The following is a 57,134-nucleotide window of genomic DNA, read 5'->3' on the forward strand; positions in this document are numbered from 1 at the left end:
CCCGAGATGCGGGTAGGGGCCGAAGGACGCCTCGAAGACGTTCATCATCTGCGGCAGGTCGGCGAAGTCGGCGTGCACCCGGCCCGCGAGCGGGCGCGGGTAGAACAGGGTCCCGGTGGCGTCGCCCACGTCGACGGTCTCGCGGAAGTACCTGCCGATCTGGAGTGTGACGAGGTAGGTCGGAGTGGGTTCGTCGAGCCGGAACTCCCACACCGCCTTGCCCTTGCGGGTGCTCTTTGTCGCGGGGACGCCGGTCACCACCGTGTAGCCCGGGTCGGTGGCGATCTCGATGCGGTAGGTCGCCTTGTCGACGGGCACGTCGTTGCAGGGGAACCAGGTCGCCGCTCCCGTGGGCTGGGATGCCACGATGATGCCGTCCTCGAGCTCCTCCCAGCCGATCAGTCCCCAGCGGGTGCGGCGCGGCCGCGGCGCGCCGGCGTAGGTCACCGTGACGGTGAGCTCGGTGCCGGCCTCGACGGCGGCGCCGAGTGCGATGCGGACCTTCCGATCGGTCTGGCGGAAGCCGGCGCGGCTGTCCTGGGCCACGCGCACCCGGCTGACCTTGAGCCCGACGAGGTCGAGCAGCACGGTCTGCGTCGGGGCGAGGGTCCGGATGCGCAGCACGGCGGTGGCGGCGAGCCGGTTGGTCGACATCTTGTAGTCGAGCGTGAGGTCGTAGTGCTCCACCTGGATCGCGGCGTCGCCGCTCTGCGGTGTGTACGGATCGACGGTCATCACTCGGTCGCCTGATAGGCCCTGACCTTCACCGCCCGCCACGGACCGATCGGGTTGCCGCTCCAGCGGCTGCCGACGGGAACGACCTCACCCCGCATGACGAGGGATGCCGGGCCGACGGTCGCGTTCGCACCCAGCGCCGCCGCGGGGAGGATCACGCTGTGCGGGCCCAGGGTGGCACCGGCCTCCAGGGTGACGGTGTCGATGCTCATCACTCGATCATGGAACAGATGCGTCTGAACCACACATCCTCGGTTGACGGTCGCGCCGTCGCCGAGCGTGACGAGGTCGGGCTCGGGCAGCCAGTAGCTGTCGGTCCACACCCCGCGGCCCACCTTGGCGCCCAGTGAGCGCAGCCAGACGGCGAGGGCCGGCGTGCCGGCGGCGGCGCCGGCGAACCACGGCGCGGCGACCATCTCGGTGAAGGTGTCGGACACTTCGGTGCGCCACACGAAGCTCGACCAGAGCGGGTGCTCGCCCGGCCGGATGGGGCCGACGATCACCCACTTCGCCACGGTGGTGATGCCGGCGGCCACCGCGCCGGCGGCGAGCATGACACCGCCCGACAGCGCCCCGGCGACGGCGAGACCCCACGTGTCGAGCAGCCACGCGAGCGTTCCCAGGACGGCGAGGCCCAGTGCGCAGGTGACCACGACGGGGACGAACCGGCACAGCTCCCACAGTGCGCGGGCCACGCGCAGGCCGGTGCGGGGCCGGTAGGTGCGCTCGAGGTCCGAGTCGTTGACGACGCGGCGCAGACGCACGGCCGGCGATCCCAGCCACGACGAACCGGGCTTCGACTTCTCGGGGGCCACCGACAGCACCGCGACCAGGCCGTCCTTCGGGACGCGGTGCCCGGCCGACGCCGTGCCGGAGTTGCCCAGGAACGCGCGCTTGCCGATGCGGGCGGGCCCGACCCGCATCCAGCCGCCGCTGAGCTCATACGTGCCCACCATCGTGTCGTCGGCGAGGAATGCGCCGTCGTCGATCGTCGTCATCGAGGGGATGAGCAGCACGGTGGACGCCTCGACCTCACGCCCGACCCGGGCGCCGAGCATCCGCAGCCAGATGGGCGTGAACAGGCTCGAGTAGAGGGGGAACAGGATCGTCCGGGAGGAGTCGAGCAGACGCTCGGTCGTCCACGCCTGCCAGCCCACGCGGCTGCGCACCGGGTGCACGCCCGCCACGAGCCCGAGCGCCAGTAGGCGCACGAGCACCAGCACCGCACCGGCGAACACCACGCCCGTCACCAGCGTCGCCGGAACGAGCCAGATCAGCAGGCCCGGGATCGTGGCTGCCAGGCTGGCCGAACCGCGCACCCCCGCGGCCAGGACGAGCGCGCCGACGGCCATGGCCACGAAGGGGAGCAGCCCCAGGACCGCTGAGGAGAGCGCGTAGGCCCACAGCCACCGCCGGCCGGCCGGGGGACGATCGGACGCCATCGGCGTCGACGTCCCGCCGACGCGGGCGGCGGGGGACCCGGCCCAGCGCTGACCTGCGCGCACGCGGCCGAACACGGCCGAGCCCGGGGCGATCTCGGCACCCCGGCCGATCCGGGTGCCGGGAGCGAGTGTGCTGCGGGAGCCGATCGTCGCCCCCGCGCCGATACGGATGGCGCCGATGCGGACAGTGTCGCCGTCGATCCAGTAGCCGGTGAGATCCACCTCGGGTTCGATCGCCGCGCCCGCGCCGATCTCGAGCATGCCGGTCACCGGCGGCAGCGTGTGCAAGTCGACGTCCGCGCCGATGCGCGCACCGAGGGCGCGCGCGTAGTACGCGACCCACGGTGCACCGGCGAGGCCCACCGGGTCGACCTGCTGCGCGACCTGCTCGGCAAGCCACAGTCTCAGGTGCACTCCGCCGCCCCGCGGGTAGTCGCCGGGCTTGACCCCGGACAGCAGGATGCGCGCGGCAAGGGTCGACACCGCCATCCGGCCGAACGGCGTCACGAACACCACGAGACCCGCCAGCACCGCCCACGGCGGCGGGTCCGGCAGGAACTCGAAGCCCGGCACCAGCCGCAGCAGCCAGCTCGCGGTGAGCAGCCAGGTGATCCAGCGGGCACCGCTGAGGATGAACAGGGGGATGCCGGCGAGCGTCTGCACCCACTGCATGCGCCTCGGGGTGGGGTGCGCGGTGGAGAAGGATGCCGGTGTGTCGTCGCCGGAGGCTTCGTCCTCGACGGCATCGGCCATCTGACGCAGGCGCGGGAGGTCATAGACGTCGGCCATGGTGAACTCGGGAGCCCGGGTCCGGATCCGTGACACCAGCTGGGCAGCGGCGAGCGACCCGCCGCCGAACTGGAAGAAGTCCTCGTCCTCGTCGGCGGGGCGCGCGCCCAGCACGGCGACCCACTGCTCGGCCAGCCACGCCGCCGTACCCGACAGGCCGGAGTCCCCGGCATCCGTGTCCACCAGAGGCCACGGGAGCGCGGCCCGGTCGACCTTTCCGGAGGTGCGCACCGGGAGGTCTTCGATGACGGCGAGCAGCGGGATCAGGGGAGCCGGCAGCATCTCCGTCAGCTGCGCGCGAGCCTGTTGCCGGTCGAAGCCGTCATCGGGCACCACATAGCCGACCAGGAGTGACACGCCGGCCTCGGTCTTCTGCACGGCGACCGTCGCGCCCGACACCGCCGTGAGCGATTGCAGGGCTGCTTCGACCTCGCCGAGTTCGATGCGACGTCCGCCGATCTTGACCTGATCGTCGGCGCGACCCTGGAACAGCAGACCCTCCGGATCCGCGCGCACCAGGTCGCCGGAGCGGTACGCGCGGTCCCAGCCGAGGGTCGGCATGGGCGCGTACTTCTCGGCATCCTTCGCCGGATCGAGGTAGCGGGCCAGCCCGACACCGCCGATGATCAGTTCGCCGACCCCGCCCTCGGCGACGGGCAGGCCCTCGCCGTCGACGACGGCCAGCGCCCAGCCGTCGAGGGGCAGTCCGATCCGCACCGGCCCGTCGCCGGTCATGAGGGCGGCGCAGGCGACGACCGTCGCCTCGGTCGGTCCGTAGGTGTTCCACAGCTCGCGGCCGTCGCCGACGAGCCGGGCGACCAGCTCGGGCGGGCAGGCCTCGCCGCCGAAGATCAGCAGCCGGACGTTCTCGATCGCGTCGGCCGGCCACAGCGCCGCCAGGGTCGGCACGGTCGAGACGACGGTGATGGAGTGGCCGACCAGCCAGGGCCCGAGGTCTTCGCCCGACCGGACCAGAGCGCGGGGCGCGGGCACGAGGCACGCGCCGTGCCGCCACGCCAGCCACATCTCTTCGCACGACGCGTCGAAGGCGACGGACAGGCCCGCCAGCACGCGGTCGCCCGGGCGGAGCGGGTCGTCGGGCAGGAACATCCGGGCCTCGGCGTCGACGAACGCCGCCGCCGACCGGTGCGACACCGCGACGCCCTTCGGCACGCCGGTCGACCCCGAGGTGAAGATGATCCAGGCGTCGTCGTCGATGGTCGGCGGTGGCACGATCGGGGTCGCGCTCGAACTGGGATGCGGATCGTCGCCGTCGAACAGGCCAGCCGGCCTGGCTGCGGTGAGCGGAGCGGTCGGGCGGTAGACGCCGTGCGCTGTCACCACGCCGCGCACCCCGGCCTCGGTGAAGACCAGGTCGGCGCGCTCCTGCGGGTCGTCGGCGTCGACGGGTACGTAGGCGGCGCCGGCCGCCATGATCCCGAGGATCGCCACGTACAGCTCGCGATCGCCGGACGGCATGCGCACGCCGACCCGGTCGCCGCGTGCGACGCCGTGCTCGTGCAGCCGCGCCGCCATCTGCCACACCCGGGCGAGCAGCTCGGCATAGCTCAGCGCCCCGTCGGCGTCTTCGAGCGCGGACGCTTCGGGGTACCGCTTCGCGGCGGCGTGCAGGATGTCGATGAGGGTGCGCGGCGCCGGTGCCTCGCCGCGGCGGTCGAAGATCTGCTGCACGGCCGCGTCGATCACGCAGACAGCAGCTCGACCAGCGCGGCCTTGCTGAGCCGGGAGTAGCCGGTGCGGCCCGCGGCGCGGGCGCGGGCGCGGAGCTCGGCGACGGTGAGGGACGCGAGCTCGCCTGTGCCGGTGCCTGCATGTGCTGCGGCCGGTGCTGCGGGCTTCGCGGCGCCGGTTGCGGGTGCCGTGGCGGTGGCAGCGCGCCGGGTCACGGGTGCCTGCGCGGTGGTCGGCTTCACGACGGTCGCCGGCGGGGCAGCAACCTTGGCCGCAGACTTCGTCGACGCGGCCTTCTTGTCCGCCTTCGGCTTGTCCGCCTTCGGCTTGTCGGCCTTCGGCTTGTCCGCCTTCGGCTTGTCGGCCTTCGGCTTGTCGGCCTTCGGCTTGTCGGCCTTCGGCTTGTCGGCCTTCGGCTTGAGTGTGGCGACGGCCTTGGTGACGCGCTGGGCGGCGGCCGTGGCCCTCTTCTCGACCTTGGCGGGCTTGCGCGCGAGCTTCTTCTTCGAAACCTTCGCCGCGTCCTTGGCATCGCCGGCGAGTTCGCGCAGCTTCGTGGCATCCTTCTTCGGCAACGACCTGCTCAGCTTCTTGGCATCCTTCGCGGCAGCGGCCGCAGCCTCGATCGCCGACTCCGCGCGCAGTTCGGCCTTCGTCTTCTTCGCCATCGTGGACCCTTCCGTCATCCGCATCCATGAACAGGGACGCGGTCAGGGCAGAAAGCGTACAGGGCGAAGAAGAACGGAAGGCGGGGCCATGACGAACGATCTCGGGCCATGGGGAGCGTGTCGCCGGCGTGCGTCGGTCCGTCGCCGTTCGTTAGGGTATGCACGTGTCCCTCGATCGCCCACAGCCGCGCATGATCGACGTCGCGCGCCGCGCTGAACGCGTCTACGACAAGCTCACGGCGGGGTGCAGGTCGTACGCGGCATGACGAGCCCCGAGATCCACTTCGTCGCCGCGCTGGAGCAGTTCGAGCCGGCGGAGGCGGTTCGGCTGGCGGCGCTCGCCGACCGGGCCGGGTTCGCGGGGATGGTGGTGGCCGACAGGTTTCAGCCGTGGTTGCCCAGTCAAGGGAACGCGCCGTTCGTGTGGACGGTGCTCGGGGCCATCGGGCAGCAGACTGCCGGGCTGCTGACGGCCTCGGCGGTGGCGGGGTTCCGGATGCACCCCGCGGCGGTGGCGCAGGCCAGCGCGACGGTCGCCGCGCTGTATCCCGGCCGGCATCGGCTCGTGCTGTCGGCCGGCGACGCGATCGACGAGCATGTCGTGGGCGGCTACTGGCCCGAGGCCCCGGAGCGGGCGGCGCGGCTGTTCGAGGCGACCGATGTGATCCGCAAACTGTTCGCGGGCTCGGTCAAGGGCAACGACGTCCGGCACGCGGGGGAGCATTTCCGGCTGGAGACCGCGCGGATCTGGACGATGCCCGATGCTGCTCCACCGCTTCAGGTGTGGGCGGGTGGGCCGGTGACGGCCCGTCGCGCCGGGCGCGGCGGCGATGGGATCGTGGTGCAGGCCGGCCCCGCCACGCGGATGGCCGCACTGCTGGCCGCGTTCCGCGACGGCTCCCGGGACACCGGCCGCACGCAGGCGACGGCGACGGTGCACGCGCAGGTGTCGTGGGCGCCCACAGACGCGGCCGCCGAGCAGCAGGCGCTGCGGGAGTGGCCGATGGCGGGGCTGCGTTTCCCGCGCGGCGACATCCGGTCGCCGTTCGACGTCGACCAGCTCGCCCGGTCGGTCACCATCGACGACATCCGTGCCCGCATCCCGGTGTCGGCCGACCTCGACGTGCACCGCGCGCACCTGCAGGCCCTGCTCGATCTCGGGTTCGACACGGTGCACGTGCACAACGTCGGACGCAATCAAGACGCATGGATCGACGTCTTCACCCGCGACGTCCTCCCGCACCTGACGAAATGAGCACATGGAGAAGCTGAGCGTGTGGGCCCTGCCCGGGATGCCGGAGGTGCGCGCCGGCGCCGACCTCGCCGTGCTGATCCTCGACGCCGTCGAGCGCACCGCTGAACCGCTCGTGGACGGCGACATCCTCGTGGTGACCTCGAAGATCGTCTCGAAGGCCGAGGGTCGCACGGTGCAGGCAGACGACCGCGAGGCTGCGATCAGTGCGGAGACGGTCCGGGTGGTCGCGACCCGTCCGCGCGGCGACGGCGGGGTGACCCGGATCGTGCAGAACCGGCTCGGCATCGTGGGCGCCGCGGCGGGGGTCGACGCATCCAACGCCGAGCCCGGGACGATCCTGCTGCTGCCGCTCGACCCCGACGCGTCAGCTCGGGCGCTCGCAGGCGAACTGCGCCGCCGGTCCGGTGCCGACATCGGCGTCATCGTGAGTGACACGCTCGGCCGGCCGTGGCGGGACGGACAGACCGACGTGGCGATCGGCGCCGCGGGCGTCGAGGTGTTCGATCGGATGCAGGGCCGCGTCGACAGCGCCGGCAAACCTCTGGTCGTGACGCTCCCGTGCGTGGCCGACGAACTGGCCGCCGCGGGCGATCTGGTCAAGGGCAAGCTGAGCGGGTGCCCGGTCGCCATCGTGCGCGGCATGGGGCGGCTCGTGGGACCGCTGACGCTCCCGGGGGCGGCGAGCATCGTGCGACCGGCAGAGAAGGACATGTTCCACCTGGGCGCCGACGAGGCGCACCGGGAGGGTTTCGACGAGGGATACGCGGCGGGACTCGCCGCGTCGAGGTGACGTGCGCGGCGGTCGCGCCGCCTCGATGTGAGGGAGATGATCATGGCATTGACGTTGGGTTACAAGGCTTCGGCGGAGCAGTTCGGGCCGCGGGAGCTGGTCGAGATCGCGGTGGCCGCGGAGGGGCACGGGTTCGAGTCGGTGGCGGTGAGCGACCACTTCCAGCCGTGGCGGTACACCGGCGGGCATGCGCCGTTCTCGCTGGCGTGGGCGGCGGCGGTGGGGGAGCGGACGAGCCGGATCCGGATCGGGACGAGTGTGATGACCCCCACGTTCCGGTACAACCCGGCGGTGATCGCGCAGGCGTTCGCGACCCTCGGGATGCTGAACCCCGACCGCGTGTTCCTGGGGGTGGGCACCGGTGAGGCGCTCAACGAGATCGCGACCGGGTTCCAGGGTGCGGGCGAGCAGGAGTGGCCGGAGTTCAAGGACCGGTTCGCGCGGCTGCGGGAAGCGGTGCGGCTGATGCGGGCGCTGTGGACCGGGGACCGCGTCTCGTTCGAGGGGGACTACTACTCCACGCACGAGGCATCCATCTACGACGTCCCCGAAGGCGGCATCCCGGTCTACATCGCCGCAGGCGGCCCGCTGGTGGCGAAGTACGCCGGCCGGGCCGGTGACGGGTTCATCTGCACGTCGGGCAAGGGCCGGGAGCTGTATGTCGACAAGCTGGTCCCCGCGGTCAAGGAGGGCGCCGCGGCAGCCGGCCGCGACTTCGCGCAGATCGACCGGATGATCGAGATCAAGCTGTCGTATGAGGAGACCACCGAGGCGGCGCTGGAGAACACCAGGTTCTGGGCGCCGCTGTCGCTGTCGAAGGAGCAGAAGCACGACATCACCGACCCGATCCAGATGGAGCAGGCCGCCGACGCGCTGCCCATCGAGCAGGTGGCGAAGCGGTGGATCATCGGGACGGATCCGGATGCCGTGGTCGCGCAGATCAAGGATTATGTGGACTGGGGCTTCACCCACCTCGTCTTCCACGCCCCCGGCCACGACCAGGAGCGCTTCATGACCCTCTTCGCACGCGACCTGGCCCCGCGGCTGCGCGCGCTGTAGGCGCACCGCTCGCGCCGACCGCGCCGACCGCGCCGTGGACGACTGCCGGCATCCGTCCCGTGTGCGGCAGTCGTCAGCGCCGGTCGGCGTCGAGACCCAGTGCGAGCCGACCGGCGTGCATGAGGGTCTCCTCGGGCGTCAGCGGATGGAATGCCGCGGCGCGCACATCGCGGTAGGCCCGCTCGATGATCGACCCTTTGAAGTAGGCGCGGCCCCCGGCCAGCGCCATCGCGGCATCCGTCACCGCCACCCCCGTGCGGGCGATCTCTGCTTTCGCCGCCATCACGGCCGCGAACGTCTCGATCGACGGCTGCGGGTCGTCTCCCACGAGCCGCAGCGCGCCGTCGAGAGCCCAGGATGCGACGCGCAGCCGCTGGCTCATCTCGCCGACCTGTCGCTGGACGAGGGGATCATCAGCCGTGCCGGCGACCCCCGCGACCGCCGCAGCGTACGCCGACTCGGCGACGCCGAGGTAGACGGCGGCGATGACCGAGAAGCCGATGCTCGCGATCACCTGCAGCGGCGCATCGATGACGCCCCAGGGCCGATCGGCGAGCACCGCCTGCGCCGGGACGAACACGTCGGTCAGATCGATGTTGTTGCTCGCGGTGCCGCGCATGCCCAGCGTGTTCCAGTTGTCGGCCACGTGAACGCCCGGAGCCGCGAACGGCACGGCGACATTGATCACCCGTCGGCCGCGCTCGAGGTCGTCGACCGTGAACATCGTCGACATCACGGTGCCGGCCGGGGAGAGGCTCGCAAATCGCTTCGTGCCCGAGACGCGATAGCCGCCCTCGACCGGCACCGCGGTGCCGTTGGGCCGGGTGAAGTCGTCACCTCCGGTGGACACGAGCAGAACACCGTCGTCTGCGACGCGGCGCAGCGTGGCCTCGGCGCCGGGCAGGCCGCGCCGGTAGCGCCACGTGGTGAAGCGCACGACGTGCTGGTGCATCGCGGTCGCCAGCGCCGTCGAGCCGCAGTGGTGGGCGAGCTCCCGCTGCAGCGCGGCGAGTTCGGCCACGGTGGCGCCGTCGCCGCCGAGCTCGACCGGAACGGCCGCTTTCAGCAGTCCCGCGTCGCGCATCGCGGCGAGGCCCTCTTCGACGAAGGTGCCGTCGGCGTCGTGGCGTGCGGCGTGCTCGGCGAGCACCGGCCCGATCAGCGAGGCGCGTTCTTGCAGGGTCAGGGTTTCTTCGAGTGTGTCCATGGAGTTCACGATCCCGGCATCCGCCCACCGCCCCCAGTGCACGGATCGGACTCGGCTGGTACAGATTCGTGACTACCCAGGCGGCGATCGCGGTGGGACCATGGGGCATGGCCGACTACGGCAGTTACTGTCCGATCGCGCTGGGCAGCGAGATCGTCGCAGATCGATGGACGCCCCTGATCCTGCGCGAGATGATCATCGGCAACACCCGCTTCAACGACATCGCCCGCGGGCTTCCCGGCATCTCGCGGTCGCTGCTCGTGCAGCGGCTGCGGCACCTGGAGAGCCGCGGCGTGGTCGAGACGTGGCCGTCGCCGACGGGCAAGGGCCATGAGTATCACCTCACGCCCGCGGGACAGGACCTCCAGGGGGTCATCCTGGGCCTGGGTCGCTGGGCGATCGAGTGGCTCTTCGAAGAGCTGCGGCCGCACGACGTCGACTCGCTCACCCTCACCTGGTGGATGCATCGGCGGGTCAACCCCGAGCGGTTCCCGCCCCACCGCGTGGTCGTCGAGTTCCGGCACACCGCGCCGCAGCGCGACACCTACTGGCTCGTGCTCGACCACGGCGAGGCCTCGGTCTGCCTGCAGCACCCCGGATTCGATGTGGACGTGATCGTCACCTCGACCACCGGGAGTCTCGCGGACGTGTTCCAGGGCTACCGCCGCTGGCCCGAGGCGGTCGCCGACGGCCGCATCGAGATCGACGGGTCGCCGCGCCTGGTGCACGCGCTGCCCTCGTGGTTCTCGTGGAGCCCGTTCGTGGACGTCACCTACGAACGGGCCGAGCGGGCAGCGCGCGCGGCGCTGGCCGGGTGAACGACCCGCGCCGGATCGGGGAGTGGCTGGGTGCGCGACGGCGGCGCTCGGATAGGGGTCGCTTGTGGGCGCGTCCGCGTGCGTGATGCGGCAACACGTGACCCCGATTCGGGGGAGTGCCTGGGTGCGCGACGGCGGCGCTCGGATAGTGGTCGCTCGTGGTCGTGTCCGCGCGCGCGATGCGGCAACACGTGACCCCGATTCGGGGGAGTGGCCTGGCCGGGAGTGCCCGGCACCGAAGGCCTCGAGCGGCGGGTGGTGTCAGGGCCCGGTCGTCACGACCTGAGGCCCCGCGGAGTCAGCCCGCGCACTGCCCTCGAGCGGCGAGAACGCGATGAGCGGTGTGCCGTCGACGGGGTGGGTGACGACGTCGGCGCGGACGCCGTAGACGAGTTCGATGAGCTCCGCGGTGAGTGTCTCCGAGGGGGCTCCGGATGCCACGACGCGACCCTCGGCGACCACGATGACCTGATCGGCGTAGCGCGCTGCGAGGGTCAGGTCGTGCAGGGCCGCGAGCACCGCGATGCCGCTGTCGGCCAGCGCGCGCAGCAGCGACAGCGTGTGCAGCTGAGCGCGGATGTCGAGGTGGTTGGTCGGCTCGTCGGCGAGCAGCAGCGTGGGTTCTTGCGCGAGGGCGCGCGCCAGCAGCACGCGCTGGCGCTCACCTCCCGAGAGCTCGTGGAACCGGCGATCGGCGAAGGCACCGGCATCCACCCTCTCGAGAGCGGCACGCGCGATCTCGGTGTCGTGCGCGCCGGGACTGCCCAGAAGGGGGATGTGCGGGGTGCGCCCGAGGAGGACGACATCGGCGGCGACCAGATCGAGGTCGGTCTCGGCCTGCTGCTCGACCAGTGCGCTGTAGCGGGCGCGGTCGCGGCGCCGCAGCGCGCGGGTGTCGGTTCCTCCGAACGCGATGGCACCGGACTGGGGCACCTCGACGGCGGCGATGAGGTGCAGCAGGGTCGACTTGCCGGCGCCGTTGGGGCCGACCAGGGCGGTGAGCGATCCCGCCTCGACGCTGCAGTCTATGCCGTCGATGATCATCCGCCCGTTGTGCGCGAACGAGACGGCGCTGGCGCGCAGCACGGTCATGAGATTCTCCGGGAGCGCAGCAGCAGGACGGCGAACAGCGGTGCGCCGATGAGGGCGGTGACGACGCCGACGGGCAGTTCGCGCGGGTCGAACAGCGTGCGGGCGAGGGTGTCGGCCCACACCAGGAAGATCGCCCCGGTGAGCAGCGACAGCGGCAGCAGGGCGCGGTGGCGCGCGCCGACGAGCAGCCGGACGGCGTGGGGCACGACGAGCCCGATGAATCCGATCGAGCCGCTCACCGCCACCAGGCATCCGGTGAGCAGCGCGGTGGCGCCCAGCAGCACCCAGCGGGTGCGTCCGACCGCGATCCCCAGCGAAGCGGCGGCGCGATCTCCGAACGCGAACGCGTCGAGCGCGCCCGCACTGGCCAGCAGCGGCAGGCCGATGACGGCGATCGCGACCAGCGCGATGACCGCGGTCGGCCACGTGACGCCGGCGAGCGAGCCGAGCAGCCAGCTGAGGATCTCGCGGTAGCTGTCGCCGGTCGCGCTCCAGAAGATGACGAGACTCGTCAGCGCCCCGAGCACGGCCGACACGGCGATGCCGGCCAGGATCGTGCGCGACGAGGTGATGCGCCCGACGGCGCCGGCGAGGGCAAGGGTGGCGACGAGGGCGGCGAGCGCCCCCGCGAACGCGGCGATCGGCAGGGCCACGGTGAAGCCCAGCACGATGACCGTGACGGCCCCGAACGAGGCGCCCGAGGACAGGCCGAGCAGATAGGGGTCGGCGAGCGGGTTGCGGAGCACCGCCTGCATGATCGCGCCGCACAGCGCCAGCCCGGCTCCGACCGCCGCCGCGGCGAGGACCCGCGGCATCCGCAGTTCCCAGACGATTCCATCGCGCAGGGGCGACAGCGCCGATTCACCCAGGCCCAGGTGCGCGAGGATCGTGCCCCACACATCATCGGCCGACAGCTCGGCGGGGCCCAGCGTCACGCTCACCACGATCGACACCGCGAGAGCGACGACGAGGACGACCGCCCATGCGCCGGTGCGCACACCGCGCCACCGCGGCGACGAGGCCGGGGCTGCAGGCGGTGCGGGGGCGAGGACGGTCACGGCAGATCGAGCTCCTCCAGCTGCGTGAGCAGGGACTGGACCGCCTCGACGTTGCGCACGCCGGCTTCGGCCGCGGGGAACGGCACGACGAGGTAGCGGCCCTCCACGACGGCGGGCAGCGCGGCGGTGGCCGGGTTGGCCTCGAGCACGCCGATCTTCTTCTCGGTCGAGCCCCACGCCGAATCCACGAGCACGATGACGTCGGGGTTCGCGTCGACGACGGCCTCCCAGCTCAGGCTCGACCACGTCTCGTCGATGTCGGCGGCGATGTTGGTGAGGCCCGTGGCATCCAGCATCATCTGCGGAGCACCGATGCCCGCGCCCACGAACGGGGTGTCGCTGCCCGAGCTGTACCAGAGGGCGGTGAGGCCTCGACCGTCGGGCGTCAGCGCGTCGAGTGCCGCGCGCTGCGCATCGATCAGCGCCGTCGCCCGGTCGGGTACGTCGAAGATCGCCCCCATCTCGGCGATGTCGGCGAACACGTCGTCGAACGACAGCGGGTTCGGCTGGTACTCCGGCTCCTGGCAGGCCGACGGGCTCACATAGGTGTCGACCCCGAGGGTGGCGAGCGTCTCGCGGTCGCCCGCGCCGTCGGCGGTCACGTTCGACTCCCACCCGGCGTAGACGAGGTCGGGTTCGAGGTCGAGCGTCGCCTCCTGACCGGGCACCTTGTCGGAGATGACCGGAACGCCGGCGGCGCGGTCGGCCCACTCGGGCGAAGGCTCGCCGTCCGAGAACGCGGTGCCGATCAGCGTGTCTTCGAGGCCGAGCGCGAGCACCATCTCGATCGAGGTCGACTTGATCGCCAGCACCCGCTCGGGTGCCGCATCGAAGGTGATCGACGTGCCGCAGTTGTCGATCGTCAGCGGGTACGCGTATGCGGGTGCCTCGGTGGGGGTGGATGCCGGTGGCGCGGCGTCGGCGGCAGTGCAGCCGGCGAGGGCGAACGCGGCGAGAACGGCGAAAGCGGATGCCGGGAATCGGCGGGGGAACGCGGGCATGAGGCTCCTGGGCGCAAGTCGACAGACGAATGACAAGCGGCCAAGGTCACGGCCGGGGGTCCCGCCAAGAAGGGCGGGTGTGGCGTCAGTCTACTGAAGGGCCACGGTGCCATGACGCAGCGAGCGAATTCACCCGGTTCGAGCCCCTTGCTCTCGCCGAACCCGCCCGATGCGCGTTCCACCGGCGTGAGCTGCAGAACGCCGAGGTCTTGCGATAGCGGCTGCGCATGAATGAGGAATCTCTCATTCCCAGAAATAGTTAACAATGTGTATTGCAGATTGTTACCAAGCAGGTCTAGCTTGACGCTCAGAGCACGCTCGAAGAGGAGCATGCGGCGACGGAAGGATCCGTGTTGTCAGAAAACGATGCACTGAGGAGAACCCGAGCACGCAGTTCTGTGCGCGGGATGGGCAGAGCGGCCCTCGCACTGGGGGTGGCAGCCGTGCTGGCTGTCGGCGCACTTCCGCTGACGGGAGCCGCGCACATCGGACGAGGGCAGGGTCCTGGAGCGGGATCAGGGCACGGCAAAGTCATCGATGCCGAAGATGCTGCGCTTGCGTTCGACGCCACCGCCTACACGACGATCGGCGTCACGATCGACGGGGTCGACACGCCGGTGCGGTGGTACAAGGAGGTTTGCTACGTTGCCGACCCCATCGAGGTGGCTACCACGCAGAACGGGCGGCCCATTGAGAACACCGCCTGCGGATACCAGAGCATGAACATCTTCGTCCCCGAGAGTACCGTGGGTGACGACGACACGGCGCTCTACTTCGCCGTCAACAACGGCGGATGGATGGCCAGCTACATCCGGGCGTCCGTCACCGACGGAGCGTCGTACGCGAGTGCCACGAGTAACGTCGGCGCAGCGTTGAAGGCGGGCTATGTCTTCATCGACGTCGCCAGCCGTTCGCGAGGGCTCGTCGCCGCCGACGGCAGCTATGCAGGGAAGTCGCCCGCAGCCGCCGTCGATGCGAAGGCCGCCGTGCGCTACCTGCGACTCAATGACAAGGCGATGCCCGGCAGTGCCGAGCGAATCGTCATCAACGGCACGAGCGGAGGCGGTGCCCAGGTCTCGATTCTGGGGGCGTCGGGCAACAGCAAGGACTACCTGCCGTATCTCTCCGAGATCGGCGCGGCCGGTGTCGACCGCAAAGGCAAGAGCACGCTCGACGACGACATCTTCGCCGTGGTGGCCTACTGCCCGATCACCGACATGGGCAACGCCGACATCGCGTACGAGTGGCTCTACACCGTGCTTGACACCCGGGAGATCGTTGGAGCGAGCCCCGCCCCCGACGCGAGTGCCACGCTTGCCGCGGCATACCCCGCGTACCTGAAGAGTCTCAAGCTGCGCACGAGCGAGGGGGCGAAGCTCACGTCGAGCACGATGATCGATGCGCTCGCCGCTGAGGTCGCCCGCTCGGCCGAGGCCTTCATGGCGGCGGATCCGGCACACACGGTTCCCGACCTCGGCGACGACATCGTCATCACCGGCAGTGGTGCGGGGACCTACGTGAACGACTGGATCGACGTCGACAACGAGACCGACACCGTCGTCTCAGTCGATATGAAGAACTACCTCGCGTTCGTGGCCTCGCAGAACCTGCTGAAACCTGCGCCGTCGTTCGATCAAACCGCAGTCACGGTACCGGGCTCGGGCGGCGGCCCCGGTACCGGGGAATCGAATCTGTACGGCACGCCCGCCCAGGTCTACTCGAACTTCACGGAGTACAGCTGGAACAACAACGGCATCGCGGGTGATGGCGTCGGTCTCGACGACACCGGGCTGACGTGGAACACACTGCTCAAGAAGCGCTCGACGATCGTCGATGAGCAGGTCGATCTCATCGACCCGTTGCAATACATCGGCACAAGCGCCGACACCGCGCCGTACTGGTATGTGCGCCACGGCACGCGTGACCGCGACACGTCGCTCACGATCTCGCTCACCCTCGATCGTGCCCTCGATGCCGATCGCGGCGTGCGCGATGTCGACTACCTGCTCGCGTGGGACCGTCCGCACTCGGGCAACTACGACGTGCCCGAGGCTATGGCGTGGGTCGCTGAGTCGCTCGCCGCTGCGGATGCCAAGGACGCAGGCACCAAGCGCCGCTGACCGTCGCCTGATGGGCGCCCGCCGACGGGGCGGGCGCCCATCTCGCGTGCTGCGGTGGCGTCAGCGCGCGGCGCGCAGACTCTTCAGCCACTCGATCGCCGGGCTGACCAAGAGGGTCTCGAACTGGTGGTCGGCGTGGCTGGCTTCTCGCAGGACACGCAGCACGACCTCGGCGCCCCCCGCGCGCAGCGCATCGGCGAGGATGAGCGTCTGCTGGTAGGGGATGAGTCGGTCGTTCGTGCCGGTTGCGAGGAAGAAGGGCGGCAGCGTCGTCGCGGTGGGGACGTAGGTGATCGGGTTCGCGGAGGCGACGAGATCGGGCGAATCGGCTACCGAGGCGCCGAGGAACCGCGACTCGGGTGAGTCGGGGCCGCTGTGCTCCTGCACCGGCGGACCGTCTCCGGTGGGCGGCTCCGCCGCGAACTGCTCGTCCATGACCGAGAAGTCCGACGGGCCGTACCAGTCGATCACCGCCGACACATGTGAGTCGTCCCCGGGAGTATCGAACGCGGTCCGCTGACTGCCCAGCACGCCGAGCATCGCGGCGAGATACCCGCCGGCCGACCGGCCCCAGGCGGCGAAGAAGTCCGGGTCGAGATTCCAGCGGTCGGCGTGCATACGGAGAAATCCGGTGGCACGCTTGACATCTTGGATCGCCGCCGGGAAGAGCGCTTCCCGCGACAGGCGGTAGTCGATCGACGCGACGGCGAATCCGGCATCCAGCAGGGCGGGAACGGCTGCGAGCTCCCACGTGCGGTCGCCCATCATGAAGGCGCCGCCGTGGATCGTGAGGACGAGTGGGGTGGGGCCGGGGGTGTCGGGCATGTACAGATCGAGCACCTGGTGCAGGGAGTCATCACCGTATGAGACGGTGATCGTCGGGACGACGACCTTCTCGTTGTGCCGGAGCGGGTTGACCTTGCGAGCGAGTTCGCGGATGCCGGAAGATGCCAGCGCACCGCCCTCGCGGAAGGATTCGAGCGCCCCGATCACCGAGCCGATGTGTGCGCGCATCGCCTCTTCCGCGGCGACGGGATCGTGGGCGCAGACAGCGTCGATGATGGCGAGATGCTCGCGCAGCGCCGCCGCCGGACGGCCCGGCACCAGGGCGAGGACGAACTGGTGCTGCACGATCTGTGCACCCAGCTGCTCGAGGATCTTCGTGGCGGGTTCGTGTGCGGCGATCGTGCGCAGTGTCGTGTGAAGTTCTCCGTTCACCTGCGAATAGCGCACGACTTCGAACCGCTGCACGGCCTCGCGCATCGACTCCGCGAGCCCGTGCAGGTGGGCGGCGTCGTCCGCAGTCGCCCGCTGTGCGGCGCGGGCGGCGACGAGTCCTTCCACCGCCCGGCGCACCTCGGTCAGCATGATCGCGTCGTCCACGGATATCTCGCGGACGCGCGCCCCACGATTGGGCTCGATATCGACGAGCCCTTCGGATGCCAGCTGGACGAGGGCCTTGCGCACGATGAATCTGCTCGTGTCGTAGTCGGTCGCGAGATCGGCTTCGACAAGTCTCTCGCGGGGCGCGTACTCGCCGCCGAGAATGGCCCCCCGCAGCTTGGGAAGCACCTGATTCGTCGATGCCATCGTTCCTCCACTTCCGGCTTATCACAGTAGTGCCCCCGGATTGTTGGTCGAGGCGATTGAAATTGTTATCAATCAAGATGAGCGAATTGTTGACAATATGGACAGGAGGGAGACATCATCGAGTGGTGCAGAGAACCACATCCGTCCCCCGCCACGAGGACCCCTGGGCCCAGCTGGGCGATCGCCCGCTGCCCGCTCCCCCGTTCGAGGCCGACGTTGCGCGGCGTTCCTCCATCATCTACACCGTGGTACCGGGATTCCGTCCACTCGAGCTGGATCTCTACACGCCGGCCGATGGCGATGGATCGCCCCGGCCGGCTGTCATGTGGATCCACGGTGGCGCGTTCGCGCTCGGCACCAGGCAGATCGCACCGGCGTTCCTCGAGGAGGCCGACTTCTTCGCCACGCTGGTCCGGGCGGGCTTCGTCGTCGCATCCATCGACTACCGGCTGTCGGGCGAGGCTCAGTGGCCCGCCCAACTGCTGGACGTGCGGACCGCGGTCCGCTGGCTGCGCAGCCGCAGTGCGGAGCTGGCGATCGACCCCGAGTCCATCGCGGTGTGGGGCGAATCCGCCGGAGCCCACCTCGCCGCGATGGCCGGCGTCCTCGGCGGCACCGGCCGGGACGAAGAGCCCGTCTCGCTGGAGCTTCCGCGCGTAGCGGCCGTCGTCGATTGGTACGGCCCGACGGACTTCCGGCAGATGGACGTGCAGGCCGCAGAGAACTCCGCGATGGCGCACGACGACCCCGAGTCGCCCGAGTCGCGGCTGGTCGGCGCCCCGGTGCAGGAGGCCGGCGCGATCATCGATGATGCCAACCCGGTCACGCATGTCACGGCAGACGCACCGCCATTCCTCATCCGTCATGGTGAACTCGACCGTCTGGTCGCATTCGGGCAGAGCGTGTTGCTGGCTGAGCGACTGGCCGAAGTCGGGGCCGACGTAACGCTGCACGCGGTACCCGGTGCCGGGCACGTGTTCGAAGGGCATCCCGCCCCCGGCGAATTCATAGCCGAGGCGATCGAGTTCCTCTCGCGGGTTCTCCCGACGCCCCCATGCCACCGCGCCGACGACCTGAGAGGCCACCCGTGACCACCACGACCGATAGCGCCGAAGCACGTACCCGCTCACGCGGTCGGAATATGCTCGCCGGCACGCTGAAGAGGCTCGTCTCGGCCGACTGGTTCAGCGCCGTCACGGCGCTCGTCGTCCTGTTCGCGGTCGTGGGTGCCTTCCATCCGGCGTTCGTCAGCCCCAACCAGTTGATGAACGTCGTGCAGCAGTCGGTCTATGTCGCGCTGATGGCCGCCGGCATCGTTTTCCTGCTCACGCAGGGGGAAGTCGACCTGTCGGTGGCCGGAAACTATGTCCTTGCGATGGTCAGTGCTGCACTGCTGATCCAAGCCGGTGTCAATACCTGGCTGGCGGCGCTCATCGCGCTCGTCATCTCGACCCTGGTCGGCGCGCTCAACGCGCTGATCGTGCAAGTCATCGGCATCCCCTCGCTCATCGCGACGCTGGCGATGGGCTGGGTGCTTCGAGGGCTCGCGGCCGCGCTGTCGGAGGGCAAGCAGATCATCGGAATGCCGATCGACGATTCGTTCTTCGAGATCGTCGGCGGCGGGAGCTTCATCGGCATCCCCGTCTCAGTGTGGATCCTCATCATCACGGTCGCGGTGCTGACTGTCGTCCTGCGAGCGACGCCGTTCGGCTTCCGGGCGCGGGAAGTCGGCTCGAACCCCGACGCCGCGAAGTTCGCCGGAATTCCGGTCGGCCGTACCAAAGTAACCGCCTTCCTGCTCTGCGGCTTCCTCGCGGGCCTTGCCGGCATAATCGGCCTGGCGTTCTTCACCAGCGGCGACCCGACCAGCGGCGGCGGCTTCGAACTGTTCGCCGTGGCCGGTGCCGTGATCGGCGGCAACCCGCTCACCGGAGGTACAGCCACCGTCTTCGGCGGTGTCGTCGGAGCGATCCTGCTCAACGCCGTCAGCATCGCGCTGGTGTACTTCAGCATCCCGGCGGTGTGGAGCCAGTTCGCGACGGGCGCCGTGATCATCCTCGCGGTGTCACTCGACGGGCTGATGCGCTCCCGCCGCAACCGTCACCCCTGACCCAGAGCACCATCCATCTCTCAAGGAGGAGAACAGCAATGAGAAACCCGATTCCCCCATCCCGTCGTCGTGGCCGCAGGATCGCCCTTGCGGCAGCGGCTCTCACCGTCGCACTGTCGGTCACCGGCTGCGCAGCCACGTCGACGGCACCGGAGCCGAGCGGCGACGCACCCGAGACCGTCGAGCCGGGCTCCATCAAGCTCGGCATCGCCTATTGGGACACCCGCACGTACGCCTTCCAGCTGATGCTGAAAGGGGCCGAGGCGGTGGCCGCAGCCGACCCGGCCATCGATCTCGAGTCCGCTGCTCCCGACGCGGGCGATCCGTCCAAGCTCCTCCCGCTGTTCCAGGCGATGTCGCAGACGCAGACGGACGGCATCGTGTTGCAGACGCTTGCTGCCGACCCGTTCTACCGCCCGGTGCAACAGGTCACATCGGCCGGCACGCCCGTCATCGCGATCGACGCACCGCCGCCTGCGGATGCCGGTGTCGACCTGTTCATCACCAATGACAACGTCGAGCTCGGCCGCATGCTGGCCCGTGAGATCCTCGCCTCGGTCCCGGAGGACGCATCCGGCCAGATCATCATCGGCACCAACGGCCCGGCCGTGCCGCCGCTGATGGCCCGCGTCGACGGCATGATCGAGGTTCTCGCGGCGGAGCGCCCCGGAGTCGAGGTCGTCGGCCCGATTTCCACCTACGGCACCTCGGGCTCGACCCAGGAGAACTTCAGCGCCTGGGACGGGATCTGGCGGCAATACCCGAACGCTCTGGCCTACCTCGCGCCAGGCGCACAGGACGCCGTCTCGCTCGCGCTGGTCCAGCAGCGCAACGACGTCGAGCTGCTCGCCGGTGGCATGGACCTCGAGCCGGCGGCGATCGAAGCGGTGCAGGACGGCTACGTGGCGGCCCTCGTCTCGCCCGAGCACTGGCTGAAGGGCTACATCTCGACGAAACTCCTCGCAGCCCACGCCGAGTCCGGCGCCGAGATCCCCGTGGGCACATGGGACACGGGCGGTCTGGTCGTCAACGCCGACAACATCGACGAGGTCATCGCCCGACAGGCGAGCGACGCCGCCATGAGTGAGGCGCTCGCTGCCGTCGGCGACGAGCAGATCGCCAACTCCGCCGACTACATCATCGAGTAGGGCACAGCGGCATGCACGCGCTCGAGGCGCAGGGAATCCACAAGAGCTACGGCGGCGTCAGGGCGCTGCGCGACGTCAGCCTCGCACTGAAGCCGGGGTCGGTGCATGCGCTCCTCGGCGAGAACGGAGCCGGAAAGTCGACGCTGGTCAGAATAATGACCGGCGCGGCGACCCCCGACTCCGGGACCCTGCGTCTCGACGGTGCGGAAGCGACCTTCGCGAGCACCGCCGATGCGGTGCGCAAGGGCGTCGCGGTTGTCTCGCAAGAGCTCAGCCTCTTCCCGCACCTGTCCGTCCTCGCGAATATGTTCCCCATGCGGGAGCCCCGCTGGGGCCCGTTCATCAACCGTGGCCGGATGCTGCAACTCGCCCAGCCGATCCTCGACCAGCTCGGGGTCACCGCCTCTCCACACGCTCCGGTGCACACGCTCTCGCTCGCCGACCGGCAGCTGGTCGAGATCGGGAAGGCGCTCGTCTCCGAGCCCCGCGTCCTGCTCCTCGACGAGCCCACCTCGGCACTTGAGGGTGGGGCGACCGAGCGGCTGCTGGGTATTCTCCGCGTGCTCAAAGAGCGCGATGTGGCCGTCGTCTTCGTCAGCCACCTGCTCGAAGAGGTAGTCAGCGTCTGCGACGAAGTCACGGTACTCCGGGACGGTGCCGTCGTCATCCAGTGCGAGCGCATCGCCGACCACACCATCCCGTCACTGGTGAAGGCCATGATCGGCGACAAGCAGGTGGTCGTATTGACCGATGCGGTCGAAGCGGCACTCGAGCTGACCGGTGAAGCCGGCTCCGGTCTCGAAATCGACGAGGTCGCCCTCGCCGGCGCCGAAGGCACGGTGTCGTTCACCGCGAACCCGGGTGAGGTCGTCGGCCTCGTCGGGCTGATCGGCGCCGGTCCGATCGAACTGCTCCGTGTGATCGCGGGCATCGATCGACCGGTGTCTGGAACCGTCACCCTCCCCGGCGGTGTGAGGGCACCGCGAAATCAGCGCGACGCGGTCCGATGCGGCGTTGCGTATGTGTCGGGAGACCGTCGCCTGGGCCTCATGATCGACAAGCCGATCTGGGAGAACATCGTCCAGGTCCGCGCCATGGCCCTCGCGAAGGACGGTCTGCTGCTCAACAAGGGAAGCCTGATCGCCCGCGCCGCTCAGCACATCGACAGCATCGGCATCAAGGTGCCGTCGCCGATCGCAGCCGTCAACGCCCTATCGGGCGGCAACCAGCAGAAGGTCGTGCTCGCGAAGTGGCTCGATAACGCGCCGACCACAATCCTTCTCGACGACCCGACGCGCGGGGTCGACATCGGCGCCCGTGCCGAGATCCACGCCCTGCTCAGGGGCTCCGCACGGGCGGGAGCGGTCGTGCTGCTGTGCTCGACCGACCTCGAAGAACTCACCGGCGCCTGCGACCGGGTCCTCGTCTTCTATCGGGGCAGCGTCTGCGCAGAGCTTCGCGGCGATGAGCTGACCTCGCAGAACATGCTGGAGCTCATGAACACCGGCGAACTCGTGGCCTGAACCTCGTGACGGCCACCGACTGCTGCGCTACCATCGCGTCGCATGAGGGTCACCCCCGCGGTACTGGGGGTCGAGTGGGCCGCCGCGTGACGGCCCGACGCTATGGCCGCCGCCCGCCCTTCCGCTCGTTGCCGTGCTTGTAATTGCCTGTGACGCGCGCCATCACCTGCTGCGGGTCACGGGTCTCGACATCCACCAGGAATCTCCGTGCCGCGGGTCCTCGCAGGGTCGCGGCCCTGCGGCCGTGGTGGCGGATCTCGACCTGCTCACCGGCCACGGTGAATTCGAATCCGCTCGGGATCCTTGCCATGTCAGCCTCAGTTCAGCGCCGATGTCAGCCGGGCGACGCCGTCGAGGAAGGTCGCCTTCAGCGGTTCCTTCTTCCACTCGTCGAGGGTGAGCTCACGGCCCGCATCCCGGTACGACTTCTCGACTTCGCGCATGCCGTCGACGAAGCTCTTGCCGCGCACGAGCAGCGACACCTCCATGTTGAGGCTGAAGGAGCGGATGTCCATGTTGCTCGATCCGATCACGGCGATGTCGTCGTCGATCGAGAAGTGCTTCGCGTGAAGGATGAACGGCGGCGGGTAGAGGAAGATCCGCACGCCGGCGGTGAGCAGCGTCTCGTAGTACGAGCGCTGCGCGTGGTAGACGAGGCCCTGGTCGCCGATCTCCGACACGAACAGCTGCACCTCGAGACCCCGCTGGCACGCGCTCGTGATCGCGTAGATCATGGCCTCGTCGGGCACGAAGTAGGGGCTCGTCAGGATGACGCGGTCGGTGGCCCCGTAGATGAGCGACAAGAACAGCCGCAGGTTGTTCTCGGACGAATAGCTCGGTCCGGACGGTACGACCTGGCACATGAGCGTGTCGGGGCCCGTGCCGGATGTCAGCTCCTCGGCCGGCACGTGCTCGGTCCCGCCGAGCTGCTCACCCGTCTCGACCGCCCAGTCCGCGAGGAAGACCGCGTCGATGGATGCCACGACCGGGCCGGTCAGCCGCGTGACCAGCTCCTGCCACTTGAGGCCGCGTGAGATGTTCTTCTGCGAGTTGTACGTGCGGTCGATGAGGTTCTGCGAGCCGAGGAAGGCCGTGCGACCGTCGACGACCACGATCTTGCGGTGGTTGCGCAGATCCGGGCGCTGATACTTGCCCTTCAGCGGCATGACGGGCAGCATCCACGACCACTGCACGCCGATCCGGTCGAGCTCCGCGAACGTCTTGTCGGCGTCCGCGACCTTCCGCGAGGCGATGTGATCGGCCAGCAGGCGCACCGTCACGCCTCGCGCCACCGCCCGCTCCATCGCGGAGAAGAAGCCTTTCGTCGTGGCATCCCATGATGCGATGTAGAACTCGACATGCACGAAGCGCTCGGCGGTGTCGATCTCGGCCGCCATCGCATCGATCGAGCCCTGGTAGTCGTCGATGAGGCTCGCTCGATTGCCCTCCGACGGCGGCAGGGCGGTCAGCGTCGTGTTCTGCGTGACGACGCGCTCGAGCCACTTCGGCGTCTCGGGACCGACCTGGTGCGGTGCCGCCCGCCCGGTGATGATCTCGTCGATGCGCTGCTGCTCCTCGCGTCGCGCCTGAGGCAGCCGCACGCTGCCGATGAGCAGGAACAGCACGATGCCGACGTAGGGGATGAGGAAGATCGCGAGCAGCCATGACATCGCCGCGGTGGGCTTGCGATGCTTCGGGATGATCATGAGGGCCGCCACCTTGATGGCCAGATCCGCCACGAAGGCGATGATCCAGATCAGGTTGGCGTCGAATACCGGCTCCATGGGGGAGAGACTATCGGCGCGGTGCGGAGTATCGCGGCAGATCGAGCAGACTGGACGCATGAGTTCGTCACGTCAGAATCCGCCGCTCATCCAGCGAAACGCCCTCGCCCCGGGACTGCTCGCGGCGATCGCGCTGTTCCTGTCACCGCTGTTCGCGGACGGCCTGGGCGCGACGATCATCCGGTTCGTGGTTGCGATTCTGGCGCTGATCGTGGCGTGGTTCGCGGCGCAGGCGAAGCAGTGGTGGTGGACGGTCGTGTTCGTCGCCGTGGCCGTGGTGTGGAACCCGGTGTACCCGTTCGAGTTCTCCGGTGGGTGGTGGATCGCCGCGCAGATCGTCGGTGCCGTCCTGTTCCTGCTCGCCGGGGCGCTCATCAAGACCGAGCGACCGCAATAGCCCGCCGGTCGGCGTGTGGGACGCGACTCGGCTTCGGCTCAGAACCCGTCGAGCGCCGGCGCCAGCGTGTAGAGAACCACCTCGGCGTCGCGGCCGAGCCCCGGTGCGTATGAGGTCGTGCGCGAGAGCTCGGTGAAGCCGTTGTGCTCGAATACCGCGATGCCGGCGGCATTGTGCGCAGCCACGCGCCCGAACAGCGGCCGGACCGCTTCGCGCGCGACGAGCATCCGCAGCGCGGCGGTGGCCACGCCGTGCCCCCACAGTCCGCGCTTGACCCAGAAGCTGACCTCGCGGTCGCCCTCGACGGTGAACAGTGCCGCGGTGCCGGCGAACCCGCCGCGATCGGTCACCGTCAGCAGCTCGACCTCGTCCGACGCGCGCTCGCCCGCGATCCAGGCATCGAACGCATCGCGGTCATCGGGGTCGTCGGCGGTGAACGCCGCGACCGCGATCGCTTCGGGGTCGCGCATCATCTCGAAGACGGCATCCAGATCGTCGTCCTCGAGGTCGCGCAGATCGATGTGACCCATGGACACACGGTACCCATCGGGCCGGTCCGAAGCGAGGGTGCGAATCGGGTCGCGCGGGGCTGCCGCGTCTGGCTCGCGCCACGCCCCTGCTCACTTGGCGCTTGTGCGGGGTTCGCGCGCGCAATACCCGCCCTGCGCGCCAACTTCTCCAGGAGAGTGCGGCGCCTCGCGCCACGCCCCCTGCTCACTTGGCGCTTGTGCGGGGTTCGCGCGCGCAATACCCGCCCTGCGCGCCAACTTCTCCGGGAGAGTGCGGCGCCTCGCGCCACGCCCCCTGCTCACTTGGCGCTTGTGCGGGGTTCGCGCGCGCAATACCCGCCCTGCGCGCCAACTTCTCCGGGAGGGGGTCTGGCAAGCGTCGGGTCGCCGGGCCCGCGGCTCACTCCCCGGTCGAGGCGCGCGCCACCAACTCCGGCGGGAAGACCGTCTGGCGGGCGATGCTGTCGGGGTCGGTCGCTTCCTCGAGCAGGATGCGCAGCGCGGTGCGCCCGATCATGCGGCTCGGCTGCCGGATCGACGACAGCGGCACGGCCGCCGCAGCGGCGAACGGGTTGTCGTCGAACCCGATGAGCGCGATCTCCTCGGGCACGAGCAGGCGCCGGCCGATCACCAGCGACTGCAGCAGCCCGAGCGCGAGCAGGTCGTTCGACGCGAAGACCGCGTCGGGCCACTCCGACCGCGGCCGGGCCACGATGCGCGCGCCGGCGGCGACGCCCTCGTCGACCGTCATCGCCGTGGTGGCGATCACCTCGAGGTCGACGGGCCCGTCGGCGTTCTCGGCGGCGGCGCGGGCGCCGGCCAGCCGGTCGGTGACCTGACGCATGTCGAACGGCCCGCCCACGAACGCGATCCGGCGCCGGCCGAGCTCGATGAGGTGCTCCACCGCCAGGCGGCCGCCGGCCACGCTGTCCACCGACACGGACGAGAAGCGGCCGTCGCCGCTGAACCGGTCGACGAGCACCGCCGCGATGCCGCGCATGCGCAGCTTCTGCAGTCGTGCGGTCACGTCGCCGTAGGGGGCGATGAGCAGGCCGCGCACCTGCTGCTCTTCGAACAGGTCGATGTACTGCTTCTCGCGGCGGGGGTCCTCGTCGGTGTTGCCGTACAGGATCGCGATGCCGTGGCGGGTCGCTTCGTCCTCCGCGCCGCGGACGACCTCGTTGTAGAACGGGTTCTGCCCGTCGAGCACGACGAAGCCGACGGTCGTGCTCACCCCGGCACGCAGCTTGCGGGCGGCGTCGTTGCGCACGTAGCCCAGCTCGTCGATCGCGCGGGTCACACGATCGACCGAGTCCATCGACACCTCGTCGGGGCGATTGAGCACGTTCGACACCGTGCCGACGGAGACGCCGGCGCGCTGCGCCACATCGCGGATGCTGACCGCCACTGCTTCCCACTTCCTCGTCGGATCACGATTCGGTCACTGTCGGCGGCCGACTTGACCGTGCTGGTCGATGAACTTAGAGTAACCTGAAACCAACCTGAATCGATTCATCAATCTTCACCCTCGACGAGGAGGACCCCGTGGCCACCGACGACGCCACCACGTCACCGCCCGCACTCGAACTGCGGCGCGTCGTCAAATCCTTCGGCCCGGTAGTCGCACTGCGATCAGGCAGCCTCGAGCTGCAGTCCGGCTCGATCCACGCGCTGATCGGCGAGAACGGCGCCGGCAAGTCGACGCTCGTCAAGATCGTCGCCGGACTCTACCGCCGCGACTCGGGCGAGTTCCGTCTGAACGGCGAGCCGGTCGACTTCACCAGTACGGCGCAGTCGAAGGCCGCCGGCATCGCGGTCATCTACCAGGAGCCGACGCTGTTCCCCGACCTGTCGGTCACCGAGAACATCTTCATGGGCCGCCAGCCCACCGGCGCGCTCGGCCGCATCGATCGCCGCGCCATGCGTGCCGAGGCGCAGGAGATCTTCCAGCGACTCGGCGTCGCGCTGGACCCCGACCGGGTCACCGACGGCCTGTCGATCGCCGACCAGCAGATCATCGAGATCGCCAAGGCCATCTCGCTCGACGCGCGCGTGCTCATCATGGATGAGCCCACCGCAGCGCTGTCGGGCGTCGAGGTCGAGCGGCTGTTCGCGGTCGCCCGGAGCCTGCGCGACGAAGGCCGTGCGCTGCTGTTCATCTCGCACCGCTTCGACGAGGTGTTCGACCTCTGCGACACCGTGACCGTGATGCGCGACGGGTCGTACATCGACACGACCCCGATCGCCGAGACGACTGTCGACGACCTCGTGCGCCAGATGGTCGGCCGCGACGTGACCGAGCTGTTCCCCAAGCTCCCCTCCGAGGTGGGCGAGGTCGTGCTCGAGGTCGAAGGGCTCACCCGCACCGGGGTGTTCCGCGACGTCTCGTTCGCTCTGCGCTCCGGCGAGATCGTCGGCCTCGCAGGGCTGGTCGGCGCCGGCCGCAGTGAAGTCGTCCGCGCGATCTTCGGCGTCGACCCGTACGAGAGCGGCACGGTGCGCCTGCACGGCAAGCCGCTGCCCAAGGGCAACCCGCGCCTGGCCACCTCCCGCGGCATCGCACTCGTCCCCGAGGACCGCCGCAAGCAGGGCCTCGTGCTCGACGACGGCGTCTCGCGCAACATCACCCTTGCGATCCGGGGCCGCCTCGCCAAGTGGGGGCTGCTGTGGACGAAGCGTGAGAACGAGGCCGCCCAGGTCTGGGCGAGCCGGCTCGAGGTCAAGACGGCGGCGCTCGATGCGCAGGCCGGAACCCTCAGCGGCGGCAACCAGCAGAAGGTCGTGCTCGGCAAGTGGCTCGCCACCGAGCCCACCGTCCTCATCGTCGACGAGCCCACCCGGGGCATCGACGTCGGCACGAAGGCCGAAGTCCACCGACTGCTCAGCCAGCTGGCCCAGCAGGGCATCGCGATCCTCATGATCTCCTCCGAACTGCCCGAGGTCCTCGGAATGGCCGACCGCGTCCTCGTCATGCGGGAGGGACGCCTCACCGGCGAGTTCACCCGCGCCGAAGCCACCCCCGAGGCCGTCATGTTCGCCGCCACCGCCGACGCGGGAGTCACACGATGATGAGCACCACCACCGCGCCCGCCCCCGTCCAGCCGGGCTCCTCCGCGGCATCCCGCATCGTCAAGAGCATCGCCACCGCCCGCGAGACCGGCATCCTCATCGCCCTGATCGTCGTGGTCATCGCGGCGACCGTCGCCAACCCGAACTTCCTGTTCTCGAACGACGGATTCCGCGACCTGCTGCTGACGCCCTCGATCCTGCTGCTGGTCGCCGTGGGCTCGGCGGTGGTCATCATCACCCGCAACGTCGACCTCTCGGTCGGTTCGGTCGTGGGCCTCACTGCGTATCTGACCGGGCGCCTGTTCATCGACATCCCCGGCATCCCGATCATCGCCGTCTTCTTCGGCGGAGTCCTCCTCGGCGGGCTGCTGGGCCTGATCAACGGCGCGCTCGTCGCGTTCGCGCGGGTGCCGGCCCTGGTGATCACGCTCGGCACCATGTACATCTATCGTGGCCTGAACGTCGCGTGGACCGGCAGCGACCGCATCAACGCGTCCGACTTGCCGCGTGATTTCCGCGCGCTCGGCACCGACCGGATCCTGGGGATCCCGATCCTGACGATCATCGCGGTCGTCGTGCTCATCGTCGCGGCCTGGTATCTGCGCAACCTCCGCAGCGGCCGCGAGCTGTACGCGATCGGCTCGGATCCGGATGCCGCGCACCTGTACGGCCTGCGCGTGACGCGTCGCGTGATCTTCGCGTTCGTCGTCTCGGGCGCGCTCGCGGGCATGGCCGGGGTGCTGTACGCCGCCCGCTATGGCACGGTCTCATCGAGCGCCGGGTTCGGCTGGGAGCTGCAGGCCATCGGCGCCGCGGTCATCGGCGGTGTCGCGATCTCGGGCGGCGTCGGCACGGTGTGGGGTGCCGCGATAGGCGCGTTCCTGCTGCTCACCATCAACCGGGCCCTGCCGATCCTCGGCATCGACGACTTCTGGCAGCGCGCCGTGGTCGGCGTGCTCATCATCGGCGCCATCGTGCTCGACCGGGTGCTGGCCGTCCGCCAGCACCGAAGGCTCATCGCCGGAAGAGAGGAGACGAGATGACCACGGCAACGGCCACCGTGCCACGCACGTACAGCGCGCACGCCCGCCCGGCATGGCGCCGGATCCTGCTCACCCGCGAAGCGGCCATCATCGGCCTGCTCGCGCTCGTGATCATCGTCGCCGTCGCGACGATCCCGAACTTCGACAGCCCGCTGACGGTCACCTATCTGCTGCGCGACATCGCGCCGATCCTGCTGATCGCCCTGCCGATGACGCTCATCATCATCACCGAGGAGATCGACCTGTCGGTTGCGAGCACCGTGGGCCTCGCGAGCGTCATGACCGGGGTGCTCACCGCAGCCGGCCTGCCGTTCGTCGCCGCCGCGCTCGTCGCGATCCTCGTCGGCGCGATGGCCGGTGCGATCAACGGCTTCCTCGTCACGGTCGTCGGGCTCCCGTCGCTCGCGGTCACGATCGGCACGCTCGCACTGTTCCGCGGTATCGCCGTGGGACTGCTGGGCACCACCGCGATCACCGACTTCCCCGAGCAGTGGACCGATCTCGCGAAGGCGAACATCCCGGGAACGCCGATCCCGGTGATCATGATCCCGTTCGTCATCCTCGCGATCGTCTTCGCCGTCGTACTGCACTTCACCCCATTCGGGCGGTCGTTGTACGCGATCGGACTCAACAAAGAGGCGGCGGCGTTCTCGGGCATCGACGTCGGGCGCACCAAGTTCACGCTGTTCGTGCTCAGCGGGGCCGTCTCGGGCTTCGCGGGCGTCTACTTCACCCTGCTGTACAGCAATGCCCGCGGCGACAATGCGATGGGCATGGAGCTGCAGATCATCGCGGCCGTGCTGCTGGGCGGCGTCTCGATCTTCGGCGGACGCGGCGCGATGCACGGCGTCATCGCCGGTGTGCTGCTGATCGGCACCGTCGCCTCGGCCCTGCGCCTCGCGAACGTCGGCAGCGACATCATCAACGTCATCACCGGCCTGCTGCTGATCGTGTCGGTCGTCTCGGCCAGTGTCCTGACCTGGCTGCAGCGACGGCGTTCCGCGGCGATCGGCAAGAGAAAGGGCCGAATGGATGCCGCCGCCGCGGCCGCGCCGGCATAGCTCCGGCATCCATCACCAGACCCACCACCACGCACCACCCACAGCACCACCCACACAGCAACACCCCACGGAAGGAAACAAAGATGTTCGGACTTCAGCGCAAGGGACGCACCGCCTTCGCGGCCGCGGCCCTCACCGTCTCGGTCGCGCTCCTGGCGACCGGATGCTCGGCAGGCGACAACGGAGGCGACACCGGCGACGGTGACACCGTCTCGATCACGATGCTGCCCAAGAACCTCGGCAACCCCTACTTCGACACCTCGACCGGAGGCGCCGAAGAGGCTGTCGCCGAGTTCGACGGCGAGTTCGAAGAGGTCGGCCCCACCGAGGCCACGCCCACCTCGCAGGTGAGCTTCATCCAGACCGCCGCCCAGCAGGGAACCGGCGCGCTCATCGTCTCGGCGAACGACCCCGAGGCGATCTGCGACGCGCTCGACGAGGCCCGCTCGGTGGGCGTCAAGGTCGTGACCTTCGACTCGGACACGAACCCCGACTGCCGCGACCTGTTCATCAACCAGGCCACCGCCGAAGGCATCGCCCAGGTGCAGATCGACCTGATCGCCGAGCAGATCGGCGACGCCGGCCAGATCGCGGTGCTGTCGGCCTCAGCCAACGCCACGAACCAGAACGCCTGGATCGAGCTCATGAAGGAGCAGCTGGCTGCCGAGCACCCCGACATCGAACTCGTCGAGGTCGTCTACGGCGACGACGACGACCAGACGTCGTTCGACAAGACCGCGGCCCTGCTGCAGACCTACCCCGAGCTCAAGGGCATCGTCTCGCCGACCACGGTCGGCATCGCCGCAGCCGCGCGCTACCTGTCGACCTCGGAGTACAAGGGCACCGTCGCGCTGACGGGCCTGGGCACCCCGAACCAGATGCGCGAGTACGTCGAGGACGGCACCGTCACCGCGTTCGCGCTGTGGAACCCGGCCGACCTGGGCTTCCTGGCCGCGTTCGCCGCGCAGGCACTGGTCACCGGTGAGATCACCGGCGAGACCGGTGACACCTTCGAGGCGGGCCGGCTCGGCTCGTTCGAGGTCGGCGAGGGCGCCTCGGTGCTGCTGGGCGACCCGTACGTGTTCGACGCGGACAACATCGCAGACTTCGACTTCTGAGTCGCTTCTGCGGACGGCGCCCGGGCTTCGGCTCGGGCGCCGTTCGGCGTCTCGGGCCGGGTGTCTGCGAGGGGCACGCGTGCTTACTTGGCGCTTGGGTGGGGTTCGATCGCGTAGTTTCCGCAGCGAGCGCCAACTTTGCCAGGGAGGCGCGTGCGTGCTTGGGGCGCGGCGCGTCGAGTGGGCGGTTGTGGCGGGCTGCGGGTGCGAGTTGTCACATCTGTGGCGGGCGAATGGATGCCGGGGGCGTGCCGGCGACGCGGGCGCGAGGTCAGACCGCGGTGAGCCCGGTGCGCGGGCGCGCCTGCGGGGCCGGATGCAGCTGGGTGTGCAGCCGCTCCATGCGGGCGTCGAGCTCGGCGGCCGAGTCCGCGGCATCCTTCAACTCCACCAGCAGACCGTCGGGAACGACGCCGTTGTACTTGTAGTAGATCTTGTGCTCGAGGCTCGCCCAGAAATCCATCGCGATGGTGCGGAACTGCACCTCGACGGTGACCTCGACCCGGCCGGACGAAAGGAACACCGGCACCTGCACGATCGCGTGGAGGCTCTGGTAGCCGTTGGGCTTCGGCTCGGCGATGTAGTCCTTGACCTGCACGATCGTGATGTCGTCCTGCCCAGCCAGCAGGTCGAACAGCCGGTAGACGTCCGTCGCGAAGCTGCAGGTGACCCGCACCCCTGCGATGTCGGTGATCTCGCGGCGGATGGATGCGAAGTCGGGGGACACGCCCTTGCGCGCGACCTTGTCGACGATGCTGTCCGCACTCTTCACGCGACCCGAGACGTGCTCGATCGGGTTGTAGTCGTGCGTGTGCTGGAACTCCTCACGCAGGATGCCGAGCTTGGTCTCGATCTCGCGCAGTCCGAACCGGTAGGCCATCAGGAAACGCTGGAACTCGTCGCGCATGGCCTTCAGCTGCTCGGGGGAGAACGTCTCCAGCCCGGCCTCGGTCATGACGGAGAGGGAGTTCGCTGAGTCCATCTCCTGACGCTATCGAGATGGGCTAGGTGGATGCTGGGAGTGTCTGACGTCGGTCGCCCTGGCGCTGTGACGCAAGGCGTACCGGCGCGTTCGGCGCGCCATAGCCGTCGTACTCGCCGCGGCGCTCGACCAGTTCGAGGAAGAGCCCTCCGAAAGTTGGCGTGTAGAAGTGGATGAAGGCGCCGTTGTCGTCCCTGTCGTACAGCAGGTCGAGGGCGCGCAGCGTCTCGAGCAGATCGTCGTCGAGGTCGAACCGCGCGAACAGGTCGTCGTAGTAGTTGCTGGGGACGGGGAGGAACTGGAGCCCGGCGTCGCGCGCGCGCCGCGCCGCGCCGATGATGTCGTCGCAGCGGACCGCGATGTGCCGATCGGGGAGGGGGGCGGCCGGTGGCGCCATGTTGAACGGGAGACGCACGACGCCGTCGGGCGAGCGCATCACCTGGCTGCGCACGAGTCCGGTCGGGCTGGGAACGTCTGCCGTGGCCTCGGGGCTCAGTGCGAGCACGCTCGTCGCGAACAGGACGGCCTCATCGAAGTCCTGCCACCGGTACCCGACGTTGACGTGGTCGACGACGCCGCGCAACTCGTCTCCGGCGGGATCGCCGCCGAGAAACTCGGGCACCCATGAGGTCTCCGCCGGCGCGTCATTCCAGTACACCTCAGTGCCGTCTGGCGAGGCGACCGCGGGCAGTTCGCGCTCGCCGGCGTACGTGCGGCGGAACACGCGGGGTGCGCCGAGGGCGACACCGCGGGTGACCGCTGCGGTCGCATCGGGAACGGTGAGACCGATCGCGGTGAGTGTCGGGTCACCGCTGCGCACCTGTTCGTTGAGCACGATGCGCGCGTCCCCGGCGCTCCACAGCCGCACGGGCTTGCTGCGGTGGCGGCCGCGGAAGCGGAAGCCGAGTTGCGCGAGCAAGCCGTCGAGCGCCAGCAGATCGGCGCCGCCGATCTCGACGAAGTCGATCGCCGACGCCGCCTGTGGGGGAGCGAGCCGTCCGTCATCCCAGCCGTTCTCGGCGGCGTTGCGATCGGCGAGCCAGGTCAGCGACCGCCGGGCGTGTGCCGCGGTGCGTCATCGCACCAGCTCAACACCAACCTCGTGATCATGAGCCCGGTGTGGGACGAGCTGAGCAGCGATCAGCAGGATGCGCTCTCGTCGGCGGTCGGTTCCGCTGTCGGGCAGGTCACCGACTGCGTCGCCGAGGACGAGGCTGCAGTCCTCGATGAGTGGCGTGCGGGCGGTGAGTGGGAGGTCATCGATGACGTCGACCGGGACGCCTTCCAGGACCAGGCGCTCGCCTACTTCGAGGACCATTACAGCGGTGACTCGCTGACCGCATTCGAGGCGATTCGCGCGACCGCGCCGTGATCTCGCGATGACAACCGCCGCCGCGACCGTGCCCACCTGCTCGGGAGCGATGGCCGGCGCCGACCTCGGGGTGACCCTGGTGCACGAGCACCTGTTCGTCACCGATCCCGAGCTCGACGCCTGCCTGCCGCACCCGGAATGGGATGAGGAGCGTGCCGTCGCGGCGGCGGTGACCCAGCTCGAGCACCTCCACGCACTCGGCGTGCGCACGGTCGTCGACCTGACCGTGCCCGGCCTCGGCCGCAACGTCGCGCGCGTGCGCCGGGTGGCAGACCAGGTGCCGGTGAACATCGTAGTGGCCACCGGGTACTACCGCACGGCCTTGGCACCCTTCTTCGCGCTCAACGGACCGGGGCTGCTGGTCGATGGGCCCGACCCGCTGGTCGAGCTGTTCCTCGGCGACATCGAAAACGGTATCGAGGGCTCCGGCATCCGCGCCGGGATGATCAAGATCGCCTCGGATGCCGGTGGGGTCACCCCCGACGTCGCGCGCGTCTTCGCCGCAGCGGCGGTCGCGCATCGGCGCACCGGCGTGCCCATCACCACGCACTCGCACTCGCCGTCGCGGGGCGGCTTGGCACAGCAGGACCTGCTGAGCGACCTCGGGGTGCCGCTGGACCGCGTCGTGATCGGCCACGCCGGCGACTCCACCGAACCCGGCTACGTGCGCCGGCTCGCCGACCGAGGATCGTGGCTCGGGTTCGACCGCTTCGGCATGACCCATATGCAGAGTGATGAGGCACGCATCCGCACCCTCCTCGATCTGCTTCATGCCGGCTACACCGACCAGCTGCTGCTCTCGCACGATGCGGCGGTATTCAGCCGCATCACGCCGCCCTCGTGGCGAGCGGCGCACGCCCCGCGATGGCGGATGGACACGCTGCACAGGGCGGTCCTGCCGCGCCTGCGCGCCGACGGCGTCGACGAGGCGACGCTCACCAGGCTCATGGTCGACAATCCTCGCCGCCTGCTCACCGGCGAGGCGCGGTCTGCAATCTCCGGCGGCATCGGTGCCGGTGGCTAGGGTGGATGCCGTGACCGAGCCTGTCGTGCGCACGCGCGATCCCGAACGGACGCGGTCCGACCTGCTCGAGGTCGCCACGGCGGCCTTCGCCGAGTCCGGGTACTCCGGCACTCGCGTCGATGACATCGCCGAGCGCACCCGCACCACCAAGCGGATGATCTACTACTACTTCGGCAGTAAGGAAGAGCTCTATCTCGCCGTGCTCGAGCGGGCGTATCGCGGCATCCGCGAAGCGGAGCAGGGGCTGCACGTCGGAGAGCTCGAGCCGGTCGAAGCCCTGCGCCGCATCGCCGAGCTCACCTACGACCATCATCTCGCGCACAGCGACTTCATCCGGTTGGTGTCGATAGAGAACATCCACCGGGGCGAGTTCATCCAGCGGCTCGCGTCGCTGCGCACCCTCAACCGGCCTGCGCTCGGACTGCTCGAGGGCATCCTCGAGCGTGGCCGCGCCGACCGCGCCCTGCGCGCCGACGTCGATGCGCTCGACGTGCACCTGCTCATCAGCTCGTACTGCTTCTTCCAGGTGTCGAACCAGTACACGTTCGGGTACCTGTTCAACCGGGATCTGCTGGCCGTCGACCAGCGCGACCATCTGCGCTCGATGATCGGCGACGTGGTCGTCGCCTGGCTCACCCAGCGCTGAGCCAACGTAGTCAGCGTGTGCGCTCGCGAGCAGTGAGCGCAGTGGGTTCAGACGCGGCGGTACTGGCCGACCATCGGGCAGTCGAACGGGTCGCGGGCGGCGAGGCCGACGCGGTTGAGGTACTCGATGACGATGGCGTACGACTGCCACAGGCTCGTCTCGGTGTACGGCACGTCGAGGGTCTCGCAGTAGTCGCGGACGATCTCACGCGCCTTCGCGAGGTGCGGGCGGGCCATGCTCGGGAACAGGTGGTGCTCGACCTGGTAGTTGAGGCCGCCCATGAGCCACGTGGCCCACCATCCGCCGCGGACGTTGCGCGAGGTGCGGACCTGCTTGCTGAAGAAGTCGATGCGTGCGTCGGGCGCGATGATCGGCATGCCCTTGTGGTTCGGCGCGAACGAGGCGCCCATGTAGACGCCGAACACGGCGAGCTGGACGCCCATGAACGCAAAGGCCATGCCGAGCGGGAGGAACAGGAAGACGGGGACGATGACGACGGCCAGGCGCACGGCGATCATCGCGAGCTCCGTCCATCGGCCCTTCACGCCGGGCGTCGTCACCAGATACTTGATGCCGAGGTAGTGCAGGTTCAGCCCCTCGAGGGTGAGCAGCGGGAAGAACAGCCAGCCCTGACGCCGGGTGATCCAGCGCTGGAAGCCGCGCGCTTTGGCGGCGTCCTCATCGAGGAACGAGATCGTGTCGACGCCGATGTCCGGGTCCTTGCCGACGCGGTTCGGGTTGGCGTGGTGGCGGGAGTGCTTGGCATCCCACCACGAGTAGCTGATGCCGACGACACCGGAGGCGACGACCCGAGCGAGGCGGTCGTTGGCCGGTCCGGTCTTGAGGATCTGGCGGTGAGCGGCCTCGTGGCCGAGAAAAGCGGCCTGCGTGAACATGATTCCGAAGGCAGCGGCGATCAGCAGCTGGAACCAGCTGTCGCCGAGCAGGATGAACCCGGTGATGCAGCCGCCGAGGCCGAGTGCGACGGCGGTGCCGACCATGGCGTAGAACCACGGGGTGCGCTGGAGCAGGCCGGTCTCCTTGGCCACGTTGGACACCTGTGAGTAGGCGCGACCGACCGCGGGGAACGAAGACGCGTATGTCTGGCGGACCGGGCCGAGCGTCGAGGGGGCGGTGGGGGCTGCTGCATTGGCGATGGCGGGCTCCTCAGATCGTCAGAACGACCCGAAAGCCAGACTGGGATTGTGACGGTCACCGGTGACCGCCCTTTGCGCGACTCTACGCCAGGGTGGATGCCGCAGAGAGCATACGAGAGACACCACAGGAGATGGTGGGGCGATGCACAAGTGGATGAAAACCACCTACCGCGAGCCCGGCGATCTGGACTCAACGCATCGACGCGCGGTAGCCCGCCGCGCGAGCGGCGGCCTGCGTGGTGAAGCACTCCTCCGGGTTGGTCCGGTCGTAGTACTGCCCACCCTTGACGTGGTAGATCATCGAGCTCTCGTTGCCCTTGATCGGCGCCCAGCTGGGACACGTGTTCTTGGAGATGGGCGTCGTGCGATCCGGCTTGGGTGCCACAGCCGGCGCTGCCACAGCCGCCGTCGCCTTCGACCTGCGCGTCACTGTCGTGTAGCCGGACTTCGAACCCGTGACCGCGACGGTCACCTTCTTGCCCTTCTGCGCAGCGGTCAGCGTGAACGACTGGCCCGTGGCGCCCGAGATCGCGGCACCGTTCGCATACCACTGGAAGCGGTGGGTGGTTCCGGATGTCCAGGTGCCCACGCGTGCGGTCAGCGCGTTTCCCACCTTGGCGGTGCCTGATATCGTCGGCGCAGCCGAGGCGAGGCAGCCGAAGTTCTTCGCCGCGGAGTCACTGACGACAGCCGTGCCGCCCAGCACGACCGTCTTCGCGGCGCCGAAGTCGGCGACGGAGGCTCGCGCCGAGTCGGGGACGCACGTCGGCGCCGTCACATACATCGGCGCGCGCAGCGTGCCGGCGAGTGCGGCGCCGGCGAGGGCGTCGGGGAAGTTCAGCCCGGTCGCGAGGAACAGGGTGTCCGACGACGAGGCCGGGAAGTAGCGGTTGTTGATGCGCGCGGCAGTCTCGTACCGGTCGGCGCCCCCGACTCGGGTGACGCGGTACGACTTCTTCAACTGGCTTTCGATGCCCGCAGAGACCGCGCCGGTTCCCCCGGCGATGACGACCTCATTGACTCCCATGCGCTTCAGGGAGCTGAGGGTCGCGGCGGAGACCTTCGGCTGCACGCCGTCGACGAGGATCACCGGTGCGCCCAGAGCGCCCGCGGCGCCGGTCGCGGCGAGAGCATCGGGGAAGGTGCGGCCGGTCGCGATGAATGCGGTGCTGGCGCTCGTGAACGCCGAGTCGACGATGTGCAGGCCCGTGGCGTAGCGGTCGGACTTGCCGAGGCGCTGGGTCGGGGCGAGCTTGCGCAGCGCGTCGGCCACTTTGGCCGACACCGCCCCCGTGCCGCCGACCACGGCGATCGTGGCCGGCTTCAGCCGCGTGATCTCCGCTGCGACGGCGGAGGGGAGGGCTGCCGAGGGTGTCAGCAGGAGTGGTCCGTCGACGAGCGCGGCAGCGGCGGCGGCAGACAGCGCATCGGGGAAGTTGGCGCCGGTGGCGACGTACACGGTCGACACGCCCGCGGCGTACTGGCGAGAGACCTGGATCGCGGTCGCGTAGCGGTCGATGCCGGCGAGCCGGGAGATCCCGTTCGACGGAGTCGTCACAGCCGGCGTCGTCGTGGTCGGCGTCGTCGGGGCCGAGCCTGACTTGAGCGCGACGGAGGGCCGGGTGACCGGCGTCGCGCCGCACGAGCCGCTGAGCAGCGACTTGAGAGCCGTGAGTTCGGCCGAGTCAACCGCGAGCGACCACCGGTACTTCACGAGCGCCCAGGATGTGGCGTATTCGCATCGATACGCCGAGTTGGTCGGCATCCACTTCGCGGGGTCCTTGTCGCCCTTCGACTGGTTGGATGCCGTCGACGAGGAATTGAGGGCGTACGGCACATCCAGGTCGTTGGCGAAGTCGCGCCGCTGGGCGTCGGTCCAGCCAGACGCGCCTGAGCGCCATGCTTCGGCAAGGGCGACATGATGGTCGATCTCGATGTCGTCGGTCGAATAGGCGACCGTGCCGTCCATGGCGGATACCCACGTTCCGCCGTCCAGTTTGCACCCCGAGTGCAGGGTGGTCGGGGTGGTCGACTCCTCGATGAGGACCTCGTAGCGCGTGTTGCACCCGTCGCGATCAGCATCGATCCAGTGCTCGAACTTCGCGCGTTCGTACGTGGGCGATGTGGTCTCAGCAGCGACGCGCAGCAGGGCCGGCAGGTCTGCCGCCGTGGTCGTCGCGGCGGTCGCCGGTGCGCCCACAACCAGCCCCGAGATGATCAAAGACAGACCTGCCACCATCGACAGGCGCGCGCGCATCGTCACAATGCTCCCCAGACACAAGACATCGCCGCCCCAGCGGCGGATGAGTCGAGTCTAGGTCTAAGAATGAGAATTCTCTCATCTTCAATCGCCGCGAAGATGACATGCGGATGCGTCACTGCGCGGTTTACCGCGAAGGCGTATCCGGCACCCGGCTACTGCTCGCGCGGGTGCAGCCCGTCCAGCGCGACACGCAGCACGTCCTGCGCGAGCAGGTCGGGGTCGACGCGGCCGTCCGGTCGGTACCACTCGACGACCGAGTTGATCATCCCGAAGATCAGCCGCGTCGCGACGCCCGCATCGACATCGGTGCGGATGCGTCCTTCGTCCTGCGCGGCGCGCACGAGCGCGGTCACCTGCTGGTCGAACACGCGCCGGCGCTCGAGGGCCGCCGTCTCGACGGCGCTGTTGCCGCGCAGCCGCAGCAGCAGGGTCACGGGCGCCAGCTCATCGGTCAGCACGCCGACGGCGCCCGAGATCACCGCGGTGAGCCGATCGGATGCCGGTGCCTCCACCGCCAGCGCCCGGTCGAGCACTGCTTCGAGCCCGCTCAACGCGGTCTCCAATGCGATCGCCAGCAGCTCCTCCTTCGAGGAGAAGTGGTGGTAGAGCGCCGACTTCGTCAGCCCGAGCCGCGACGCCAGATCGGCGACCGAGGTCGCGTCGTACCCCTGCTCGTTGAACAACTGCACCGCCACGGCCAGCACCTGATCGCGGTCGTAGCCGGGCCGCCCGCGACGGGCGGTGGTCTCGCCGGAGTGCACAGTCACCCGTTCAGTCTCCCATTCCGGCGCGGGCACGGTTGCCGGTCGCCGTCACCTCTGAGACTATTACTGAACGAGAGGTCTGTAATCCCAACGGAGGGTGCACCCGTGACCGGAATCCTGCCCAGCTATCTCTGTGACCGATGGTGGACGCCGGAGGAAGACCCCGATGCCGCCGATGTGCGCGATGCATCGACCGGTGATCTGATCACGCGGGTGAGCAGCCGCGGCATCCACTTGGCAGAGGCTCTCGCACACGCGCGCACCGTGGGGCAGCACAGTCTCGGTGCGCTGACGTTCCACCAGCGGGCCCTGCTGCTCAAGCAGTTCGCGCTCGCACTCACCGCCCATAAAGAGGAGCTGGCCGAGATGTCCAAGCGCGCCGGGTCGACCGCGCGCGACTCGCTCAGCGACGTGGACGGCGGCATCGGAGTGCTGTTCACGTATGCGTCGAAGGGGCGGCGCGAGCTGCCCAACGCGCGAGTGATCGTCGACGGCGCCGCCGAGCCGCTCTCGAAGGACGGATCCTTCCTCGGTCGCCACCTCTACTCGCGACTGCCCGGCGTCGCGGTGCAGATCAACGCCTACAACTTTCCGATGTGGGGCGCGCTCGAGAAGTTCGCCCCCGCGTTCCTCGCCGGAGTCCCGAGCATCGTCAAGCCGGCGACGCCGACCGCGTACGTCGCCGAGGCCTGGGTGCGGGTCCTGGTCGACGCGGGCCTGCTGCCGGACGGGGCGCTGCAACTGGTCAGCGGCGCGGTGCCCGACCTGTTCGCGCACCTGCGGCTGGGTGATCTCGTCGGGTTCACCGGCAGTGCGACCACGGCCGCGACGCTGCGCGCGCAGGCCGCAGCGGGCGTCCGCTTCACGACCGAGACCGACTCGATCAACGCCTCGGTGCTCGCGCCCGACGCGGCGCCGGGCACGCCCGAGTTCGACGCGTACGTGAAGCAGCTGCTCGTCGAGCTGACGAGCAAAGCGGGCCAGAAGTGCACCGCGATCCGTCGCGCGATCGTGCCGTCTTCGTCGGTGGATGCCGTGGTCTCGGCCCTGCGCGACACGATCGCGGCGCGAGTCGTCATCGGCGATCCGCACGCCGATGCGGTGACCATGGGGCCGCTCGTCTCGCTCGACCAGCGCGACGAGGTGCGGCGTCAGATCGCTGTGCTCCGGGATGCCGGTGGTCGCGTCCTGATCGGCTCGACCGATGAGCCCGAGGTGATGCGTGCGGACGGCAGTGTCGGGCCGGCGCCCGAGGGCGCGTTCGTGCAGCCGGTGATGCTCGGCTTCGACGACCCGCGCACGCCGGCCGTGCACGAGGTCGAGGCGTTCGGGCCGGTCGCGAGCATCCTCGGCTACGAGACCCTCGACGAGGCGGCCGAGCTGGTGAACCTCGGCGGCGGATCTCTGGTGACCAGCGTCGCGACGGGCGACCCCGCCGTGGCAGCCGAACTGCTCGCCCGCATCGGCGCGTACAACGGCCGCGTCCTGTTCGTGGGGCGCGACAACGCACGCACCTCGACCGGCCACGGTGCGCCGGTGCCGCACCTGGTGCATGGCGGCCCCGGCCGTGCGGGCGGGGGAGAGGAGCTCGGCGGCATCCGCGCGGTGCTCCACCACATGCAGCGCACCGCGGTGCAGGGATCGCCTGATGTCCTCACTGCGATCACCGGCGTGTGGCATGCGGGCGCGGTCTCGGCCACCGGCATCCACCCCTTCCGCAAGTCGCTGACCGAACTGCGCCTCGGCGACCGGTTCGCCTCTCCGACGCGGGCGGTCACGCTCGACGACATCGAGACGTTCGCGCACTTCACCGGCGACACCTTCTACGCCCACATGGACGAGGCCGCGGCATCCGCCAACCGGTTCTTTCCGGGCCGCGTCGCGCACGGCTACCTGCTCGTCTCGTTCGCGGCCGGGCTGTTCGTCGACCCCGATCCGGGCCCGGTGCTGGCCAACTACGGGCTCGAGAACCTGCGCTTCGTGACGCCTGTCTCGCCCGACGACGAAGTGCGCGTGACGCTGACCGCCCAGCAGATCACGCCGCGCGAGACCGACGACTACGGGGAGGTGCGGTGGGATGCCGTCATCCACAACCAGCGCGACGAGATCGTTGCGACCTACGAGGTGCTGACACTCGTCGCGAAGGAGTGGGTGGAGGGCGATGGCGCGAGGGTGACGACATGACCGGCGAGGTGCGACCCATGATGCGGCGTGACCGGGCTTCGACGGCGCTGGGCATGGTCGTCGAGCTCGACGAGCCCGGGCGGTCGCGGGTGCGCATGGCGGTGCGCGACGACATGCTCAACGGCTTCGACATCACCCACGGCGGGTTCGTGTTCGCACTCGCCGACACGGCCTTCGCGATCGCGTGCAACGAAGACGACCGCGTGACCGTCGCCGCCGGCGCCGACATCACGTTTCTGAAGTCGACGCGCGCCGGCCAGACGCTCACCGCCGAGGCGGTGCGCCGCTCGGTCTCGGGCCGCACCGGCGTCTACGACGTCACCGTCACCGACGAGGCCGGTGAGGTGGTGGCGGAGTTCCGAGGGCGCTCGCTGCGCACCGATCGCTCGATGGCTGAGCGAGGCCACTGAGCCGCTTGCCGTGGTCGCACCGCCGCGGGTACACTTACTGAACGAACGTTCTGTAATGGGGGGTCGCTGATGACCACGACGCAGATGGCCGGCACCGATGCCGAAGAACTGCAGGCCGCCTTCGATGCGCTCATTGCCGCCGATCAGCGCATCGAGCCGCGTGACTGGATGCCGGAGGGCTATCGCAAGACCCTGATCCGGCAGATCTCGCAGCACGCCCACTCCGAGATCATCGGCATGCAGCCCGAGGGCAACTGGATCACCCGCGCACCGAGTCTCAAGCGCAAGGCGATCCTCATGGCCAAGGTCCAGGATGAAGCCGGACATGGCCTCTATCTCTACTCGGCGGCCCAGACACTCGGCATCAGTCGTGACGAGATGACCGCGCAGCTCATCGACGGCCGGGCGAAGTACTCGTCGATCTTCAACTATCCGACCCCGACGTGGGCCGACATGGGCGCGATCGGATGGCTCGTCGACGGCGCCGCGATCTGCAACCAGGTTCCGCTGTGCCGGGCATCGTATGGACCGTACGGGCGTGCCATGGTGCGCATCTGCAAGGAGGAGTCGTTCCACCAGCGTCAGGGCTTCGAGATCCTGTTGACGCTCATGCAGGGCAGCGAGGCACAGCGGCAGATGGCGCAGGACGCCGTCGACCGCTGGTACTGGCCGAGCCTGATGATGTTCGGGCCGCCCGACGACGCCTCACCGAACTCCGCGCAGTCGATGGCGTGGAAGATCAAGCGGTTCAGCAACGACGACCTGCGCCAGCGGTTCATCGGCATGCTGGTGCCGCAGGCAGAGATCCTCGGTGTGACCCTGCCCGACCCCGAGCTGAAGTGGGACGAGGATGCCGGGCGCTGGCACACCGGTGAGATCGACTGGGACGAGTTCCGCGAAGTGCTCTCCGGGCGCGGCCCGATGAACGCCGAGCGCATCCGCCACCGCCGTGACGCGCACGACGACGGCGCCTGGGTGCGCGAAGCCGCCGCCGCGTACGCGCGCACGCAGGCCGCGCGCGGGCAACGGGAGGTGGCGGCATGACGACCCCGGGGGCATCCGATCGCGACACCTGGCCGATGTGGGAGGTGTTCGTCCGCGCGAACCGCGGGCTCAGCCACGTCCACGCCGGGTCGCTGCACGCACCCGACGCCGAACTCGCCCTGCGCAACGCCCGCGACCTCTACACGCGGCGCGGCGAGGGCACGAGCGTGTGGGTCGTCCCCGCCGACGCGATCACGACGAGCGATCCCGACTCGAAGGGCGCGTTCTTCGAGTCGCCGGCCGGCAAGAACTACCGGCACGCCACCTACTACACGGCGTCCGAGGGGGTGCCGCACCTGTGACTCATCCCCTCGAAGCCCGCCACGGCGACGTCACGGTCGACCGCGTCGAACTGGCGGCCGAGCTCAGCGGCGCCGACGGGCGCGCTTCCACCGCCGACGTCGCCGAGTACGCGCTCCGGCTCGGCGATGACGCGCTGATCCTCGCGCAGCAGCTCGGCGAATGGATCGCCCGCGCCCCCGAACTCGAAGAGGACATGGCGCTGGCCAACATCGCCCTCGATCTGCTCGGGCACGCCCGCTCGCTGCTGCACTACGCCGGCACGTTCGACGGCCGCAGCGAGGACGATCTGGCCTACGTCCGCGATGAGCACGAGTTCCGCAGCGCCTGGCTGTTCGAGCAGCCTAACGGCGACTTCGCGCAGACCGTCGCGCGCGGGCTGGTGGCATCCACCTATCAGTTCGAGCTCTACACCGCGCTGGCCGCATCGACCGACCCGACCCTGCGCGCGATCGCCGCCAAGGCGGTCAAAGAGGTCGAGTACCACCGCGATCATGCCGTGCAGTGGACGCTGCGCCTCGCCGGCGGCACCGACGAGTCGCGGCGCCGGATGATCCGTGCCGTGGTCGATATGTGGCCGTACGTCGACGAGCTGTTCCGCGACGACGATCTCACGGACCGCCTCGAGGGGGTCGCGGCCCGCCCATCGACCCTGCGCCCCCGATTCGACGCGATCATCGCCGTGGTGTTCGCCGAGGCGGAACTCGAGATCCCGCCCGTCGCGCCGTCGGCCGGCGGCGGCCGCCAGGGTCGCCACTTCTCGCATCTGGGCGCGGTGCTCGCCGAAATGCAGGTGCTCGCCCGACAGCACCCGGGGGTGACATGGTGACGCTCATCGATCCGCTGCCGACGATGGATGCCACGCTGCATGCGTGGGCGGTCGCGGCGGCCGTCCGCGATCCCGAGGTTCCCGTGCTCACGATCGAGGACCTCGGCGTGCTCCGCGACCTCGAGGTGGATGACGGGCGCGTCACGGTCACGATCACGCCGACCTATTCGGGGTGCCCTGCGACCAACGCCATCTGCGACGACATCGTGATCGCACTCACGGCCGCCGGCTTCGACGACGTCGACGTGCGCATCACCCTCGCCCCGGCCTGGACCACCGACTGGATGAGCGCCGCCGGCGCCGCGAAGCTCCACGAGTTCGGCATCGCGCCGCCGACCGGCCGCCGCGCGGCCGGACCCATCCCGGTGACCCTGGCCGTGCGCTGCCCGCAGTGCGGATCACCCGACACCCGCGAGATCGCGCGCTTCGGCTCGACCGCGTGCAAGGCGCTCTACGAATGCCGGGCATGCCTCGAGCCGTTCGACCACTTCAAGGTGCACTGATGCGCGCGCATGCGGGGGCGGATGCCGGTGCCGCGCGGCCGGATGCCGACTCCACCGCTGCGACCATCGACGCCGCGCCGATCGCCGACGCGCTCCTCCGCAGCGCAGTCGGCGGCCCGACGGTGCCCGGCCGTCGGCGCACCCGCTTCCACGCGCTGCCGGTCAGCGAGGTGCGCACGCTCACAGCCGACGCCGTCGAGGTGACCTTCGCCGTCCCCGACGACCTGCGGGGCGACTACGACTACCTGCCCGGCCAGCACGTGGCGCTGCGGACGACCCTCGACGGGCGAGAACTGCGCCGGTCGTACTCGCTGTGCCGTCCGCCGCAGCCCGGCTCGATCAGCATCGCGATCAAACGCGACGCCGGCGGCGCGTTCTCGACCTGGGCGCAGACCGGGCTGCACCCCGGCGACCGGCTCGAGGTGATGAGCCCGCAGGGCACGTTCACCTCGACGCTTGCCGACCTCGACGGCGCGCATGTCGCCGGAATCGCGGCGGGTTCGGGCATCACGCCGCTGATGGCGCTGGCATCCACTGTTCTGGCGAGGTCGGATACGTCGCGCTTCACCCTCGTCTACACGAACCGGTCGACGGTCGACGTGATGTTCCTCGAGGAGCTCGCCGATCTCAAAGACCGCTACCCGACGCGGCTCGCGCTGCATCACGTGCTCTCGCGCGAGCAGCGGTCGGCGCCGGTGCTGTCGGGGCGCATCGACGAGGCGAAGCTGCGGACGATCCTCGACCTGCTGGTGATGCCCGAGACGATCGACGAGTGGTTCCTGTGCGGGCCGCTCCAGCTCGTGCAGCTGTGCCGTGACGTGCTCGCCGACGTCGGCGTGACGCGGGAGCACGTGCGCTACGAGCTGTTCACGACCGGTGAGGCGCCCGCCGGACCGGCACCGTCGGTGGCGGTGCGGCAGGGCGACGCCGTCGTCACGATCGACTTCGCACTGGACGGGCAGTCGTCGCGCGTGCAGACCCCGACCGCCGCGCACGAATCGATCCTCACCGCGGCGCTGCGGGTTCGGCCCGACGTGCCGTTCGCATGCGCCGGCGGAGTGTGCGGCACGTGCCGCGCCCGGCTCGTGACCGGATCGGTGACGATGACCGAGAACTATGCGCTCGAACCCGACGAGCTCGAGCGCGGCTACATCCTCACCTGCCAATCGCATCCGACGAGTGTTGCGGTGTCGGTCGACTACGACGTATAGGAGCCTCGCATGATCGAGTTGCACATCCGCGACGACGTCGCCCACCTCACCCTGTCGCGCCCCGACAAGCTCAACGCGCTCGACGAGCAGGCGGTGCGCGACCTCGGCGACGCGTACGGCGACGCCGAGTCCGCCGGAGTCCGCGCGCTCGTCCTCCGCGGCGAGGGCCGCGCGTTCTGCGCCGGGCGCGACATCTCGGGCGTCGACCCGCGGGACGACGATGTGTCGGGATACCTCGACGGTCTCGTAACCCCGGTGCTGCAGCGCATGGCGGCGTTCCCCGCCCCCACGTTCGCCGCCGCGCACGGCGCGTGCCTGGGCGTCGGACTCGGCCTGCTCATTGCCACCGACGTCGTCTACGTCGCCGAGAACGCCAAGATCGGCTCCCCCTTCGCCGCGCTCGGAGCCACCCTCGACTCGGGCGGGCACGCTCTGTTCTTCGAGCGTCTCGGCGCGCACAAGACCCTCGACCTCATCTACTCCGGCCGTCTCATGACGGGAGCCGAGGCCGTGCAGTCCGGATTGTTCTCGCAGGTCTTCCCCGCCGAAGACGTGGGGGAGCAGGCCGTCGCGGCCGCGACAGCGGCATCCACCGGCGCGACTGCCGCCTTCCTCGCGAGCAAGCAGCTCATCGCGCAGCTCCGCGACCAGAGACTGGGCCTGTGGCGGTCGATGGATGCCGAGAATGCGGCCCAGGCGGCACTGTGCGACACGGCGGATTATCGGGAAGGATTCGCGGCGTTCCAGGCAAAACGGGCGCCGGAGTTCCACGGACGCTGATCCGCGGCTCGCGCCGCTGACCCCCTGGACACCGGGGACGGTGCGACGTAACGTGGCTCCCCGTGTCATACGGATACCTCACCGGCCTCGTGCTGCAGGGTGCCCTGGTCGCCCTCACACTCTGGCCGCCGCGCCGCCCCTACTGGCTCGGCGGGCTGGCCTACCGCGTCGCCGCGGCGTACAACGAGGCGCCGTTCCTCTTCTTCGCCGTGATCGCGATCTCGGCCGCACTGACCTTCGTCGACTACCCGCTGACCACTCCGGCCGCCTGGGTCATGCTGGCGCTCACCATGTTGCTGGTCGCCGGTCTCGCGGTCATCGTCGCACGCGGTGCCAGGGCGCGCCCGGTCGTCCAGCAGAGTCTGGACGAGGCGTTCGGACCGCGCTGGCGGGATGAGCTCGAGCCGTCGCTGGCGAACGGGCTGCGCACGCGGGCGCCGCTGGGCAGGGTCCTGCTCACGTTCGCCTTCCGGCCGCGCAGCGTCGAGCGCCGCCGGAACATCCCATACGGTCCTGCCGGACGCGCGCACCTGCTCGATCTCTACCGGCACCGCTCGCACCCGGCGAACGCCCCGGTGCTGCTGTACTTTCACGGCGGCGGGTACTCCGGAGGGTTCAAGAGCTTCGAGTCGCGGGCGCTGCTCTTCCGCCTCGCGAGCCGCGGCTGGGTGACCGTCAGCGCGAACTACCGGCTGCGCCCGCACGCCGACTTCTACGATCACCTGTCCGACCTCAAGCGCGTGATCGCGTGGGTGCGCCGGCACGCCGACGAGATCGGCGCCGACCCGGCCACCGTCGTCGTGGCCGGCAGCTCGGCGGGCGGTCACATGGCGACCATGGCGGCGCTCACCCCGAACGCCCCGCGGTACCAGCCCGGGTTCGAAGACGCCGATACGTCGGTCACCGCCGCCGTCAGCATCTACGGCTGGCACGGCGGATACTACGAACTCGGCGACGCCGGCTCCGAGGCCGGCCCGCTGGGCCACACTGCCGAAGGCGCGCCGCCGGTCTTCGTCGCGCACGGCGAGAACGACACGATCGCCTACGTCGAGACGGCGCGCCGCACCGTCGCCCACCTGCGCGCCGGATCCTCGAGCCCTGTCGTCTACGCGGAGCTTGCCCACGGCCAGCACGCGTTCGACCTGTTCCATTCGCTGCGCTACTCCGCTGTCGTGGACGGGATCGAGGCCTTCACCGCTGTCGTGAGGTCGCGCACTTAGGCGGGCCTGCGGCATCCATCGTCTACCGTCGGAGCATGGGACTGTTCAGCTCCGCACCCAAGTCCGTCCGCCTCGACACGAGTGGGAAGTCATTGCGTGTGGACGCGCCCGGCAGGCCGTGGAGCCTGTGGACCGACGGTCTGGGCGTCCTCGCGATCCGTGCACTGCAGGTCATGCTCGTCGCCGGGATCGCCGCGGCGCTGATCGTCGGCATCCAGCAGGTGACCGTCGTGACGATTCCGCTGGTGATCGCCCTCATCTTCGCGTCGGCGTTCGCGCCGGTCATGTCGTGGATGCGACGACGGGGCGTCCCGTCTCTGGTGGCGACGCTGCTGGCGATGCTCGCGATCCTCGTGATCCTCGGCGCCGTCTCGTGGCTGATCGTCTGGGCCGTGCGCGATCAGTGGGACGAGCTGTACACGCAGGCGGAGCAGGGCTTCCAGGATCTGCTCGCGTGGGTGAACACCCTGCCGTTCGAAATCGATCAGGAGCAGCTCGACGAGTGGATCGCAGCGCTCGGCGACTTCGTCACGAGCGCGCAGTTCGGGTCGGGCGCGCTCGCCGGAGTCGGTGCGGTGGCGAACTTCGTGACCGGCCTCGTGCTGATGGTCGTCATGCTGTTCTTCTTCCTCAAGGACGGGCCGCAGATGTGGGCCTTCCTGCTGCGCCCGTTCCGTGGCGAGAACTACGAGCGTGCGGTGCGCGTCGGCGACAAGACGGTATCGACGCTCGGCTCGTACGTGCGCGGGACGGCGGCTGTGGCGGCGGTGGATGCCATCGGCATCACGATCGGTCTGCTCATTCTGGGCGTGCCGCTGTGGCTGCCGCTGGGCGTGCTGGTGTTCCTGCTCGCGTTCATCCCGATCGTGGGCGCGACCCTGGCCGGCATTCTGGCGGCGCTCGTGGCTCTCGTCTCGCAGGGCTGGGTCATCGCGCTGATCGTCGTCGGCGTCGTCGTGCTGGTCAACCAGCTCGAGGGAAACCTGCTGCAGCCGGTGCTCATGGGGCGCTCGATGAAGCTGCATGCGTTCGTGATCCTGATCGCGTTGACCGTCGGCACGGTGCTGGCCGGCATCGTCGGGGCGGTGCTCGCCGTGCCGATCACGGCCGTCGCATGGGGCATCGTCCAGGTCTGGGACGGCCCGCACACGCCCGCGCGTTGGGCACGGCCGAAGCGGCGGGACGCGGGCGTGGACGTCGACGAATCGACCCAGCAGCCGATCGCGTAGGGGTATCGCCTGCGCATGAGAGAACCCTCATGCGAAAGGTCTGATTCGAACGAAAATACGCCTCTCAATGTCGGAGGGCCTCTCCATAATGGGAGGTATGAACACCTTGAGCGCACCCATCGCCGACCTGCAGCAGCAGGCCGCGCAGGTGGTGCGCGAAGGGGCGACCAGTGGTGTGCTCCAAGGGGTCAGCGAGTCCGAACTCGCGAACATCCTCAGTGACCTGGCCGTCGCCCAGCGGCTGGTCGAAGCAGCGATGGTCGACGTGGTCGGCGAAGTCATGCGACGGTCGGAAGGTGCTTTCGTGGCTGACCGCATGACCTCGCGAATGGGCTGCCGGAACGTCGGCGAGCTGATCGAGCGACTGACTCGCGTGGCAGGGCCCACGGCATCCCGGTTGCAGAAAGCGGCGAAAGCGGTGCGGCCGGTGATCTCCGGTACGACCGGTGAGTTGCTCGAGGCGGAGTTGCCTGAGCTGCGCGAAGCGATGGTCGACGGTGTCGTCGGCGTCGACGGCGTGCTCGCCATCGCGACGCCGTTGAAGGAGACCGGTCGTCGTGTGCCGCATGAGGTCCGGCGACAGGCCGTGAGCGTCGTGGTCGCCGAGGCGCGTGGCGAGGGCCCCGACGGCTCGCCGCCGCTCAGCGCGGATCTGCTGCGCGTGCAGGCGTCGGCGTGGGCACTGGCGCTCGATCAAGACGGGGCCGAGCCGCGCGAGCGTGCATCGGCCCGCAAGCGCTTCCTGCGATTGGGCGCCGAGACGCCGTACGGGTTTCCCGTCAACGGCATGATCATGCCTGAAGTGGCCGCACTCCTGATGCGGGTCCACAACGCCCAGCACTCACCGCGGTCGGTCGAGTTCGTGCCTGACGGCGCAGACGTTCCCGAACCGCCGCGCGACGATCGCACCCACGGGCAGAAGCTGCACGACACCCTGGCAACGGTGCTGCAGGTCGCCGCCGCGAGCGGCGTGCTGCCCACCATCGGCGGCGCAGCACCCACACTCGTGGTCTCGGTCACCGAAGAAGAGCTGGAGTCGGGCCGCGGATACGCACACGCCGAGGACTGCGAGCAGCCGCTGTCGATCGCCGCCGCACTGCACGTGGCATGCTCCGGGGTGATCCAGCGGGTGGTGAGCCGGCGCGACGGGCGCATCCTGAGGATCAGCGTCGAAGACCGGGTGTTCAACCGCTATCAGCGCCGTGCCATCGCACTGCGCGACGGCGGATGCATCATCCCCGGCTGCGGCGTCCCAGCCGCCTGGAGCGAAATCCACCACGTGGTCGAGCACGCGAAGGGTGGGCCCACCCACACAGACAACGGGGTCTTGCTCTGTTGGTACCACCATCGGTTCCTCGAGAGCATCGGATGGAAGATCCGCATGAACGCCGGGGTGCCCGAGGTCCGGGCACCCTACTGGCTCGATCCGTCGCCGAAATGGCGACCGGTCACCACCTCGCCGACCCGGTTGCGGTCGAAGGTCCTGCAGACCTGACCGGGCGCTCCGAGCACCTGCAGTGTCACGATGCCCAGCACGAGGATCGTGACACGCCGACGCACCCCGGGCCTTCACACGATGAGGGAGTGGTCCCCGAGCCGGTGCCAGGTGCGGTTGTGGTAGACCAGCGCATCGGCCTCGTCGCGCTCGACCTGCGACTGCAGCGCGTGCGCGGCGATGACGGTGGAGCCACCGGCATCCATCCGTCCGATGACGGCGCAGCGCACCCACGCGCGCACGTCGTGGTAGACCGGCTCGCCGGTCACGAGCCGCGACCAGCGGTGCGTTTCGGCGAACCGGTCGATGCCGCTCGTGGCGCCCAGCTTCGCCACGTCGATGTCCTGTGCGTCGAGCAGATGCACGACGACGGTCTCGGCCTGCAGCAGCACGTCCGCCGCCGATGACAGCGCCGACACCGAGAAGATCAGCAGCGGCGGCTCGGCGCTCACCGACGACACCGAGGTCGCCGTCAGCGCCACCGGTCCGTCGCCGGCATCGGCGGTGATCACGGCCACGCCCCCCGGGTGGCCACGGAACAGCCCCTTGAACTCGTCCGCCGACAGCGACATGCCGAAGCGGTGTTCGGGTGCCGTGGTGTCGGGGATCTCGTTCGTGGCAGGGGACGTCATGATCCGACCGTACGTGTGGATGCCGGGGTGAAGGGTCGCGTGTGAGCTTTCATGACCGCGTGTGAACAAATATGACGACGCCCGTTTCCGAGTGTTGCGCCCGACCCGTCGTGCCGGGTCTATCTGGGCACCATGGGGACATGTCAGCACTCGTGCGCGTCGATGAGCTTGCGGCCGAACTCACGGCCGGCGCCCCCGTGCGCCTGCTCGACGTGCGCTGGCGCCTCGACCTGCCCGAGGGGCGCATCGACTACCTCGGCGGCCACCTGCCCGGCGCGGTGTTCGTCGACCTCGAGCGCGAGCTCACCCGGCGCGGCCGGCCCGAAGAAGGCAGTCACCCGCTGCCCGATATCGCCGATCTGACCGCGGCCGCACGGCGATGGGGGCTGAACGACGGCGATCGGGTCGTCGTGTACGACGACAACGACAGCGTGCCGGCGGCGCGTGCATGGTGGCTGCTGCGCCGCCACGGCATCGACACGCGCGTGCTCGACGGCGGCTTCCGTGCGTGGGTGCGCGCCGGTCTGCGCCTCGAGCGCAGTGACCGCGCCGTGCGCCCGGGCGACATCGAGCTGACGCCCCCGGCATCCGACGACATCGCCACGCTCGACCACGCCGCACTCGTGCCCCGCCACGGGGTGCTCATCGACGTGCGCGCTCCCCGCCACTATCGGGGCTCCGATCCCGGGTTCGACCCGGTCAGCGGGCACATCCCCGGCGCTGTCAACCTGCCCACCGCGACTCACATCACTCCGGACGGGCTGCTGCGCTCACCGGAGGAGATCCGGTCCGCGGCGGCGGTTGTCGGCATCCATCCCGATGCCGACGTCGTCGTCTACTGCGGGTCGGGCGTCGCCTCGATGCACACCGCGCTCGCCTTCGACACGGCCGGACTGCCCGTGCGCGTGTACGTCGGATCGTGGAGCCAGTGGTCCCGCAGCCCCGGCCGGCCGGTCGCGGTGGGCCCCACGCCGGCCGAGCTGATCGGCGCCGTCTGACGCCATGAACTCAACGAGGGAGAACCGATGACCTTGCGTGTCGTCGCCGTCTCGGGGAGCCTGCGCTCGCCGTCCACCACCGAGTTGCTGCTGGAGGGCATCCTCGACGAGATCGCGACCCACGTCGCGATCGAGCGTGAGCTCATCGAGCTGCATACGCTCGCCGTAGATCTCGCCGTGACGCTGACGCGGGGAGTGAGATCGGATGCCGTGACCGCGGCCCTCGACACCGTGTCTGCCGCCGACGTGCTCGTGATCGCCACACCCATCTACCGCGGCTCCTACACCGGGCTGTTCAAGCAGTTCATCGACGTCCTGCACCAGGACGCGATAGCGGGGACGCCGGTGCTGCTGGCCGCCGGCGGCGGCAACGACCAGCACTCCCTCGCAATCGACCACGAGCTGCGGCCGCTGTTCGCGTTCTTCCGCGCGCACACCCTGCCCGTCGGGGTCTACGCGCGCGCCGTCGACTTCGAAGCGGCCGAGGGAGCGCCGTCGGGCAAGCGGATCGCACCCGACGGCGCCCTGCCGGCCGTCATCACCCGCGCCGTCGAGGCGGCGCTGCCGACGCTGCGAGCGATCGCCTCGTAGTCGCGTCTGTGGTCGCGGTGCGGCCGGGTCGGCGCTGCCGACGCTGCGGCCGGAGCGCCGACCGCGCCGCGATCAGATGCCGCGCGCCGCGCGGACCAGACCGGCGTAGACGCCGGCACTCGGCTTGGCGGTGCGCTCGAACGTATCGTGGTCGACACTGTGCAGGCCCAGCCGCGGCCCGTAGCCGAAGATCCACTCGAAGTTGTCCATCAGCGTCCAGTGGCAGTAGCCGATGACGGGAACCCCGGCATCCATCACCGCTTTCAGGCCAGCCAGCGACGGCTCGATGAAGCCGGCACGGATGGTGTCATCGGGCGTGCTGACGCCGTGCTCGCTCACCAGGACCGGTACGCCGCTGATCTGGTGCGCATACGCGACGGCACCGCCCAGCGACTCGGGATCGACCGCCGTCCCCATGCCGTTGAGCACCGCACCCTCGGGGGCGGGCTGCAGCCCATGGGGGCCGTAGACCAGTCGCTCGTAGTTCTGCACACCGACGAAGTCGTCATCGCGTGCGAGCTCGAGCCAGTAGTCGTATACCTCAGCGCGCTTGCGGTCGCGGACCTCCTCCCCGCCGGACACGGCGACGTCGTCGCACATCGCGAGCGACAGGCCGACGCGCAGGTCGGGCCGGCGCGCCTTGATCGCCGCGCGACCGGCGCGATGCGCGGCGGTCATCCCGGCGCGCATGCCGGCGAAGTCCTCGCGCAGCATGACGTTGCCGGCCCGGTAGCGCTCGACACCGGCCGCGGCGCCGGCAGCCTCGAGCGTCTGCCGCTCGAGGTCGGCGACGAAGTCGGGCAGGCCTGCCCAGGTCAGCATCTCGGGCAGATCGGGTTCGTTGAAGGTGACCGCCAGGGCGATGCGGTCGCCGAAACGGTCCATCACCACGCCGCAGTACCGGGCGAACAGATTCGCGGCCTCGGGGTCGAGCCACGCGCCGCGGGCGGCGAACCAGTGCGGCGAGGTGAAGTGGTTGAAGGTGACGATGGGCGCGAGGCCACGCGCGTGGCATCCGTCGACCACCGCTTCGTAGTGGGCGAGCGCCTCATCCGAGAACTCGCCCTCGCGCGGCTCGATGCGTGCCCACTCGACGGAGAACCGGTAGGCGTTCAGCCCCATGCCGGCGACCAGGTCGAGGTCGGACTCCCACAGCTCCCAGCCATTGGCTGCTTTGCCACTGGGCTCGCGGAACACTGTCGGGGTCACGTTCTCGAGGAACCAGGTGTCGCTGTCGACGTTGTCGCCCTCGTTCTGGTGACCGGCGGTGGCGACGCCCCAGAGGAAGTCGGCGGGGAAATCGGTGTCGTTCATGGGCGGGTCCTCTCGAGGGGGTGGATGCCGGTGATCAGGCGAGACAGGTGAAGGAGTGGTGGCCGTCGGTGACGACGTCGGTGGTGCCGTCCGGCAGGGTGACGTCGGCGGCGATGCCGTCGGGCACTTCGACATCGAGCGCGAACGCGCCGTCGGCGAGGCGCCACGACACGGTGAGGCGGCCGTGGCCGGTCTCGATCGACGCGGCCGCCGACGTGAGTCCGCCACCCGGCCGCGGCGCGATGCGGGCACGGCGGTAGCCGGCATCCGCTTCGCCGGGATCGTCGGGCAGACCGATGCCGGCGACGTGCGTGTGCAGAAACGCGGCGACCGCGCCCTTGCTGTAGTGGTTCAGCGAGCCGCGCACGCCGGCGTCGTCGACGCCGTCCCACCACTCCCACATGGTGGTCGCGCCGCGGCGCAGCATGCCGAGCCACGACGGATCGCGCTCCGACAGCAGCAGCTCGTACGCGAGGTCGAGGTGGTCGTGGTCGGCCAGGGCAGGCAGCAGCATGCCGGTCGCGAGGAATCCGGTGCCCAGCCGCGTGTCGTTCTCGCGGATCCGCGCGGCGAGCCGGTCGGCCACCTCTTGCCGAGCGGATGCCGGAACCAGGCCGAACACCAGTGCACGCACGTGGTCGCCCTGCGACCACGCCGCGGGGTCCGGCAGGTACTCCGTCGCCCAGGCGTTCTTCGCATCGGCACTCAGCCGGGCGTACTCGGCCGCATCGGCTGAGCGGTCGAGCACCGCCGCGATACGCCCCAGCAGCTCGGCCGAGCGCGCCAGGTAGGCGGTCGCGACGATGCCGTGGTCGGCGGCCGGATCGGGATTCGGCGGCACGCCCGGCTCGAGCCACTCGCCGAAGTGGAACCCGGCATCCCACAGATATTGCTCGTGCGGCGCCGGGTCCGGGCGGCGCGCTTCGCGCTGCGGATGCCGCAGTTCGGCCGCGCGCGACCGCGCGTACTCCACCCACGCCCGCGCCGCCGGGTATGCCTCGGCCAGTGCCGCGCGATCGCCGTATGCGCGCCACATCGACCACGGCACGAAGACCGCGGCATCGCCCCAGCCGGCGGACCCCGCGCTCATGTCCTCGAACGCGTCGCCCGAAGGCTGGGCACCGGCAGGATTCGGAATGACGGTCGGCACGCGGCCGTCGTCCCACTGGTCGGCGGCGAGATCGCGTAGCCACTTGCGGCTGAACGCCGACACGTCGTACATGGCGGCCGCGGTATCGGCGAACACCTGCCAGTCGCCGGTGAAGCCCGAGCGCTCGCGCTGCGGGCAGTCGGTGGGCACCTCGCACGCGTTGCCGCGGAAGCTCCACTCGACGGCCTCGTGCAGCTCCTCGAGCCGTTCGTCCGAGCACGCGAACGAGCCGGTGCGGACCAGGTTGGTGTGCACGACCACCGCCTCGATGTCACCGGCATCCAGCACGAGGCCGTCGCGCTCGACCTGGGCGTAGCGGAACCCGTGCGTCGTGTGCCGCGGCTCGAACACGTCGCCGGGCTCGCCGCGCGAGGTCACCTCGTCGATCTGGCCGGCCGGCAGGGGACTGCGCGAGGCGAAGTCGAACGCGCGCAGGTGGTCGGTGGTGAGCAGACCGGCATCGTCGAGCGCCTCGCCGTGGCGGATCACGGTGCGCTCGCCGTCACCGCCGAGGGCGCGCAACCGCACCCAGCCGTTGACGTTCTGCCCGAAGTCGATCACTGCGATGCCGGGGCGCGGGTGGGTCACCGACACGGGCGCGAGGGTCTGCACCCGGCGCACCGGGGGAGCGATCGGGGCGACGAGGCGGGTGCGGTCGGCGCACAGCGGGTCGTCGGCGAGGACGACAGGATGCCAGGGTGCGGAGGCGGCCACCGTGCCGTCTGACGCGGCATCGGCCCGGCCGGCTTCGGCGGTCGCCCATCCCGGGTCGAACAGCCGCAGGTCTTCGGACTGCCCGTCCATCAGGTCGGCGCGCGTGATGTGGCTCTCGCGCCACTGCCAGTCGGCGTCGGTGGCGGCCAGGGCCTGGCCGACTTCGGTCGTGATCGCCAGCAGCAGTGCGGTGCGGGTGCCGAACCCGTCGGGGCGGCGCTGAAAGCCGTGGCGGCCGCGGAACCAGCCGTCCGACAGCACGACGCCCACGACGTTCTCGCCGGGCCCGATCAGGTCGGTGACGTCCCACTGCGGCACCTGCAGCCGGCGCCGGTACGCGGTGAACCCGGGGCTGAGCTCGTCGTCGCCGACGCGGATGCCGTTGAGAAACACCTCGAACACCCCATGCGCTGCCGCCGTGAGCACGGCACGCCCCGGCGCCCCGGTGAACCGGCCCCGCAGCAGCACCGCCGGACGTTCGCCCGCGGGGCGCACCTCGTCGTCGGCGCGGATCCACGTCGCGGCGCGAAGCGTCGCGGCGCGCGGCTCGTCGGGCCGTGGGGCGGCGGGTTCGGTGACCATGGACATCCTCGTCGGGTGGTGCGGGGGTCTCGCACGTTTCACTCTATGAAAGCAGCTTTCGAATGTCGAGTCCATCCTCGCGGCCGTGCACGGGATAGTGTCGATTCCATTCCAGCAGAAGGAGCGACGATGACAGGCGCCACCCCGGACGCGCCCGCTGACATCAAGCGCGGCCAGTACACGGTCGAGGCGCTGGCCAAGGGACTGCGCGTGATGTCGCTGTTCACCGAGCGCCAGCCGGAGTGGCGGCTGCGCGACATCGCCCAGGCCACCGGCATCCCCACTCCCACCGCGTTCCGCATCGTGGCGACCCTCGTCGAGGAGGGATACCTCGAACAGCTCGACGACGGCCAGTACCGCCCCGACGTCAAGGTTCTCACCCTGGGCGGTGCGGCGCTGCGCGCCTCGGACCTTGCCACCCTCGCCACGCCGCGGCTGCGCCGGCTGGGCGAGCAGACCGGCGAGACGACCAACCTCGCCGTGCTCGCCGGCGACCGGATCCTCTACATCGTCCGGTTGCGCAACGCCGACCTGGTCACCGCCAACATCCAGGTCGGCTCGACGCTGCCGGCCGCGTTCACCTCGATCGGCAAGCTGCTGCTCGCCTTCGCCCCCGCGAAGGAAACGGCCGCCACGCTCGACCGCGCGCTCGCCCTGCCGTC

At 69.8% G+C, this 57,134-nt stretch carries 51 protein-coding genes (2 of these 51 running past the window's edge); 31 read left to right on the top strand and 20 right to left on the bottom strand.

Annotated features, from left to right (window positions below; translation table 11 throughout):
• The 3 genes in view from BKA10_RS15790 to BKA10_RS15800 are tightly spaced (each overlapping or abutting the next) and all read right to left on the bottom strand, a layout consistent with a single transcriptional unit that may run on beyond the window.
• Positions 1-735, bottom strand: partial view of a M1 family metallopeptidase gene (locus BKA10_RS15790; RefSeq protein ID WP_183500842.1) — the 5' portion only. Its footprint begins 615 nt before the window's first position; only the first 735 of its 1,350 coding nucleotides appear in the window; it begins with the start codon at positions 733-735; its stop codon lies beyond the left edge, outside the window.
• Positions 735-4,673 (bottom strand): Pls/PosA family non-ribosomal peptide synthetase, encoded by a 3,939-nt coding sequence (locus BKA10_RS15795; protein WP_248199162.1) that lies wholly within the window; start codon positions 4,671-4,673, stop codon positions 735-737. Before BKA10_RS15795 ends, BKA10_RS15790 begins: the two co-directional genes overlap by 1 nt.
• Entirely contained in the window at positions 4,670-5,326 is a 657-nt protein-coding gene (locus tag BKA10_RS15800) for a hypothetical protein (protein WP_183500843.1), read from the bottom strand. The genes BKA10_RS15795 and BKA10_RS15800 overlap by 4 nt, the downstream gene beginning before the upstream one ends.
• 262 nt (positions 5,327-5,588) lie before the next feature.
• Here BKA10_RS15800 and BKA10_RS15805 point away from each other — a divergent pair, with 262 nt between their 5' ends.
• From BKA10_RS15805 to fgd, 3 genes are read left to right on the top strand one after another with little or no spacing between them, the layout of a single operon-like run.
• Positions 5,589-6,581 (top strand): TIGR03557 family F420-dependent LLM class oxidoreductase, encoded by a 993-nt coding sequence (locus BKA10_RS15805; RefSeq protein WP_183500844.1) that lies wholly within the window; start codon positions 5,589-5,591, stop codon positions 6,579-6,581.
• A gap of 4 nt (positions 6,582-6,585) precedes the next feature.
• The gene (cofE, locus tag BKA10_RS15810; protein WP_183500845.1) at positions 6,586-7,371 is read left to right on the top strand and encodes a coenzyme F420-0:L-glutamate ligase; all 786 of its coding nucleotides are present in this window, start codon (positions 6,586-6,588) and stop codon (positions 7,369-7,371) included.
• 42 nt (positions 7,372-7,413) lie between these two features.
• Entirely contained in the window at positions 7,414-8,430 is a 1,017-nt protein-coding gene (gene fgd, locus BKA10_RS15815) for a glucose-6-phosphate dehydrogenase (coenzyme-F420) (RefSeq protein ID WP_206686713.1), read from the top strand.
• Between the two features lie 73 nt (positions 8,431-8,503).
• Here fgd and BKA10_RS15820 read toward each other — a convergent pair whose 3' ends face one another.
• Positions 8,504-9,637 (bottom strand): acyl-CoA dehydrogenase family protein, encoded by a 1,134-nt coding sequence (locus BKA10_RS15820; protein WP_183500847.1) that lies wholly within the window; start codon positions 9,635-9,637, stop codon positions 8,504-8,506.
• Between the two features lie 68 nt (positions 9,638-9,705).
• On the opposite strand from BKA10_RS15820, the gene BKA10_RS15825 reads away from it, so the two are divergent.
• Positions 9,706-10,455: a winged helix-turn-helix transcriptional regulator gene (locus tag BKA10_RS15825; protein ID WP_248199155.1), complete on the top strand. Its 750-nt coding sequence runs from the start codon at positions 9,706-9,708 to the stop codon at positions 10,453-10,455.
• Positions 10,456-10,716: 261 nt separating this feature from the next.
• Here the strand turns inward: BKA10_RS15825 and BKA10_RS15830 are convergent, their stop codons facing one another.
• From BKA10_RS15830 to BKA10_RS15840, 3 genes are read right to left on the bottom strand one after another with little or no spacing between them, the layout of a single operon-like run.
• A complete protein-coding gene (locus BKA10_RS15830; RefSeq protein WP_183500848.1) occupies positions 10,717-11,547 on the bottom strand; it encodes an ABC transporter ATP-binding protein in 831 nt (276 codons plus the stop codon).
• Positions 11,544-12,605: a putative F420-0 ABC transporter permease subunit gene (locus tag BKA10_RS15835; RefSeq protein ID WP_183500849.1), complete on the bottom strand. Its 1,062-nt coding sequence runs from the start codon at positions 12,603-12,605 to the stop codon at positions 11,544-11,546. The genes BKA10_RS15830 and BKA10_RS15835 overlap by 4 nt, the downstream gene beginning before the upstream one ends.
• Positions 12,602-13,606, bottom strand: coding sequence for a putative F420-0 ABC transporter substrate-binding protein (locus BKA10_RS15840; RefSeq protein WP_183500850.1), 1,005 nt, complete (start codon positions 13,604-13,606; stop codon positions 12,602-12,604). Before BKA10_RS15840 ends, BKA10_RS15835 begins: the two co-directional genes overlap by 4 nt.
• 407 nt (positions 13,607-14,013) lie before the next feature.
• On the opposite strand from BKA10_RS15840, the gene BKA10_RS15845 reads away from it, so the two are divergent.
• Positions 14,014-15,726 (top strand): subtype B tannase, encoded by a 1,713-nt coding sequence (locus BKA10_RS15845; protein WP_183500851.1) that lies wholly within the window; start codon positions 14,014-14,016, stop codon positions 15,724-15,726.
• Between the two features lie 60 nt (positions 15,727-15,786).
• Here the strand turns inward: BKA10_RS15845 and BKA10_RS15850 are convergent, their stop codons facing one another.
• Positions 15,787-17,316 carry an FCD domain-containing protein gene (locus BKA10_RS15850; RefSeq protein WP_183500852.1) on the bottom strand — a complete coding sequence of 510 codons (1,530 nt, stop codon included), beginning with the start codon at positions 17,314-17,316 and terminating at the stop codon, positions 15,787-15,789.
• Between the two features lie 125 nt (positions 17,317-17,441).
• Here BKA10_RS15850 and BKA10_RS15855 point away from each other — a divergent pair, with 125 nt between their 5' ends.
• Genes BKA10_RS15855 through BKA10_RS15870 form a run of 4 tightly spaced genes read left to right on the top strand, consistent with a single transcriptional unit; the run spans position 17,442 to position 22,097 of the window.
• Complete coding sequence (locus BKA10_RS15855) at positions 17,442-18,407, top strand: alpha/beta hydrolase fold domain-containing protein (RefSeq protein WP_206686714.1); 966 nt, start codon at positions 17,442-17,444, stop codon at positions 18,405-18,407.
• Positions 18,404-19,426 (top strand): ABC transporter permease subunit, encoded by a 1,023-nt coding sequence (locus BKA10_RS15860; RefSeq protein ID WP_183500854.1) that lies wholly within the window; start codon positions 18,404-18,406, stop codon positions 19,424-19,426. Before BKA10_RS15855 ends, BKA10_RS15860 begins: the two co-directional genes overlap by 4 nt.
• A 38-nt stretch (positions 19,427-19,464) precedes the next feature.
• Entirely contained in the window at positions 19,465-20,574 is a 1,110-nt protein-coding gene (locus tag BKA10_RS15865) for a sugar ABC transporter substrate-binding protein (RefSeq protein ID WP_183500855.1), read from the top strand.
• A gap of 11 nt (positions 20,575-20,585) precedes the next feature.
• Positions 20,586-22,097 carry a sugar ABC transporter ATP-binding protein gene (locus BKA10_RS15870; RefSeq protein ID WP_183500856.1) on the top strand — a complete coding sequence of 504 codons (1,512 nt, stop codon included), beginning with the start codon at positions 20,586-20,588 and terminating at the stop codon, positions 22,095-22,097.
• Positions 22,098-22,197: 100 nt separating this feature from the next.
• On the opposite strand, the gene BKA10_RS15875 is transcribed toward BKA10_RS15870, so the two are convergent.
• Positions 22,198-22,407 (bottom strand): hypothetical protein, encoded by a 210-nt coding sequence (locus BKA10_RS15875; RefSeq protein WP_183500857.1) that lies wholly within the window; start codon positions 22,405-22,407, stop codon positions 22,198-22,200.
• A 7-nt stretch (positions 22,408-22,414) separates the two neighbouring features.
• Complete coding sequence (gene cls, locus BKA10_RS15880; protein ID WP_183500858.1) at positions 22,415-23,881, bottom strand: cardiolipin synthase; 1,467 nt, start codon at positions 23,879-23,881, stop codon at positions 22,415-22,417.
• 58 nt (positions 23,882-23,939) lie between these two features.
• Here cls and BKA10_RS15885 point away from each other — a divergent pair, with 58 nt between their 5' ends.
• Positions 23,940-24,278, top strand: coding sequence for a DUF6804 family protein (locus BKA10_RS15885; protein ID WP_183500859.1), 339 nt, complete (start codon positions 23,940-23,942; stop codon positions 24,276-24,278).
• 38 nt (positions 24,279-24,316) lie between these two features.
• On the opposite strand, the gene BKA10_RS15890 is transcribed toward BKA10_RS15885, so the two are convergent.
• Together BKA10_RS15890 and BKA10_RS15895 are read right to left on the bottom strand one after the other, a co-directional pair.
• Complete coding sequence (locus tag BKA10_RS15890; protein ID WP_183500860.1) at positions 24,317-24,808, bottom strand: GNAT family N-acetyltransferase; 492 nt, start codon at positions 24,806-24,808, stop codon at positions 24,317-24,319.
• 379 nt (positions 24,809-25,187) lie between these two features.
• A complete protein-coding gene (locus tag BKA10_RS15895; protein ID WP_183500861.1) occupies positions 25,188-26,195 on the bottom strand; it encodes a substrate-binding domain-containing protein in 1,008 nt (335 codons plus the stop codon).
• A gap of 137 nt (positions 26,196-26,332) precedes the next feature.
• Between BKA10_RS15895 and BKA10_RS15900 the strand changes: the two genes are divergently transcribed.
• From BKA10_RS15900 to rhaS, 4 genes are all read left to right on the top strand, one after another.
• The gene (locus BKA10_RS15900) at positions 26,333-27,856 is read left to right on the top strand and encodes an ATP-binding cassette domain-containing protein (protein ID WP_183500862.1); all 1,524 of its coding nucleotides are present in this window, start codon (positions 26,333-26,335) and stop codon (positions 27,854-27,856) included.
• Positions 27,856-28,899: an ABC transporter permease gene (locus BKA10_RS15905; RefSeq protein ID WP_183500863.1), complete on the top strand. Its 1,044-nt coding sequence runs from the start codon at positions 27,856-27,858 to the stop codon at positions 28,897-28,899. The genes BKA10_RS15900 and BKA10_RS15905 overlap by 1 nt, the downstream gene beginning before the upstream one ends.
• A complete protein-coding gene (locus BKA10_RS15910) occupies positions 28,896-29,960 on the top strand; it encodes an ABC transporter permease (RefSeq protein ID WP_183500864.1) in 1,065 nt (354 codons plus the stop codon). The genes BKA10_RS15905 and BKA10_RS15910 overlap by 4 nt, the downstream gene beginning before the upstream one ends.
• 83 nt (positions 29,961-30,043) lie before the next feature.
• Positions 30,044-31,078: a rhamnose ABC transporter substrate-binding protein gene (gene rhaS / locus BKA10_RS15915; RefSeq protein WP_183500865.1), complete on the top strand. Its 1,035-nt coding sequence runs from the start codon at positions 30,044-30,046 to the stop codon at positions 31,076-31,078.
• A 271-nt stretch (positions 31,079-31,349) separates the two neighbouring features.
• On the opposite strand, the gene BKA10_RS15920 is transcribed toward rhaS, so the two are convergent.
• Both BKA10_RS15920 and BKA10_RS15925 read right to left on the bottom strand, forming a co-directional pair.
• Positions 31,350-32,033 carry a GTP pyrophosphokinase gene (locus BKA10_RS15920; protein WP_241740076.1) on the bottom strand — a complete coding sequence of 228 codons (684 nt, stop codon included), beginning with the start codon at positions 32,031-32,033 and terminating at the stop codon, positions 31,350-31,352.
• A 49-nt stretch (positions 32,034-32,082) separates the two neighbouring features.
• Positions 32,083-32,979, bottom strand: coding sequence for a 4-hydroxyphenylpyruvate dioxygenase family protein (locus tag BKA10_RS15925; protein ID WP_183500867.1), 897 nt, complete (start codon positions 32,977-32,979; stop codon positions 32,083-32,085).
• On the opposite strand from BKA10_RS15925, the gene BKA10_RS15930 reads away from it, so the two are divergent.
• From BKA10_RS15930 to BKA10_RS15940, 3 genes are read left to right on the top strand one after another with little or no spacing between them, the layout of a single operon-like run.
• Positions 32,968-33,432 (top strand): type 2 periplasmic-binding domain-containing protein, encoded by a 465-nt coding sequence (locus BKA10_RS15930; protein ID WP_183500868.1) that lies wholly within the window; start codon positions 32,968-32,970, stop codon positions 33,430-33,432. The two genes, BKA10_RS15925 and BKA10_RS15930, sit on opposite strands and share 12 nt — an antisense overlap.
• Positions 33,433-33,439: 7 nt before the next feature.
• The gene (locus tag BKA10_RS15935) at positions 33,440-34,456 is read left to right on the top strand and encodes a phosphotriesterase family protein (protein WP_183500869.1); all 1,017 of its coding nucleotides are present in this window, start codon (positions 33,440-33,442) and stop codon (positions 34,454-34,456) included.
• A 10-nt stretch (positions 34,457-34,466) separates the two neighbouring features.
• Positions 34,467-35,102: a TetR family transcriptional regulator gene (locus BKA10_RS15940; protein ID WP_183500870.1), complete on the top strand. Its 636-nt coding sequence runs from the start codon at positions 34,467-34,469 to the stop codon at positions 35,100-35,102.
• Between the two features lie 47 nt (positions 35,103-35,149).
• Here the strand turns inward: BKA10_RS15940 and BKA10_RS15945 are convergent, their stop codons facing one another.
• The 3 genes from BKA10_RS15945 to BKA10_RS15955 all read right to left on the bottom strand — a co-directional run bounded on the left by BKA10_RS15945 (position 35,150) and on the right by BKA10_RS15955 (position 39,289).
• Positions 35,150-36,259, bottom strand: coding sequence for a fatty acid desaturase (locus tag BKA10_RS15945; protein WP_183501256.1), 1,110 nt, complete (start codon positions 36,257-36,259; stop codon positions 35,150-35,152).
• Positions 36,260-36,449: 190 nt separating this feature from the next.
• Complete coding sequence (locus BKA10_RS15950; RefSeq protein ID WP_183500871.1) at positions 36,450-38,516, bottom strand: cell wall-binding repeat-containing protein; 2,067 nt, start codon at positions 38,514-38,516, stop codon at positions 36,450-36,452.
• A 158-nt stretch (positions 38,517-38,674) separates the two neighbouring features.
• Entirely contained in the window at positions 38,675-39,289 is a 615-nt protein-coding gene (locus tag BKA10_RS15955; RefSeq protein ID WP_183500872.1) for a TetR/AcrR family transcriptional regulator, read from the bottom strand.
• A gap of 102 nt (positions 39,290-39,391) precedes the next feature.
• Here BKA10_RS15955 and paaZ point away from each other — a divergent pair, with 102 nt between their 5' ends.
• The 11 genes from paaZ to BKA10_RS16010 all read left to right on the top strand — a co-directional run bounded on the left by paaZ (position 39,392) and on the right by BKA10_RS16010 (position 50,491).
• On the top strand, positions 39,392-41,470 hold the full coding sequence (gene paaZ, locus BKA10_RS15960; RefSeq protein WP_183500873.1) for a phenylacetic acid degradation bifunctional protein PaaZ: 2,079 nt from the start codon (positions 39,392-39,394) through the stop codon (positions 41,468-41,470).
• Positions 41,467-41,880: a hydroxyphenylacetyl-CoA thioesterase PaaI gene (paaI, locus tag BKA10_RS15965; protein ID WP_183500874.1), complete on the top strand. Its 414-nt coding sequence runs from the start codon at positions 41,467-41,469 to the stop codon at positions 41,878-41,880. Before paaZ ends, paaI begins: the two co-directional genes overlap by 4 nt.
• Before the next feature lie 69 nt (positions 41,881-41,949).
• Positions 41,950-42,924: a 1,2-phenylacetyl-CoA epoxidase subunit PaaA gene (gene paaA / locus BKA10_RS15970; protein ID WP_183500875.1), complete on the top strand. Its 975-nt coding sequence runs from the start codon at positions 41,950-41,952 to the stop codon at positions 42,922-42,924.
• A complete protein-coding gene (paaB, locus tag BKA10_RS15975; RefSeq protein ID WP_183500876.1) occupies positions 42,921-43,226 on the top strand; it encodes a 1,2-phenylacetyl-CoA epoxidase subunit PaaB in 306 nt (101 codons plus the stop codon). Before paaA ends, paaB begins: the two co-directional genes overlap by 4 nt.
• On the top strand, positions 43,223-44,053 hold the full coding sequence (paaC, locus tag BKA10_RS15980) for a 1,2-phenylacetyl-CoA epoxidase subunit PaaC (protein ID WP_183500877.1): 831 nt from the start codon (positions 43,223-43,225) through the stop codon (positions 44,051-44,053). Before paaB ends, paaC begins: the two co-directional genes overlap by 4 nt.
• Entirely contained in the window at positions 44,047-44,556 is a 510-nt protein-coding gene (paaD, locus tag BKA10_RS15985) for a 1,2-phenylacetyl-CoA epoxidase subunit PaaD (RefSeq protein WP_372491431.1), read from the top strand. Before paaC ends, paaD begins: the two co-directional genes overlap by 7 nt.
• A complete protein-coding gene (paaE, locus tag BKA10_RS15990) occupies positions 44,556-45,767 on the top strand; it encodes a 1,2-phenylacetyl-CoA epoxidase subunit PaaE (protein ID WP_183500878.1) in 1,212 nt (403 codons plus the stop codon). Before paaD ends, paaE begins: the two co-directional genes overlap by 1 nt.
• A 9-nt stretch (positions 45,768-45,776) precedes the next feature.
• The gene (locus BKA10_RS15995) at positions 45,777-46,547 is read left to right on the top strand and encodes an enoyl-CoA hydratase/isomerase family protein (protein ID WP_183500879.1); all 771 of its coding nucleotides are present in this window, start codon (positions 45,777-45,779) and stop codon (positions 46,545-46,547) included.
• A gap of 62 nt (positions 46,548-46,609) precedes the next feature.
• The gene (locus BKA10_RS16000) at positions 46,610-47,767 is read left to right on the top strand and encodes an alpha/beta hydrolase (protein ID WP_183500880.1); all 1,158 of its coding nucleotides are present in this window, start codon (positions 46,610-46,612) and stop codon (positions 47,765-47,767) included.
• A gap of 35 nt (positions 47,768-47,802) precedes the next feature.
• Entirely contained in the window at positions 47,803-48,996 is a 1,194-nt protein-coding gene (locus tag BKA10_RS16005) for an AI-2E family transporter (protein WP_183500881.1), read from the top strand.
• Between the two features lie 97 nt (positions 48,997-49,093).
• Positions 49,094-50,491: an HNH endonuclease signature motif containing protein gene (locus tag BKA10_RS16010; protein WP_183500882.1), complete on the top strand. Its 1,398-nt coding sequence runs from the start codon at positions 49,094-49,096 to the stop codon at positions 50,489-50,491.
• Positions 50,492-50,565: 74 nt separating this feature from the next.
• Here BKA10_RS16010 and BKA10_RS16015 read toward each other — a convergent pair whose 3' ends face one another.
• Positions 50,566-51,123 carry a flavin reductase family protein gene (locus BKA10_RS16015; protein WP_183500883.1) on the bottom strand — a complete coding sequence of 186 codons (558 nt, stop codon included), beginning with the start codon at positions 51,121-51,123 and terminating at the stop codon, positions 50,566-50,568.
• A gap of 140 nt (positions 51,124-51,263) precedes the next feature.
• Here BKA10_RS16015 and BKA10_RS16020 point away from each other — a divergent pair, with 140 nt between their 5' ends.
• Together BKA10_RS16020 and BKA10_RS16025 are read left to right on the top strand one after the other, a co-directional pair.
• Positions 51,264-52,121, top strand: coding sequence for a sulfurtransferase (locus BKA10_RS16020; protein ID WP_183500884.1), 858 nt, complete (start codon positions 51,264-51,266; stop codon positions 52,119-52,121).
• A 27-nt stretch (positions 52,122-52,148) separates the two neighbouring features.
• Positions 52,149-52,712: an NAD(P)H-dependent oxidoreductase gene (locus BKA10_RS16025; protein ID WP_183500885.1), complete on the top strand. Its 564-nt coding sequence runs from the start codon at positions 52,149-52,151 to the stop codon at positions 52,710-52,712.
• A gap of 72 nt (positions 52,713-52,784) precedes the next feature.
• Here the strand turns inward: BKA10_RS16025 and BKA10_RS16030 are convergent, their stop codons facing one another.
• Both BKA10_RS16030 and BKA10_RS16035 read right to left on the bottom strand, forming a co-directional pair.
• A complete protein-coding gene (locus tag BKA10_RS16030; RefSeq protein WP_183500886.1) occupies positions 52,785-54,026 on the bottom strand; it encodes a glycoside hydrolase family 1 protein in 1,242 nt (413 codons plus the stop codon).
• 34 nt (positions 54,027-54,060) lie between these two features.
• Positions 54,061-56,472: an alpha-L-rhamnosidase gene (locus tag BKA10_RS16035; protein ID WP_183500887.1), complete on the bottom strand. Its 2,412-nt coding sequence runs from the start codon at positions 56,470-56,472 to the stop codon at positions 54,061-54,063.
• A gap of 129 nt (positions 56,473-56,601) precedes the next feature.
• On the opposite strand from BKA10_RS16035, the gene BKA10_RS16040 reads away from it, so the two are divergent.
• Positions 56,602-57,134, top strand: partial view of an IclR family transcriptional regulator gene (locus tag BKA10_RS16040; RefSeq protein WP_183500888.1) — the 5' portion only. 280 nt of this gene lie beyond the right edge of the window; 533 of the gene's 813 nt are visible here — the first part of the coding sequence; its start codon is at positions 56,602-56,604; the stop codon falls past the right edge of the window.

The sequence above is a fragment of the Microbacterium invictum genome, from assembly GCF_014197265.1.
Lineage (GTDB): Bacteria > Actinomycetota > Actinomycetes > Actinomycetales > Microbacteriaceae > Microbacterium > Microbacterium invictum.

Bases quoted from the DNA above. Each gene is read 5' to 3' on its own strand.
- BKA10_RS15935 (WP_183500869.1), top strand. From the start codon at position 33,440: ATGACAACCGCCGCCGCGACCGTGCCCACCTGCTCGGGAGCGATGGCC.
- BKA10_RS15850 (WP_183500852.1), bottom strand. From the start codon at position 17,316: ATGGCATCGACGAATCAGGTGCTTCCCAAGCTGCGGGGGGCCATTCTC.
- BKA10_RS15800 (WP_183500843.1), bottom strand. From the start codon at position 5,326: ATGGCGAAGAAGACGAAGGCCGAACTGCGCGCGGAGTCGGCGATCGAG.
- cofE (WP_183500845.1), top strand. From the start codon at position 6,586: ATGGAGAAGCTGAGCGTGTGGGCCCTGCCCGGGATGCCGGAGGTGCGC.
- BKA10_RS15840 (WP_183500850.1), bottom strand. From the start codon at position 13,606: ATGCCCGCGTTCCCCCGCCGATTCCCGGCATCCGCTTTCGCCGTTCTC.
- BKA10_RS16005 (WP_183500881.1), top strand. From the start codon at position 47,803: ATGGGACTGTTCAGCTCCGCACCCAAGTCCGTCCGCCTCGACACGAGT.
- BKA10_RS15845 (WP_183500851.1), top strand. From the start codon at position 14,014: ATGGGCAGAGCGGCCCTCGCACTGGGGGTGGCAGCCGTGCTGGCTGTC.
- BKA10_RS16020 (WP_183500884.1), top strand. From the start codon at position 51,264: ATGTCAGCACTCGTGCGCGTCGATGAGCTTGCGGCCGAACTCACGGCC.
- BKA10_RS15995 (WP_183500879.1), top strand. From the start codon at position 45,777: ATGATCGAGTTGCACATCCGCGACGACGTCGCCCACCTCACCCTGTCG.
- BKA10_RS15950 (WP_183500871.1), bottom strand. From the start codon at position 38,516: ATGCGCGCGCGCCTGTCGATGGTGGCAGGTCTGTCTTTGATCATCTCG.
- BKA10_RS16025 (WP_183500885.1), top strand. From the start codon at position 52,149: ATGACCTTGCGTGTCGTCGCCGTCTCGGGGAGCCTGCGCTCGCCGTCC.
- BKA10_RS16030 (WP_183500886.1), bottom strand. From the start codon at position 54,026: ATGAACGACACCGATTTCCCCGCCGACTTCCTCTGGGGCGTCGCCACC.
- BKA10_RS15910 (WP_183500864.1), top strand. From the start codon at position 28,896: ATGACCACGGCAACGGCCACCGTGCCACGCACGTACAGCGCGCACGCC.
- fgd (WP_206686713.1), top strand. From the start codon at position 7,414: ATGGCATTGACGTTGGGTTACAAGGCTTCGGCGGAGCAGTTCGGGCCG.
- BKA10_RS16015 (WP_183500883.1), bottom strand. From the start codon at position 51,123: ATGACGTCCCCTGCCACGAACGAGATCCCCGACACCACGGCACCCGAA.
- cls (WP_183500858.1), bottom strand. From the start codon at position 23,881: ATGGAGCCGGTATTCGACGCCAACCTGATCTGGATCATCGCCTTCGTG.
- BKA10_RS15870 (WP_183500856.1), top strand. From the start codon at position 20,586: ATGCACGCGCTCGAGGCGCAGGGAATCCACAAGAGCTACGGCGGCGTC.
- BKA10_RS15865 (WP_183500855.1), top strand. From the start codon at position 19,465: ATGAGAAACCCGATTCCCCCATCCCGTCGTCGTGGCCGCAGGATCGCC.
- BKA10_RS15890 (WP_183500860.1), bottom strand. From the start codon at position 24,808: ATGGGTCACATCGATCTGCGCGACCTCGAGGACGACGATCTGGATGCC.
- BKA10_RS16010 (WP_183500882.1), top strand. From the start codon at position 49,094: ATGAACACCTTGAGCGCACCCATCGCCGACCTGCAGCAGCAGGCCGCG.
- paaD (WP_372491431.1), top strand. From the start codon at position 44,047: ATGGTGACGCTCATCGATCCGCTGCCGACGATGGATGCCACGCTGCAT.
- BKA10_RS15875 (WP_183500857.1), bottom strand. From the start codon at position 22,407: ATGGCAAGGATCCCGAGCGGATTCGAATTCACCGTGGCCGGTGAGCAG.
- BKA10_RS16035 (WP_183500887.1), bottom strand. From the start codon at position 56,472: ATGGTCACCGAACCCGCCGCCCCACGGCCCGACGAGCCGCGCGCCGCG.
- BKA10_RS15820 (WP_183500847.1), bottom strand. From the start codon at position 9,637: ATGGACACACTCGAAGAAACCCTGACCCTGCAAGAACGCGCCTCGCTG.
- BKA10_RS15830 (WP_183500848.1), bottom strand. From the start codon at position 11,547: ATGACCGTGCTGCGCGCCAGCGCCGTCTCGTTCGCGCACAACGGGCGG.
- rhaS (WP_183500865.1), top strand. From the start codon at position 30,044: ATGTTCGGACTTCAGCGCAAGGGACGCACCGCCTTCGCGGCCGCGGCC.
- paaA (WP_183500875.1), top strand. From the start codon at position 41,950: ATGACCACGACGCAGATGGCCGGCACCGATGCCGAAGAACTGCAGGCC.
- BKA10_RS15920 (WP_241740076.1), bottom strand. From the start codon at position 32,033: ATGACCGAGGCCGGGCTGGAGACGTTCTCCCCCGAGCAGCTGAAGGCC.
- paaB (WP_183500876.1), top strand. From the start codon at position 42,921: ATGACGACCCCGGGGGCATCCGATCGCGACACCTGGCCGATGTGGGAG.
- BKA10_RS15885 (WP_183500859.1), top strand. From the start codon at position 23,940: ATGAGTTCGTCACGTCAGAATCCGCCGCTCATCCAGCGAAACGCCCTC.
- BKA10_RS15805 (WP_183500844.1), top strand. From the start codon at position 5,589: ATGACGAGCCCCGAGATCCACTTCGTCGCCGCGCTGGAGCAGTTCGAG.
- paaI (WP_183500874.1), top strand. From the start codon at position 41,467: ATGACCGGCGAGGTGCGACCCATGATGCGGCGTGACCGGGCTTCGACG.
- paaE (WP_183500878.1), top strand. From the start codon at position 44,556: ATGCGCGCGCATGCGGGGGCGGATGCCGGTGCCGCGCGGCCGGATGCC.
- BKA10_RS15905 (WP_183500863.1), top strand. From the start codon at position 27,856: ATGAGCACCACCACCGCGCCCGCCCCCGTCCAGCCGGGCTCCTCCGCG.